Source organism: Salipaludibacillus neizhouensis, assembly GCF_002886185.1.
GTDB lineage: Bacteria > Bacillota > Bacilli > Bacillales > Salisediminibacteriaceae > Salipaludibacillus > Salipaludibacillus neizhouensis.
In genome coordinates, this window is sequence record NZ_KZ614146.1 from 439,234 (window position 1) to 496,904 (window position 57,671).

General features: G+C 37.6%; 49 protein-coding genes, 2 tRNA genes, 3 pseudogenes and 1 riboswitch (1 of these 55 running past the window's edge). Of the genes and pseudogenes, 42 read left to right on the forward strand and 12 right to left on the reverse strand.

Annotation, left to right across the window (positions count from 1 at the left end):
• Positions 1-1,067 (reverse strand): LacI family DNA-binding transcriptional regulator (locus CEF18_RS01925; RefSeq protein WP_110937523.1); only part of this gene is annotated, 1,067 nt, incomplete at its 3' end.
• 262 nt (positions 1,068-1,329) lie between these two features.
• Here CEF18_RS01925 and CEF18_RS01930 point away from each other — a divergent pair.
• The 3 genes and pseudogenes from CEF18_RS01930 to CEF18_RS25665 form a co-directional block, all read left to right on the forward strand.
• Positions 1,330-1,542: pseudogene (locus tag CEF18_RS01930) on the forward strand (tyrosine-type recombinase/integrase); the annotation flags it as partial.
• Between the two features lie 652 nt (positions 1,543-2,194).
• Positions 2,195-3,616, forward strand: coding sequence for a transposase (locus CEF18_RS01935; protein WP_223292208.1), 1,422 nt, complete (start codon positions 2,195-2,197; stop codon positions 3,614-3,616).
• Between the two features lie 513 nt (positions 3,617-4,129).
• Positions 4,130-4,273 carry a hypothetical protein gene (locus tag CEF18_RS25665; RefSeq protein WP_190238673.1) on the forward strand — a complete coding sequence of 48 codons (144 nt, stop codon included), beginning with the start codon at positions 4,130-4,132 and terminating at the stop codon, positions 4,271-4,273.
• Between the two features lie 428 nt (positions 4,274-4,701).
• On the opposite strand, the gene CEF18_RS01940 is transcribed toward CEF18_RS25665, so the two are convergent.
• Positions 4,702-5,211, reverse strand: a complete 510-nt coding sequence (locus tag CEF18_RS01940; RefSeq protein WP_110934919.1) for a DoxX family protein — start codon at positions 5,209-5,211, stop codon at positions 4,702-4,704.
• A 472-nt stretch (positions 5,212-5,683) separates the two neighbouring features.
• On the opposite strand from CEF18_RS01940, the pseudogene CEF18_RS27095 reads away from it, so the two are divergent.
• Positions 5,684-5,906: pseudogene (locus CEF18_RS27095) on the forward strand (DDE-type integrase/transposase/recombinase); the annotation flags it as partial.
• 418 nt (positions 5,907-6,324) lie between these two features.
• On the opposite strand, the gene CEF18_RS25670 reads toward CEF18_RS27095, so the two are convergent.
• Positions 6,325-6,492: a hypothetical protein gene (locus tag CEF18_RS25670; protein ID WP_183041267.1), complete on the reverse strand. Its 168-nt coding sequence runs from the start codon at positions 6,490-6,492 to the stop codon at positions 6,325-6,327.
• A 348-nt stretch (positions 6,493-6,840) separates the two neighbouring features.
• Between CEF18_RS25670 and CEF18_RS25675 the strand changes: the two genes are divergently transcribed.
• Positions 6,841-6,996, forward strand: a complete 156-nt coding sequence (locus CEF18_RS25675; protein ID WP_183041266.1) for a hypothetical protein — start codon at positions 6,841-6,843, stop codon at positions 6,994-6,996.
• 497 nt (positions 6,997-7,493) lie between these two features.
• Here the strand turns inward: CEF18_RS25675 and CEF18_RS01945 are convergent, their stop codons facing one another.
• Positions 7,494-7,583 (reverse strand): putative holin-like toxin, encoded by a 90-nt coding sequence (locus CEF18_RS01945; RefSeq protein WP_220693850.1) that lies wholly within the window; start codon positions 7,581-7,583, stop codon positions 7,494-7,496.
• Between the two features lie 1,148 nt (positions 7,584-8,731).
• Here CEF18_RS01945 and CEF18_RS01950 point away from each other — a divergent pair.
• A complete protein-coding gene (locus tag CEF18_RS01950; protein WP_110934921.1) occupies positions 8,732-9,271 on the forward strand; it encodes a DUF1572 domain-containing protein in 540 nt (179 codons plus the stop codon).
• Between the two features lie 221 nt (positions 9,272-9,492).
• Here CEF18_RS01950 and CEF18_RS01955 read toward each other — a convergent pair.
• Positions 9,493-10,728: pseudogene (locus CEF18_RS01955) on the reverse strand (IS110 family RNA-guided transposase).
• A 687-nt stretch (positions 10,729-11,415) separates the two neighbouring features.
• On the reverse strand, positions 11,416-12,363 hold the full coding sequence (rnhC, locus tag CEF18_RS01960; protein ID WP_110934922.1) for a ribonuclease HIII: 948 nt from the start codon (positions 12,361-12,363) through the stop codon (positions 11,416-11,418).
• Positions 12,364-12,525: 162 nt separating this feature from the next.
• Between rnhC and zapA the strand changes: the two genes are divergently transcribed.
• The 18 genes from zapA to CEF18_RS02050 all read left to right on the forward strand — a co-directional run bounded on the left by zapA (position 12,526) and on the right by CEF18_RS02050 (position 35,402).
• The gene (zapA, locus tag CEF18_RS01965; RefSeq protein WP_110934923.1) at positions 12,526-12,777 is read left to right on the forward strand and encodes a cell division protein ZapA; all 252 of its coding nucleotides are present in this window, start codon (positions 12,526-12,528) and stop codon (positions 12,775-12,777) included.
• 5 nt (positions 12,778-12,782) lie between these two features.
• Positions 12,783-13,325 carry a CvpA family protein gene (locus tag CEF18_RS01970; protein WP_110934924.1) on the forward strand — a complete coding sequence of 181 codons (543 nt, stop codon included), beginning with the start codon at positions 12,783-12,785 and terminating at the stop codon, positions 13,323-13,325.
• 264 nt (positions 13,326-13,589) lie between these two features.
• Complete coding sequence (gene polX, locus CEF18_RS01975) at positions 13,590-15,314, forward strand: DNA polymerase/3'-5' exonuclease PolX (RefSeq protein WP_110934925.1); 1,725 nt, start codon at positions 13,590-13,592, stop codon at positions 15,312-15,314.
• A gap of 75 nt (positions 15,315-15,389) precedes the next feature.
• Positions 15,390-17,753: an endonuclease MutS2 gene (locus tag CEF18_RS01980; protein WP_110934926.1), complete on the forward strand. Its 2,364-nt coding sequence runs from the start codon at positions 15,390-15,392 to the stop codon at positions 17,751-17,753.
• Between the two features lie 15 nt (positions 17,754-17,768).
• The gene (locus tag CEF18_RS01985) at positions 17,769-18,176 is read left to right on the forward strand and encodes a DUF350 domain-containing protein (RefSeq protein ID WP_110934927.1); all 408 of its coding nucleotides are present in this window, start codon (positions 17,769-17,771) and stop codon (positions 18,174-18,176) included.
• A gap of 385 nt (positions 18,177-18,561) precedes the next feature.
• Entirely contained in the window at positions 18,562-20,250 is a 1,689-nt protein-coding gene (locus CEF18_RS01990) for a long-chain-fatty-acid--CoA ligase (protein ID WP_110934928.1), read from the forward strand.
• A 134-nt stretch (positions 20,251-20,384) separates the two neighbouring features.
• On the forward strand, positions 20,385-22,091 hold the full coding sequence (locus CEF18_RS01995) for an AMP-binding protein (protein WP_110934929.1): 1,707 nt from the start codon (positions 20,385-20,387) through the stop codon (positions 22,089-22,091).
• Between the two features lie 438 nt (positions 22,092-22,529).
• Complete coding sequence (locus CEF18_RS02000) at positions 22,530-24,224, forward strand: DUF6583 family protein (RefSeq protein WP_110934930.1); 1,695 nt, start codon at positions 22,530-22,532, stop codon at positions 24,222-24,224.
• Between the two features lie 125 nt (positions 24,225-24,349).
• A complete protein-coding gene (locus CEF18_RS02005; RefSeq protein WP_110934931.1) occupies positions 24,350-25,552 on the forward strand; it encodes an ABC transporter permease in 1,203 nt (400 codons plus the stop codon).
• The gene (locus CEF18_RS02010; protein WP_110934932.1) at positions 25,552-26,751 is read left to right on the forward strand and encodes an ABC transporter permease; all 1,200 of its coding nucleotides are present in this window, start codon (positions 25,552-25,554) and stop codon (positions 26,749-26,751) included. The genes CEF18_RS02005 and CEF18_RS02010 overlap by 1 nt, the downstream gene beginning before the upstream one ends.
• On the forward strand, positions 26,735-27,457 hold the full coding sequence (locus CEF18_RS02015; protein ID WP_110934933.1) for an ABC transporter ATP-binding protein: 723 nt from the start codon (positions 26,735-26,737) through the stop codon (positions 27,455-27,457). The genes CEF18_RS02010 and CEF18_RS02015 overlap by 17 nt, the downstream gene beginning before the upstream one ends.
• Positions 27,458-27,715: 258 nt before the next feature.
• A complete protein-coding gene (locus CEF18_RS02020; RefSeq protein WP_110934934.1) occupies positions 27,716-28,300 on the forward strand; it encodes a TetR/AcrR family transcriptional regulator in 585 nt (194 codons plus the stop codon).
• Positions 28,301-28,394: 94 nt separating this feature from the next.
• Complete coding sequence (locus CEF18_RS02025) at positions 28,395-29,177, forward strand: enoyl-CoA hydratase (RefSeq protein WP_110934935.1); 783 nt, start codon at positions 28,395-28,397, stop codon at positions 29,175-29,177.
• Between the two features lie 71 nt (positions 29,178-29,248).
• A complete protein-coding gene (locus tag CEF18_RS02030; RefSeq protein WP_110934936.1) occupies positions 29,249-30,019 on the forward strand; it encodes an electron transfer flavoprotein subunit beta/FixA family protein in 771 nt (256 codons plus the stop codon).
• 18 nt (positions 30,020-30,037) lie between these two features.
• Complete coding sequence (locus tag CEF18_RS02035) at positions 30,038-31,009, forward strand: electron transfer flavoprotein subunit alpha/FixB family protein (protein WP_110934937.1); 972 nt, start codon at positions 30,038-30,040, stop codon at positions 31,007-31,009.
• Positions 31,010-31,341: 332 nt separating this feature from the next.
• On the forward strand, positions 31,342-31,656 hold the full coding sequence (trxA, locus tag CEF18_RS02040; RefSeq protein ID WP_110934938.1) for a thioredoxin: 315 nt from the start codon (positions 31,342-31,344) through the stop codon (positions 31,654-31,656).
• A gap of 211 nt (positions 31,657-31,867) precedes the next feature.
• Entirely contained in the window at positions 31,868-33,649 is a 1,782-nt protein-coding gene (gene uvrC, locus CEF18_RS02045; protein WP_110934939.1) for an excinuclease ABC subunit UvrC, read from the forward strand.
• A 58-nt stretch (positions 33,650-33,707) separates the two neighbouring features.
• A riboswitch (Lysine riboswitch) is annotated at positions 33,708-33,992 on the forward strand.
• Positions 33,993-34,154: 162 nt separating this feature from the next.
• On the forward strand, positions 34,155-35,402 hold the full coding sequence (locus CEF18_RS02050) for an aspartate kinase (protein WP_110934940.1): 1,248 nt from the start codon (positions 34,155-34,157) through the stop codon (positions 35,400-35,402).
• A gap of 218 nt (positions 35,403-35,620) precedes the next feature.
• On the opposite strand, the gene CEF18_RS02055 is transcribed toward CEF18_RS02050, so the two are convergent.
• The 3 genes from CEF18_RS02055 to CEF18_RS02065 all read right to left on the reverse strand — a co-directional run bounded on the left by CEF18_RS02055 (position 35,621) and on the right by CEF18_RS02065 (position 39,688).
• Positions 35,621-38,470, reverse strand: coding sequence for an MMPL family transporter (locus tag CEF18_RS02055; protein ID WP_110934941.1), 2,850 nt, complete (start codon positions 38,468-38,470; stop codon positions 35,621-35,623).
• Positions 38,467-38,919: a MarR family winged helix-turn-helix transcriptional regulator gene (locus CEF18_RS02060; RefSeq protein WP_110934942.1), complete on the reverse strand. Its 453-nt coding sequence runs from the start codon at positions 38,917-38,919 to the stop codon at positions 38,467-38,469. The genes CEF18_RS02055 and CEF18_RS02060 overlap by 4 nt, the downstream gene beginning before the upstream one ends.
• 331 nt (positions 38,920-39,250) lie before the next feature.
• Positions 39,251-39,688 carry a DUF2507 domain-containing protein gene (locus tag CEF18_RS02065; RefSeq protein WP_223292209.1) on the reverse strand — a complete coding sequence of 146 codons (438 nt, stop codon included), beginning with the start codon at positions 39,686-39,688 and terminating at the stop codon, positions 39,251-39,253.
• Between the two features lie 141 nt (positions 39,689-39,829).
• Between CEF18_RS02065 and CEF18_RS02070 the strand changes: the two genes are divergently transcribed.
• The 18 genes from CEF18_RS02070 (at position 39,830) to CEF18_RS02155 (ending at position 55,811) form a co-directional block, all read left to right on the forward strand.
• Entirely contained in the window at positions 39,830-41,179 is a 1,350-nt protein-coding gene (locus tag CEF18_RS02070; protein ID WP_110934944.1) for a TrkH family potassium uptake protein, read from the forward strand.
• Between the two features lie 403 nt (positions 41,180-41,582).
• The gene (locus CEF18_RS02075; RefSeq protein ID WP_110934945.1) at positions 41,583-42,194 is read left to right on the forward strand and encodes a succinate dehydrogenase cytochrome b558 subunit; all 612 of its coding nucleotides are present in this window, start codon (positions 41,583-41,585) and stop codon (positions 42,192-42,194) included.
• A gap of 24 nt (positions 42,195-42,218) precedes the next feature.
• Entirely contained in the window at positions 42,219-43,991 is a 1,773-nt protein-coding gene (gene sdhA, locus CEF18_RS02080; protein WP_110934946.1) for a succinate dehydrogenase flavoprotein subunit, read from the forward strand.
• On the forward strand, positions 43,988-44,752 hold the full coding sequence (gene sdhB, locus CEF18_RS02085) for a succinate dehydrogenase iron-sulfur subunit (protein ID WP_110934947.1): 765 nt from the start codon (positions 43,988-43,990) through the stop codon (positions 44,750-44,752). Before sdhA ends, sdhB begins: the two co-directional genes overlap by 4 nt.
• 132 nt (positions 44,753-44,884) lie before the next feature.
• A complete protein-coding gene (locus CEF18_RS02090; protein ID WP_110934948.1) occupies positions 44,885-45,340 on the forward strand; it encodes an acyl-CoA thioesterase in 456 nt (151 codons plus the stop codon).
• Between the two features lie 193 nt (positions 45,341-45,533).
• Complete coding sequence (locus tag CEF18_RS02095; RefSeq protein ID WP_110937557.1) at positions 45,534-45,758, forward strand: helix-turn-helix domain-containing protein; 225 nt, start codon at positions 45,534-45,536, stop codon at positions 45,756-45,758.
• 133 nt (positions 45,759-45,891) lie between these two features.
• Positions 45,892-46,743 (forward strand): PRD domain-containing protein, encoded by an 852-nt coding sequence (locus tag CEF18_RS02100; RefSeq protein WP_110934949.1) that lies wholly within the window; start codon positions 45,892-45,894, stop codon positions 46,741-46,743.
• Positions 46,744-47,040: 297 nt separating this feature from the next.
• Positions 47,041-47,304 carry a phosphocarrier protein HPr gene (locus tag CEF18_RS02105; RefSeq protein WP_110934950.1) on the forward strand — a complete coding sequence of 88 codons (264 nt, stop codon included), beginning with the start codon at positions 47,041-47,043 and terminating at the stop codon, positions 47,302-47,304.
• Complete coding sequence (gene ptsP / locus CEF18_RS02110; protein WP_110934951.1) at positions 47,304-49,019, forward strand: phosphoenolpyruvate--protein phosphotransferase; 1,716 nt, start codon at positions 47,304-47,306, stop codon at positions 49,017-49,019. The genes CEF18_RS02105 and ptsP overlap by 1 nt, the downstream gene beginning before the upstream one ends.
• Before the next feature lie 373 nt (positions 49,020-49,392).
• Complete coding sequence (locus tag CEF18_RS02115) at positions 49,393-49,872, forward strand: MarR family winged helix-turn-helix transcriptional regulator (RefSeq protein WP_110934952.1); 480 nt, start codon at positions 49,393-49,395, stop codon at positions 49,870-49,872.
• A gap of 22 nt (positions 49,873-49,894) precedes the next feature.
• Positions 49,895-50,716 carry a glutamate racemase gene (gene racE / locus CEF18_RS02120; RefSeq protein WP_110934953.1) on the forward strand — a complete coding sequence of 274 codons (822 nt, stop codon included), beginning with the start codon at positions 49,895-49,897 and terminating at the stop codon, positions 50,714-50,716.
• Between the two features lie 330 nt (positions 50,717-51,046).
• Positions 51,047-52,225: a GerMN domain-containing protein gene (locus CEF18_RS02125; protein WP_110934954.1), complete on the forward strand. Its 1,179-nt coding sequence runs from the start codon at positions 51,047-51,049 to the stop codon at positions 52,223-52,225.
• Between the two features lie 370 nt (positions 52,226-52,595).
• Entirely contained in the window at positions 52,596-53,363 is a 768-nt protein-coding gene (gene rph / locus CEF18_RS02130) for a ribonuclease PH (RefSeq protein ID WP_110934955.1), read from the forward strand.
• A gap of 6 nt (positions 53,364-53,369) precedes the next feature.
• Positions 53,370-53,975: an XTP/dITP diphosphatase gene (locus tag CEF18_RS02135; RefSeq protein ID WP_110934956.1), complete on the forward strand. Its 606-nt coding sequence runs from the start codon at positions 53,370-53,372 to the stop codon at positions 53,973-53,975.
• Between the two features lie 21 nt (positions 53,976-53,996).
• Positions 53,997-54,512, forward strand: coding sequence for a metallophosphoesterase family protein (locus CEF18_RS02140; protein WP_110934957.1), 516 nt, complete (start codon positions 53,997-53,999; stop codon positions 54,510-54,512).
• A gap of 148 nt (positions 54,513-54,660) precedes the next feature.
• Positions 54,661-54,734, forward strand: a tRNA-Gly gene (locus CEF18_RS02145).
• A gap of 6 nt (positions 54,735-54,740) precedes the next feature.
• Positions 54,741-54,817: transfer RNA gene (locus tag CEF18_RS02150), tRNA-Arg, on the forward strand.
• A 268-nt stretch (positions 54,818-55,085) separates the two neighbouring features.
• Positions 55,086-55,811: a hypothetical protein gene (locus CEF18_RS02155; RefSeq protein ID WP_110934958.1), complete on the forward strand. Its 726-nt coding sequence runs from the start codon at positions 55,086-55,088 to the stop codon at positions 55,809-55,811.
• 89 nt (positions 55,812-55,900) lie between these two features.
• Here CEF18_RS02155 and CEF18_RS02160 read toward each other — a convergent pair whose 3' ends face one another.
• The 3 genes from CEF18_RS02160 to CEF18_RS02170 form a co-directional block, all read right to left on the reverse strand.
• Entirely contained in the window at positions 55,901-56,230 is a 330-nt protein-coding gene (locus CEF18_RS02160; protein WP_110934959.1) for a YolD-like family protein, read from the reverse strand.
• Positions 56,227-57,459, reverse strand: a complete 1,233-nt coding sequence (locus CEF18_RS02165) for a DNA polymerase IV (protein ID WP_110934960.1) — start codon at positions 57,457-57,459, stop codon at positions 56,227-56,229. The genes CEF18_RS02160 and CEF18_RS02165 overlap by 4 nt, the downstream gene beginning before the upstream one ends.
• Before the next feature lie 196 nt (positions 57,460-57,655).
• Positions 57,656-57,671 carry the 3' portion of a hypothetical protein gene (locus CEF18_RS02170; protein ID WP_110934961.1) on the reverse strand. The gene runs 386 nt beyond the window's last position, so the window shows 16 of its 402 coding nt (coding positions 387-402); the start codon falls outside the window, past its right edge; its stop codon occupies positions 57,656-57,658.

Sequence of the window (57,671 nt, forward strand, 5' to 3'; positions counted from 1 at the left end):
TAATAGGATGATCTTTTTAGATTTTCAGTCTTTAATTTAATATGCTGAAAGTCTGAGGTAGGTTTTTGTATTTTATTTAGAATTAATTCTGCAGCTTGCACCCCTATTTCGAATGCAGGCTGTTTAATTGCTGACAGAGGTGGGGAAATAATTTCTGTCCAATCAGAGTTGTCGTATCCAATAATTCCGATATCATCTGGAATTTTTAACTTTTGTTCTTGAATAAACTTAATGGAACCCATAGTCATTATATTGTTTGCTATAAATATAGCATCGATCTCTTTTGAAATTAGTTGTTTAGCCAGGTCGTACCCTGATTGAAAAGAGGATTCGCCAAATAGTACATAATCGGGATTAAAACTTATTTTATTATCTGATAGAGCAACTTTGTATGCTTGAAATCTTTCATTATTGGGGTTAACATATATTCTATTATTTGATAGTTCTTCATTTACTTCAAATTTATCATTAGAAGTAGTTATTCCTAATCCAGAACTTAAAAAGCCAATTTTTTTAAAACCAGATTTAATTAATTCATTGATACCTTCATAAGTTCCTTGGAAATTATCTACTAAAACATAATCTCCCTTATAACCAACAGGCAATCTATCAATCATAACAATTTGAAAGTTATGATCAATTGTTTCATTTATACCTTTAAAGTTTTCATTTGTCGGTGCCAATATTAATCCATCAACTTGAGTATTAAACATTTTTATAAGGTTTAATTCTTGTTCCGGATCCTCTTTTGAATTACTTAATATTAAATTATACCCCCTGCTTTTTAATTTTTCCTCTATCCCTTCTGCAATAGACATAAAAAAAGATTTAGCGGTATCCTCACTATTTATAGGAATTATAAATCCTATTGTATTTGTCTTAGTACTTCTTAAACTTCTTGCTGCAGAATTGGGGTGGTAATTCAGTTCCTTTAGCACTTTATTTACTTTATTTTTTATTTTTTCTGATACATATTTATTTCCATTAATCACATGTGACACTGTTGCAGTAGAAACTTCGGCTTTTTCAGCAACATCTTTAATACGTACATTTTTATTACTTTTCATATCTTCACCAAATTTCGTTTGTTGTTCTAAGTTAATCGATTAACTTATCATTTATATTAATTTTATTATATTTTAAATAAAATTTCATGTCAATACTTTTTTGTAAGTGTTTTCATTTTTTTATAAAGGAATCTATTATCCACTCAATCTTATGGCCATACTAGTTATTTTTATTGTTACTCTTTTTAACAGAACCTATATTTCAGTTAATCTGAAGGATATATTCTTACAAAACCTTAGCCCTTAACCTGAAGAAGAACTAGAAGAGTTTTTAAGTATAGCTAAGGAAGAAGGCTTAGAGGGGGATCTACTAGCTTTTACTATGTTAGCATATACTGGCTTACGGATTGGTGAAATGATTGCTCTGAGGTGGTCTGATATTGATTATACTGAACTTACATTACGTGTTTATATAACTTACTATAATCCAACAAATAACAAAACTATTTGGATTGGAAAACTGAGTGGAAAGTAGAAGATTATGAATAATACAGTTGTAGTTTGACTAAAAAAATAGTTGTTGAGTGTGTAACCTTTATGTAATTGCCAAAAGAGAAGCAGGAAGCAGTACTTCATCAACTGTAAAAGCCAAGAATATCGCAACAAAATATTAGAGCATTCTAAACAAGAAGGGTCAACTTAAGTCTAGTAAGTATCGATAACTTTAATGGATATGTAAGGAAAACAAAAAATGTTTAGCAACCTTCTAGAGTTGTGAAAGTATAAAATTAACAAATCAAAAAGCATATTGGATATATCAGGCGACCTATTCAGCTAGTAAATGACTCCGTTATTGAGCCGGGGTCATTTTCTTTAATCCCCACTGGGTTTTTATAATGTCAGATATATCTATTGAACTATTATTCCTTCTAAACATGGTTGGACATTTTAAAAAGAGGCTTCCAATAAGTTCGGAAACTTAATGGATAACCTCTCTAAAAAACTTATTTACTAATATTTTTTGGTTTTAAACTATCATTCCTCACGAACTTTGATATAAGAAAGTTATAAAACTTATATTACATCATGCCGCCCGTCAGTCTGTCTAACAATTATTAATAAATTTTGTTTTTTTGCATGAAAATGGATGCCTTTTGTCGAATCTCTATATCAAAGGATGAGTGTGTATGCCTTATATTGTAGGTGAAGATAGACATCAAATTTATTTACTGCCAAATACGTTGGACGACTTTGTAAATGAAGAAAATCCTGTCCGAGTTATCGATGCTTACATCGATAGTTTGAACCTAGAGGAATTGGGATTTCAAGTATATTCGGGCATCAAAGCTGGGCAAAAGCCTTATCGTCGAGAAGACTTACTTAAGCTCTATCTTTACTGTTATATGAATGGCATTCGTTCCTCTCGCAAAATGGAAACCGAAACGAATAGAAACATTGAACTAATGTGGCTAATCAGCAAGCTCCAGCCTGACCACGGCACTCTATCTGCTTTCATGAAGAATAACAAAACTGCAATAAAAAAGCTGTTTAAAGAGTTCACCTTAATGTTAAAAGGTTTCGGGTTAGTCGATGGTCAAATCGTCGCAATTGACGGCACAAAATTAAAGGCTTATCAAGAAAGAATTCACGAGCTGCAGGTAATTAAACAAGAACTCAAGGAAACAGGTGAAAAACAGCTTTGTGTTACCGATCCAGACGCCAAATCAATGAAAAATAACGGGAAGCATGAAGTTTGTTTCAATGTTCAAACTGCGGTGGACAGCAAGTATAAACTAATCGTGGAGTGCGATACTGTCAATGATGTCAACGATCAAGGGCAGCTGTCCAATATGGTGAAGGAAACAAAGGAAATTTTTCACGATCAAAAAACCACGGCTCTGGCCGATACAGGCTATTATAACTACCTTGAAATTATTGATGTTGTCGACGAAAGCACCGAACTCTTAATTAAGCCGCAAAAGGGAAAACAAAACAAAGTAGCCAGCGGGTTTGATAGAACGAATTTTTCATATGATACCATAAACGATAGATATATTTGTCCGTTCGGTTATGAGTTACCTTTTAAATGGAATGGAAAACAGAATGGGAAAGAGTATAGGCGTTACACTTGCACAAACTTCGATATTTGCGGACAAAAAGAGTCCTGCACTTCTGCCAAAGGAGGAAGATCGATAACTAGATTAAAAGACGAGGAAGTGATCGAACAGATTACGGAAAATACACGTAGTCAAAGTGATATTTATAAGCAAAGAGCTGCGATAGTTGAGCATCCTTTTGGGACGATGAAACGTCACTGGGGCTATACATATTTTTTAACACGAGGGTTGGCATCAGTAGGCACTGAGACCAATCTAATTTGTCTTGCCTATAATTTCAAAAGAGTGATTAAAATAAAGGGAGTAAAGGAGCTCATACGTCTCTTCAGAGACCGAGTTCGCACAAAATTTCTATGCACAATGTTTATTCGAGTAAAATTGTATAAATCCCGCTTTACAGCTTGCTTAAATAAGCAATTGTTAGACAGACTGACGTACGGTGGTGTGAGAGGTCGGGGGTTAATACCCCCTCCTACTCGATTGGTAACATAAGTTAAATTGTTTTGTGTATTGTCACTAAAAATAGGAGGTATTTTATGGCTAAAAGAGATCGTTCATCTACAGGCAAGAAGATAGAAAAATAGATTGAAGAGGGGAGAGGTAAGGGTGAGGGTTCAGAATATAAACCCTGGTTTACTATAAGAGATGTTCCCTCAAAAGGTATTGTCACTCGAAGTAAAGGGTAGAAAACAAATCGAATACACCATTTATTATCTTATGAGGAGTTAGATATCTTTATATATTGGAATAGGCAGACAGTGTTGTTGATATTAGAGATCCGTATCCGTTGTTGCCACAAGAAAGATCATTAGAAATAGCCGATTTATTAGGAATTAAACATCCCAATGATCCCAATTCGTGGACTAGGAATTACATCAAGCAGGTTAAGACACCAAAAAGGTCGATGCATTAACCGAGCAGATCGTTCAATACAAACATCAGCTTGATGCTTAAGAAGAACGACAAGAACAGGCTACAAAATAACGAATGGAATTAGAGTGGCTAATGAAAGAATTAAAGGACATCGACGAGTTCGATCCAATGAAGTACCGCATTACCTTTCGATCAGAAATTTTTGAACGACTTGTCGATAGTGGAACCATTCATCTCGATGGCCGAAAAGCGCCTGATTGCAGAAGATCAAGATAATATTTTTATGTTTGCAGTCTTTAGCTTATTAAACGCAACCCGTTCAATAGGAAATTCATAAATCTAATTTTATAATTCTTTTATGAGTCATATTGATTTGGAATGTATCTCTTAAAACTCACTGACTTTATTTTATACCATTTTCCGTTCTAATCTGATGTAAGTTTCAAATAGCCATTAATCGACCGATGATGATTAAAACAAGAGCATCTACAATGATTTTTTGCTTTAACACAGAATAATCGACTTGATCAATACCAATAAACACCTCATTAGAAGTAATCAAAAATCCTCAGATTTCATATCAATCTGAGGATTTTCGTGTTAATAGAAGCGTACTTTTACGAACAATACAAGTTTCAATGAAATTTAGTCCATTAGGATATGAATCTAGCGTATATTTTTCGCGTTTTGTGGACGGAATCCCTTTAAGTACTGTGAGTGGGGGCTTCTTGTTCCCCTTTTCTTAAAATTTGTTTTCTTAAGAATGGAATGATCCAATAATCTAATCCAATTTTAGCTGCGTTAAAGCCAGCAACAAGGATAAATATCTCAATAAGAACCATTTGGGGATTAGTACTTGTAGTTCCAGAGAACATATAAGCAAAATTCATAACTAATCCCATTAACGTAACAAAAGAAGTAAATACACCTAAAATAAGGCCAAGTCCCACAAGGAACTCTCCCCAAGGAACTAATACATTAAATACTTCTACGTTAGGTATTGCAAATCCATTTAGAAACTCAGCCCACCAAGGTTGAACGGCTGGGTTTTCTCCTACAGCCTTTTTTACGGCCCCTTTCAAGAAGCCACTTGAGTCAAATCCTCCAGTAATTTTTCCCCACCCCGCATGTAACCATTTCCATCCAATATATAGACGAAATACAGTTAGTAAATAAGAAACATAAACATTTTCTCTTAATATCTTACCAAACATACCAACCCTCCTATTCTTAATCAATATCATTATTATTTATAAAGCCAATTACATTTATATGGTATCTGGACAAACTTTCCACTCCATACCAAATTTATGCCACCACATCATATCTGGATCTGCCAGCTAATAAGAACGCTTATATCCGTCCAAATTAGTCGTGCCAGCTGGTGTCTCCATTAGACATCATGGATAAACGATATATGTACCAATGATTACGTTAACCAAGATACAACCGCCATGATCCAAGTGCCATTAAGCAGGTGACGCCATTTCCCTTTTCCATTCACCACCTATTGTGTATAAGAAACAAATTTTAGTTTATTTAAAAAAGTTTCCCTTAACCAAATTATATAGCCTATTGCAATTTTATGCTACCTTTTTTTCATCAGAGGGTATGTATTTTTTAGGGAAACCGTACGTTAGAAATTATAAATTCAGAAAACACCTTATTTTCGGTGCCTTTGATAATAATGAAACGTATGTGAAAGTAAAAGGTTAATGGATGTATTTAAGTCTCCAGAAGGGAATACCATTGGTTTTATCTAAGTGAATCAAGAGATAAAAAGGCTGCTTATAGCTTTTTATATTTCAAACCTCGTGTCATAACAGTGAATAAAAATAAAGCTTCCCCCGCAGTTGAAGAATTAAAGAAAAAAAAGAACATGCCATATGGCATGCGTCTAATACAAAGATAGGCTAAATCATGATACCTGCAATATATCAACCGGTTGATATGAAATATACAATAAGTATCATTTAAAAGTCATGAAGTTCTAATGAGTAAACTAAATTGGCCAAAAACCTTATCTTGCCATGGGATATAAACTTTTAGCCAATGGTACATAAATACATTGAGTATCATTGACACGAAAGGGGCTTAGCGTAATAAAAGCTGGCTTGCAACTTCCATAAATTGTCTTAACGAATATTTCCGTCAAAATGTTGGTGATTATTGAACATGCGCACCTTAGTGGAACAAGAATGATGAAAAATCACTCACTTTTATTGTGGATTTGACTGATACTGTGAAGGAGAATTAATTGCTACCTTTACGAGTTTGATAAAGATATTAGTAATTCGAATAGATAAACGTCCTCCCAAAATGTAATATTATTCTTTATCTATATTTCGGTTGCGAATTTCAACTTCCAATAACAATAAAAAGTCTTTCAGATGACTATGTTCTATTTCATTATGAACTTCCAAAAAACTCCATGAGCTTTCATATATACAATGAAGCTCATGGTCAGAAAGTATTTCTAAGTTTTTAGAATCCATAGTTGTCACCTCTTTTTTTTAGGGGGAGGACCTTTATACACCAACAAGCTATGACACGAGAGGTAGTCAAAGCTCACAACAACAAGGTAATCAAGTGACGTTTAACAACCAGTTTACAGCTAAAGAAATGTCACCAAGCGAGATAAACAGAAAAGAACAACAAATGTTACGCAGAATGGCACTGTAAGGTGGATTTATAATCCCTCTCTCTTTTTTATCATAAGTCTAATTATGCGTTGTTCGTTGATGTGATAACGTTTTCTAACATTACTCGTAAGTAACCGCATAAAACGACACCTTATGAAGCAGGTATGAACTACAATATTCATAGGTGGAAGGGGTGGTTTAATGTTTGGTGCAGACATTGAGAAGATAACGGAAGATGAGACAACGGTAACCTATCGTATATCCTGGTATTTTGGTGATGAGTTGTGTGAGAAGTGGTTGACGATGGATAAGGAAACGATAAGGCGAGAGCAAGAGGAACATGATGAGGATGATTAGGACACCAATTAAAAAAACAATTATTTACTTATAGTTCTAAATCTGTGTTCAATATTCTCTCACACAAGGCAAGGTAAAACTTGGAGTGGGTATTGAGCATAGACAAGATACTGTAAACGTTTCGGATTTAAAATGGTGTGGCGTTATGAATCGATGTAGGAGGATGAGGGGGGAATGTATCTAAATCTCTCTATATTCCTCTAAAATTTAACTTTCCCCAATCGTAAGTGCTGTAGATAATTGTTTACAATGCGGCTTAAAAATTTTATAATCAATCTATGAACAAGCTACTTAAGTGTAGGACATGGCTATTTAAACATAGCTATTTCTCAATGAAGTCGTTAAATCGTTTAACATCTTTATTCTAAGTTAATCATAAAATAAAAAATGAGCCGAGATGTTGGTAGCATCTCGACTCTCACAAATGTCATTCGGCAAGATAGCGGCCAGTCGGCATTGTAAATAAGTTAAACTTTTGCTTTTGGACGCAGGGTGGGTTACTTTTTCGCCAGATTTATTAACAAAACTACAAAAGTAAGTAATGCAATAAGAAAAATACCAGCAGTAAAAAGTAATTGTAACTCCATAGCCATCACCTCCGAAATACCGAAGGATTTACCGCCCCCCTGCTCACAACATTTGATATATCCTTATATTACCATATTTTGAAATGAATCGGTCTATTTATTCGGAAAACCCCCCCTACAAAAAACCAATGAACCCTGCGCTATAAGATGTTTAATTCGAACTTCAATAACCTATTTTCGTTACAGAAGAAACAGCAGTAAATAAGTTAATAGAGTCTTGATTGTTTTGTTGTCTATATGAATAATAAATGTAAATTTCAAACTCTTTCACTCCCTTCTTATTGACGGTTTGGCAATAAAATTTCCCCCCCTTTTTTCGATTCTGGTATAATATAGGAGAACGACCAGGTAAATTTTAAATTTAACCGTAATAATTATGAAAATTTGTAAAAGAGTAGCAAAATACCCTCCACGACCAGTGCAGTTATAATTAATAGTAATGTTTAAGAGCGCCTCATAGTCCGTTGGGGCGCTTTTAATTGCGTTTTAATGGTACAAAAGTCATTAACATCATAAAACTTCATCAGCGAACTCTTAGAGCGCTAAAAATTTATTTGAGAGTTGAACAATTTATTTGAAATTTATAACCACAAACGGAGAGAGTGCCCATTTATACACCGCCCAAATTTTTGAGTTATGTTTCACTGTAGTGCCCATTTATATACACCCCTTTTGTGAGGTGGTATATCATGGAATGCCCATCCATACACACTCTGTGTTTGATGGGTACTTTATGTTGCTTTGCAATAGCTCTTCGAGATCAATTTTTTCAAAAAAAGAAGAGATATTACATCTCCTCTCGTTTAACCGAAAAAGAGATGCAATATCTCAAGTACCAAATAGGATAATAATCCTACAGAGCACGGATGAATTGCCAGACTTATGTTACCATCGTCAAAATTCATCATCTCACCTCCCCCTTTTTTCTAAGCTCGCTTCAAGGCTGTAAAGCCCTTGAGCATAACTCATGTAAGGAGACTAATAGTCTTTTTCACATGTTTTCTTGAAAAAAGAGGGGTGACAAATAATATACCACGAGTACTTGATAAAGTATAAAATATTGACGGGAGATACGATTAATTATTTATTACACTCTAATGAAAGAGGACAAGCAAAAAGAATAACATAACAGAAAGGGGGGAGTTCAAATGGAGATTGGAAAAGAATATTTGAGGATTGTAATAGAAAGATTTAATAGTGTAAAAAGCCTTGGAGATAAGACATTAAACCAATTATCGGAAGAGGAAATACATTGGAATTATAATAGCGAGTCCAATAGTGTGGCAATAATAGTAAAGCATTTAAGTGGAAATATGGTTTCAAGGTGGAGTGACTTTTTAACTTCAGATGGGGAAAAAGAATATAGAAATCGTGATGAAGAATTTATAGATGATATAACTGCGAAAGCAGAGATAATTACTGTTTGGGAAAAGGGTTGGAAAGTCCTAATCGAGACACTAACTGATTTAAGTGAGCAAGATTTATTAAAAAATATATACATTCGTGGAGAAAGTCATTTGGTCTTAGAGGCTATTGAAAGGCAAATGGCACATTACGCATATCATGTCGGACAAATTGTATATATGGGCAAACAACTAAAGGATAATAATTGGAAGAGTCTCAGCATTCCAAAAGGGAAATCTGAGAAATATTTACAGGTAATGCTTGAAAAACACCAAGATAAATAGGTTGAGATTGTTCTACTAACGGAGAGGTTTAGTGCAAGAAGCAAGCTACCTTTAAGTACCTAATTCCTAACGATTCTATCTTCAACGAAACCAGCCAATAGTTGTCAACATTTTTCAATAAAAATATTAAAAATATCATGTTATACTGAATTTGTGCATGCCAAATACCCTTCCAAATACTATGTTTAGAAAGTTTTGGTTCACTTGGTTAAATTGTTAAATCAAGTTAAATCTTGGAAAGGGGTTTTGTTTTTTAAAAGTGCATAAATCCAATGTAATAGTTTGTTTGCACAAGCTATTACAGCTACTCTAAAAGGTTTTCCTTCTTCCCGTTTCTTATCATAAAACGCTCGTAATCTCTTATTACGAGGAAGGATTTCATCCGTTGTTTTCTGTTTGCGACAGTCACGAATAGCACATTTAACAGCCATATACAAAGCTTGCCGTAGTCTGCTAGATCCTCTTTTGGTAATTCGATTGTAAGTACCTTTGAATGTGCCAGATTCAAAGACACTTGGATCAAGACCGGCAAATGCCACTAGTTTCTTAGGGTGATTAAACCTTTCAATTTCCCCAGTTTCAGAAATAATCGTTGCTGCGATTTTTTCACCGATACCGGGAATTGATCGGATAATCTTAGATTCTTCAAGACTTTTTGCTAAAGCATCTATCTCATTTTCAAGCATGGATAGATGTTTTTTGTGTTCAAAGAGCATATTAATATACATATCTAAGCTTAGGGCAAGACTAGAGTATAAAGTCTTCTAAAAAGGGTTTTGAGCTGCGGCAGTAATTAGCTTTTCAGCCTGTTTGTTTGCCCATTGTAGTGAACGAGTGTTACAGAATTCTTTTATTTTAGTTGCTAATATTTCAGTATCAGCTTTCAAGGCATCTTCTGAAGTAGGAAATACTTGTAATGTTTTTAAAGAAACAACCGAATATAAGTCTCCAAAAACCTTACTATATTCAGGGAATACTTGATCCAAAACTGCCTGAAATTGTAGTTTGGTTTGTACAAACATGCCTGTAATATTATCGTGCTGTCTCGTAAGATGACGTAAGTTCATAAGTTGGATACCACGCTTTTTATAAGGCTCTAAATCCTCTTTATAGTACAGCTCGCAGAGGTGATTGGCATCAATGATATCTGTTTTTACCTTTCGCAAACTAGAACTTTTTGCTTTATAAGAGATGAGTGGATTTACGATAATGATTAAATAGCCTTTGTCCTCAAAATATTGAACAACAGGTGTGTGATAATGACCCGTTGATTCCATTACAAGAGGGGGACGTTCTCCCAAAATATCTTCTATCTCTTTAAATAAAATCTAATAAACTAGCTAACCCATCAAGATCCGTTTTACTTTGAAACTTTTCTTGTAGGGCTTCTTTCTTTCCAAGTATGCTTGAACCTGACTTTCACCTTTTGCTACATCCAGACCAACGACTGGATTCATTAAAATTCCTCCTTCAAAAATATAATTGCCGGTAACCCCTAAATCCTCCTCATAGTGTCATAGCTTCGCTTGTTATACGAGATCATTGTCCCAACCAGCCTCAAACATGTTTCTACAAGTAGGGGGCGAACTGTTTTGCGGACGGGGTCATAGCCCCACAGGCGCGAACGTTCTACCACGGCTACCGTTATCATATATCGATATAAAAAATGGTTAACCAGAAATATTTTCTGGCTGACCTTGTAATACGATCAGGCGCGATTGTTGAACAACGTAGGTAGAAAATGAGCCATAATTTTTTATGAAAATGAAACTTAAATCTGCTGGAGAAGAATCCATTTTGATCAATCTTTTTTCAAAATGGATTCTTTTTCTTTATTGTGAAATATCCGGTTTGTGAGGTATTTTTGATTTAACTTAATCTCAAAGCTACAAATGTACTCCTTTATTAAGAGTTAAGAAATTGTAGGGTTCCTAGTGTTTAGAATATGTTTTATGCTATCGAACAGAGGTTTCGAAGCTGCTCTAGACGGATGCTTTCCGCTGGCCACGGCTTCAGCCTCCTGTGAAGAATGATGCGGTACCACGCAGAGCGCAAGTAATTTTGCACTTGATCAGTGGCCAATTAGTTGACTCGAGGATCATCCAATGATAGTGAGTGGTAATTCTTCCAAAAATCTTATTAACTCACTGCATAACACGCTTTGTATTAGAAAAATGCCACTTAACGATATTATAGAGTGTCTCTTGACCGTGACTATTTAGAATATCTTTCGCGGCTCGATCAACATTTGGTCCAGCACCTTTTAAAATAGGTTTCCCTAGGTTTGCTTCTAAACGATCCATTTCTTGTAAAAAAGAATATCTCGCGAGGATGGAGGCTGCAGCTACAGAAGGATGAATTCCTTCCGCCTTTGTTGCAAAATAAAGAGGTTTATCGGATTTCCATGACTTACCTTTAGATGACAGATATTCAAAATAACGTGCTGGACCTACAAACTGGTCGATTAATGTTCCTTGAAAATCAAGGTTATTTTCAGTACATTTTTGCATAACATTCATAATAGCCTGATGGTGAAGCAGTGCTTTCATTTGTCCTTGATTCATACCTTTTTCCTGCATAGCATTGTATTTTTCGTTCTTTAATACAAGTAAACTATACGTGCATTCATTTACTAGCCTTGGAGCTAGTTTTCTAATAACATCATCTTTAATTGTTTTCGAATCCCTAACCCCCCAGCTGTCAATGGTAGCCATCTGCTCTTTTGTCAAATGCACACAGACAACAGTCATTGGACCGAAATAATCCCCAGTCCCGGTTTCATCACTACCGAGTATAATTTGTTCCTCAATATCCTGAGGCGGATAGTATTTGTGGTCATCTACAGAGTTAGAGGTTTTTGTTTCTTTCTTTGAAGTGCTAGCCGGCTTTGTATGTTCCCATTTTGCAGCTTCTGTTGATGCACCTTTTCCTTGAAAAAGAATTTTGCCTGATTTATAAGCAGTAATACTGCATTGTGGTAACTTTGCGGCAAACAAAGCACCTTGGGGAACTTTGTCTTTTATATATGTAGCGTAATGGCTTTTCATTTTACTCGCAGTTTTTGTTTGAACGTTGATTACTTCGTAGCTCATTAGTTTTGCTCCTCTCCACTCAGAAAAACTGAGGTGTTTAAAGTATAGACAAAATGACGTTAGTTTTCATCTTAAATGGAAAAATATATTAAATTATTTTCATACGTAACCTGACATGTTATGATATAAGACAGGATTTCTTTGACGAATGGGGGTTAATTGGTGGGAGAAGATAAAGAAAAAAGTCGAACAGTTGTTACTATAAATAACCAGCAATACACCATCGTCAGTAAGGAAGGCTCTGACTATGTTAACAAAGTAGCAGAATTGGTTAATAATAAGATGAGAGAATTAAAGGAACTTAATCCTTATTTAGATTCAACAAAGCTTGCTGTATTAACAGCTGTCAATATTGGAAGCGAGTATATTCATTTACTTTCGCAGTTGGAAGATGAAAAGAAAGATGAGGACTAACAAAGATGCTGAGTTTTATATTATTTTTTATTTTAATTATGTGTTTTTTCATTGGATTTCGCAGAGGGTTTATTTTACAAGTCATTCACTTACTTGGTCTTGTCGTATCATTTGTCGTCGCATATTTATATTATCAAGAACTAGCCAGCTACATAAGACTTTGGATTCCATTTCCACAGCTCTCTGAAGAGGGTGGAATGGGCTTGTTAGTAGAAAACTTTGATATGGAAATGGTTTATTACAATGGGATCGCCTTTGCAGTTTTGTTTATTATCACAAAAATAATTATGCAAGTGATTGGATCGCTGTTTGATTTTATTGCACATTTGCCAATTCTGCATTTTCTGAATGGCTGGTTAGGCGGTATATTAGGTTTTATAGAGGGATTAGTGGTAATCGTTGTTCTCCTTCACTTAGCTGCATTAGTACAAGTAGATATCGTTCAATCGATATTGCAAGGGTCTTCCTTTGCTCAGATGATATTTGAATACACACCTATCATTTCAGATGAACTTAAAACATTATGGATTGAAGGGAAAAAGAAGTAACTTCTCGTCATAGACGAGAAGTTTTCTTATTAGATAAGAATTTATAAAATTGGCAGCTACCTTCACACCGCACGTATCAAGGGAAACCCACATCCTTTCGAGTAGCACCTACACGCACTACATAGGTGCTACTCGGGTGGTGGAAGCTGACGCTGCATTTAATAAAAGACGGCTATGCCGTTTTTCTTATTACTTGCGTCCTAGTAACTCGTTTGGATATGATGAAAGGTGATTAAAAGTTCTGGAATAATATGAGGTGACATTATGACAATATTAAATAAAAAAGATGTAATTCAGGCTCTTGAACGTATAGCAGTGTATTTAGAAATCAAAGGAGAGAATCCTTTTAAAATCTCTGCTTATAGAAAGGCTGCGCAAGCATTAGAGCGAGATGAACGTACGATGGCGGAAATTGAGGATCCTTCGAAATTAACTGGGATTGGAAAAGGAACAGCCGGAGTTATTGAGGAATTTGTCACTCATGGCGAAACCTCACTCTTAACAGAACTAGCTGAAGAAATTCCTGATGGGTTATTACCATTACTTAAATTACCTGGTCTTGGTGGCAAAAAAATTGGTAAACTTTATCAGGAACTGGATGTTGTAGATGTCCATTCTCTTCGAACAGTGTGTGAAGAAAACAAAGTCCGCGCACTGGCAGGGTTTGGGGCGAAGTCAGAAGAAAAGATTCTTGCTTCTATTGAAGAATTCGGAAAACGTCCAGAACGGTTATCAATTGCCCAAGTGCGTCCAGCAGCGGAGGATCTTATCGCAAGGTTGAATAATATAAACGAAATAGAACGATTTGAGTTAGCAGGAAGTTTTAGACGTGGTAGGGAGACAGTAAAGGACTTGGATATCATCCTATCAACAGAGGATCCCAAAACCGTAGGAGATATTCTTGTTTCTATGGAGCATATTTATGAGGTCGTCGGTCATGGTGAGACAAAGGTGAGTGTGGAACTTCAATATGATGATCTAATTGTGCCCGTAGATTTCAGGATGGTTCGTGACGAATCGTTTGCAACCATTCTTCATCACTTCACTGGGTCTAAAGATCACAATGTACTTTTACGTCAACGAGCGAAGGAACGTGGCGAAAAAATAAGTGAATATGGCGTTGAGAATGAAGAGACAGGGGAAGTTAGGCACTTTGAAACGGAAGAAGCTTTCTTTAACCACTTTGACCTCGCTTTTATACCACCGGAAGTAAGAGAAGGAATGGAAGAGCTGGAGGCCTTTGAGGGTGTACATTCCCTTGTCGAGCATTCTGATATAAAATCGGATCTTCATATGCATACTACATGGAGTGATGGGGCGCAATCGATTGAAGAAATGGTAAATGTGTGCAAGGAAAAAGGCTATACCCATATGGCCATAACTGATCATTCTAAATATTTAATGGTAGCAAATGGTTTATCTGTCGAGCGTCTTAAGCGCCAGCATGAAGAAGTGAAAAAGCTGAATGAAAAAGAAAAAGATATCACAATTTTTACTGGAATCGAAATGGACATATTACCAGACGGTAGTCTTGATTATACCGATGATGTCCTAAAAGAAGTCGATTTTGTTATTGCTTCTATTCACTCGTCCTTTCAACAGGATGAAGATACGATTATGAAACGGTTAGAAAACGCTTGTCGTAATCCACACGTAGCGATGATTGCTCACCCTACAGGCAGGGTGATTGGAAAACGTGCTGGTTATCCTGTAAATATGGAAAAATTATTCGAATTAGCTGTGGAAACTGATACAATATTAGAATTGAATGCAAATCCTAATCGACTGGATTTATCTTCGGAATGGGTGAAGAAAGCACAAGCAGCCGGTGTGAAAATTGCTGTGAATACAGATGCCCACCGTTTTGATATGCTTGACGATATGCCAATAGGTGTGAAAACAGCTAGAAGAGGCTGGTTAGCAAAAGATCATGTGGTGAACACGTGGTCAGCGGAAAAATTAAAGGAATTCATAGATAAACATAGATAAGACCCCGTAAAAGAGAGGATACTGAGAACGTGATTAATCACTTTCAGTATTCTCAAAAATTTGGAGGTGACCCTTGTGATTGAAAGGGTATGTCGCATTTTAGAATACGATAAGATGAAAGAACAGTTAGTCCAACATGCCGGATCTTCTTTAGGAAAACAACGTGTCAGGGAGTTGATGCCTTCTTTTAGCTATGAAGACATTTCAGATGCCCAGGAGAGAACTTATGAAGGCGCAAAAGTTGTTAGATTAAGAGGACAAGCTCCATTAGGGGGACTTCGAGACATTCGAGCTTCGATAAAGAGAGCAGAAATAGGCGGACTTTTAAATGAATCAGAGCTTTTAGATATTTCATCAACGATCTATGCCAGTCGCCGTTTCAAGCAATTCGTTGAAGGGCTTATCGAGGATGAGTTAGAATTAACGATTCTCCCACAACTTGCCGATCAAATTGTCCCTCTTTCAGAACTCGAGCAGGAAATTAATCATGCCATCGACGAAAATGGGGGAGTACTTGATTCTGCAAGTGTTGTACTTCGAGGGATTCGCCAACAAATTCGCTCACATGAATCGGGAATTCGCTCGAAATTGGAAAGTATTACGCGCTCTTCAAATGGAAGAAAAATGCTGTCAGATGCAATCATAACGATTCGGAATGATCGTTATGTTATCCCGGTTAAAGCAGAACATAGAGGACATTTTGGTGGAATGGTGCATGACCAATCTGCATCCGGACAAACCTTGTTTATTGAACCTGAATCGGTTGTACTAATTAACAACCAACTCAGAGAGGCACGGATGAAGGAAAAACAGGAGATCCAACGCATTCTGCAGGTTCTTTCTGCCTTAGTAAGTGAGAATGTAGAAGAACTTGCTTTGATTGTTGAAGTAATGACGGAAGTGGATTTTATTTTTGCTAAAGCGCATTACAGTCAGACAATAAAAGGCTCTCAGCCTAAATTAAATGAAGATGGTTTTATTCATATGAAGAAAGCCAGACATCCGTTGATTCCAACTGAGGAAATTGTTCCAATAGATGTTGAGCTTGGTGGTGATTTTTCTTCCTTAGTAATTACCGGTCCCAATACTGGGGGGAAAACAGTCACTTTAAAAACAGTTGGTTTACTAACACTCATGACACAATCGGGATTACAAATTCCTTGTGAGGAAGGATCTACTGCTGCAGTTTTCCAAAAAATCTTTGCTGATATTGGAGATGAGCAGTCGATAGAACAGAGTTTAAGTACTTTTTCTTCTCATATGACAAATATCGTTAATATTATGGATAATGTAGATTTTCAATCTCTTGTGCTCTTTGATGAGCTTGGAGCTGGAACCGATCCTACAGAAGGGGCTGCTTTAGCAATAGCTATTCTGGATCATGTTTATAGTGTTGGAGCCAATGTCATAGCAACGACCCACTATAGTGAGTTAAAAGGATATGCATATGATCGGGAAGGTGTGATGAATGCCAGTGTGGAGTTCAATGTCGAAACACTCAGACCGACCTATCGATTGTTAATTGGTGTGCCTGGGAGAAGTAATGCCTTTGCTATTAGTAATCGTCTAGGTCTTAGTGAACGAATTATTGAAGATGCAAAAGGCCACATTACGGCAGATTCAAACAAGATGGAAAAAATGATTTCTTCTTTAGAAGACAGTCGTAAAAAAGCAGAGCAAGATATGGAAGAAGCGAATGACCTTCGCCAAGAAGCGGAGAAACTTCACCGAGAGCTTTCTGATGAGTTGGAGAAATTCTCAGAGGAGAAAGAAAAAGTTCTGCAGAGTGCGCAAGATAAAGCTGCTGAATCGGTAAAAAAAGCAAAAACTGAAGCAGAACAAATTATTGCTGAGCTTCGGGACATGCATAAAAATAATCCAGCTATTAAAGATCACGAACTTATAGATGCTAAAAAACGATTGGAAAATGCAGAACCGCAGCTTGTTAAGAATGGTAAAAAGACCAAGCCGAAATTAGTAAAACCAAATGTGGATAAATTGATTCCAGGCGATGAAGTCAAAGTAGTCAGCTTTGATCAAAAAGGATATATTGTTGATAAAGTGAGTGAAAAGGAATACTATGTGCAACTTGGTATGATGAAAATGAAAGTCAAAAAAGATGACTTAATCTATATTAATCGTCCTAAAGCAGTAGAAACAAAACCGTTAACTACTTTAAGAGGAAGAGACGCTCATGTAAAAACAGAGTTGGATCTTCGCGGAGAAAGATATGAAAGTGCAATGATGGATGTTGAAAAGTATTTAGATGATGCTGTACTTGCCGGTTACCACCAAGTTTCTATTATCCATGGTAAAGGAACTGGAGCCCTTCGTAAGGGTGTCCAAGAGCTTTTAAGAAAGCATAGCAATGTACAAGAGACGAGAATGGGAACGCAAGGAGAAGGCGGCTCAGGTGTAACCATCGTTTTGCTTAAATAAGCCAGGAGGTGCAGCATGGGGGATCTTTTCAATCATGACTATGTATACACTACTGGTGTGTACAGTGTCGTAGTAATCGCAATTATTATAGCCTTGGCCGTTTTTGAATGGGTAACAAAATATAGTACTTGGGATGAAGTGAAAGAAGGAAATCTTGCAGTGGCTCTTGCTACAGGAGGGAAAGTGTTTGGTGTTGCCAACATTTTTCGCCATTCGATTATGGCAAACGATTCCGTTTTATCTATGATGGGGTGGGGTGCCTTCGGATTTGCCCTTCTATTATTTGTTTATTTTATATTTGAATTTTTGACTCCGGGTTTTAAAGTGGACGAGGAATTAACGAACGATAACCGTGCCGTAGGTTTACTATCATTTATTATATCCGTATCTTTATCCTTCGTCATTGGAGCAAGTATTCATTAAAAGTATTAGGGGAGGCTGTGTAAATAATTGGTTTTTACACAGTCTTTACAGATTAGAAAGGGGTAAATAAATGGAAACATTGTGGAAGATATTAGTCATTCTCTGTGGCTTATTTATGGTAAGTGGTATCGTCTATATTCTTTTCTTTTAAGCGAAAACTAATTTTACATAGATATTACACCTATAAATCCGGTAACATTGAAAAATTTTGAATAAAAAGGTTCCTTTTTGTATACGTTTTCATTTACAATGAAAGATAAGAGGGAGAATGCCTTTCAATGTTAAGAGATGTTAACTGAGCGTATGTTTAGCAAACGTTTCTGTCATCCTCTTTTCATTGATTATCATCTTTTAGAAGGAGGATAAGAAAAAGGGAGGTTTTACCATGGATACAGTCATGAAAAAACCGTGGTTTGAACACTATCCAGAGGAAATTCCTAAGACTATTGACTATGATGAGGATACGCTGCAAAGTTATCTGAAAAAAGCGGCAAAAAATTATCCGGATAAATCAGCTTTTCATTTCATGGGGAAAGAAATGAATTATAAAGAGGTTTATGAATCTGCACTAAAGTTGGCTAACCAGCTCCAGTTATTAGGAGTTACACAAGGCGATCGCGTAGCTATTATGCTTGCAAATACTCCGCAAGCTGTCATTTCTTATTATGGTGCTCTGTTTGCAGGTGGAATTGTCGTACAGACAAACCCACTGTATGTAGAGCGTGAAATTGAACATCAAATGAATGATGCTGGTGCTAAGGTTATGATTTGCCTGGATTTAGTTTATCCCCGTGTTGCTAATGTAAAAGAGAAAACAAAATTAGAACACATCATTGTTACAGGGATAAAGGATTACCTTCCTTTTCCGAAAAATTTGCTCTATCCTTTCATTCAAAAGAAGAATACAGGCATTAAAGTAGATTTAAAATATGGACCTCATTTGCATTCTTTCAGGGATGTCATTCAGAAAGGTGAAGCAAAAGAGATTCCACTTGATATTGATCCGAAAGTTGATCTTGCACTTCTTCAATACACCGGTGGAACAACGGGACCGGCAAAAGGTGTGATGCTGACTCATTACAATTTGGTTGTTAATACGCAACAATGTGAAAAGTGGATGCATAAAATGAAACCTGGGGAAGAGGTCATTATTGCAGCTTTACCATTTTTTCATGTATATGGAATGACAACTGTGATGAATTTAGCGATACGTTTAGGTTTTAAAATGATTATTATGCCGAAATTTGATCCGCAAGGGATTCTTAAAGCGATACAGAAGCATAAGGCAACATTGTATCCAGGAGCTCCAACGATGTATATTGGTTTATTGAACCACCCAGATATTAAAAAATACGATCTGTCGTCAATTAAAGCCTGCATCAGTGGCTCAGCAGCATTACCATTAGAAGTGCAGACTCAATTTGAACAGGCTACAAAAGGAAGATTAGTAGAAGGTTACGGACTAACGGAAACCTCGCCGGTTGCTGTAGCAAATCTTATATGGGGGGATCGCAAGCCGGGATCTGTAGGTTTACCTTGGCCTGATACAGAAGTAACTATTTTATCAGCAGAGACGGGAGAGCAAGCAAAGCCCAATGAAGTAGGAGAAATCATTATAAAAGGACCGCAAGTAATGAAAGGCTACTGGAATCGTCCTGAGGATACACAAGCAAGTTTTCGAGATGATTGGTTTCTCTCAGGTGACATGGGTTATATGGATGAAGAAGGCTATTTTTACGTTGTCGATCGTAAAAAAGACATGATTATTGCAGGTGGATTTAATATATATCCGCGTGAAATTGAAGAAGTACTTTACGAGTATGAAGATGTGCAAGAGGTGTGCGTAATTGGAGTTCCAGATCCTTACCGTGGGGAGACGGTAAAAGCATTTATTGTGCCTAAGGAAGGAAAGACAATTTCAGAAGCGGATCTCGATGAGTATTCACGTAAACATTTAGCATCGTTTAAGGTACCTAAATTCTATGAGTTTAGAGAAGAGTTACCTAAAACAATGGTAGGTAAAATTTTACGTCGAGTCCTTGTAGAACAAGAAAAAGAAAGAAATATAAAATAACTGTTATTTTGATTAGATTTAATACCAGTAGCACTTTGAAACCAATGCTAGGTGCTACTGGCTATAGTGTTTTAAAGTAATAGTTTAAGAGAGAGAATGTCTGAACTTAAAGGAGAATTGAAGGAGGACTATACATGGATACAGGATTACTGAGACCATGGCTTGCTCATTATCCGGAAGACATTCCTAAAAATATTAATTACGATGATAAATCTCTGCAAGATTACTTACGTGAAGGTGCTTTGGAAGAGCCTAATAAAACATTGCTTCATTTCATGGGAAAAGAGATGACATTTCATGAAGTTTATGAGTCAGCTCTTCGATTTGCTAATGGGCTTCAAAATCTCGGCATTGAAAAAGGCGACAGAGTTGCGATTATGTTAGCGAATACACCGCAGTCGGTGATTGGATATTATGGTGCTCTTATGGCAGGTGCGATCGTTGTACGAACGAATCCGCTTTATGTGGAAAGAGAATTAGAGCATCAACTCGTTGATTCGGGAGCAAAAATAATATTGTGTTTGGATCTTGTTTATCCACGAGTGATGAGTGTTCTGGATAAATCAAAACTTGAGCATATTATTGTAACTCAAGTAAAAGATTATTTGCCATTTCCTAAGAATTTGATTTACCCGTTTATTCAAAAAAAGAATACAAGTTTAAAAGTCGAAATCACTTATAACGCAACTACTCATTCTTTTACTGAATTATTGAAGGGTTCTTCTACACGTCCCCTCTCAGTATCTATCGATCCAAAAGAAGATTTAGCACTTCTGCAATATACGGGTGGGACAACTGGAGTTGCAAAAGGGGTTATGTTAACGCATTACAACCTCGTAGCTAATACGACTCAATGTATGAAATGGATGCATAAAATTGATCATGGAAATGAAGTTATACTGTGTGCTCTACCTTTCTTTCATGTATATGGAATGACGGTTGGGATGAATTTCTCCGTCATGGATCGATCAAAAATGGTGATCTTACCAAGGTTTGACACGAAACAAACGCTGCAGGCGATTGAAAAACAACGAGTGTCTATTTTTCCTGGTGCACCAACGATGTACATAGGTTTAATTAATGATCCTAAAGTTACTAACTATAACCTATCGTCAGTAAACGTATGTATTAGTGGTTCTGCACCTCTTCCTGTTGAAGTTCAACATCAGTTTGAAGAATTAACAGGAGGAAAGCTTTCTGAAGGTTTCGGATTGACGGAAGCTTCACCTGTTACACACTTTAATCTTATGTGGGGGAAACGTCCGTCTGGAAGCATCGGTCTTCCTTGGCCGGATACTGATGTAGCTGTATTGTCGGCGGAGACAGGGGAAGTTGCAAAATCAGGTGAAGTCGGAGAACTTATTATAAAAGGACCCCAAGTAATGAAAGGCTATTGGAAACGACCAGAAGAAACAGATGCAGTCTTTATGAATGGGTGGTTACTCACTGGAGATATGGGATATATGGACGAAGATGGTTTCTTTTATATTGTTGACCGGAAAAAGGATATGATTATTGCTGGTGGCTTTAATATCTATCCTCGGGAAATAGAAGAGATCCTGTACGAACATGAGGCCATTCAAGAAGCTGTCGCTGTAGGTGTTCCGGATCCTTATCGGGGAGAGACTGTGAAAGCTTTTATTGTTAAAAAAGAAGGGCACGAAGTTACAGAAAAAGAATTAAATGCTTTTTGCAGAAAAAGTCTATCAGCCTATAAAGTACCAAGGGTGTATGAATTCCGCAAAGAACTTCCAAAAACAATGGTTGGTAAGGTGTTGAGAAGGGCATTAATTGAGGAAGAAAAAGAAAAAGAAAAAGAAAAGAAGAAAATAGTTAATTAAAAAAAGGGACTGCAAAGTAAATTTTTACTTTGCAGTCCCTTTTTTATGAAATGAGCGAAGTCTCCGCAGTATACAAGCCTGTTAATAGCGTCTTTCTTTTAATAGGACCACGGAAAGTGAGCGGTCATTCTTCTAAAGAACATTCCATAATAACAAAATAGATATGAAGATGCTATGGGTTTTAGTTAAATATTTGATTCTTCCTTTTGTCTTATTTTCGTATTTTGTAGGTATTTTATAACTGAAAAATGTAAGAAAGTTGTAGAATTTTATTAGGAAATGGGTTAAAATTACAAAATGAGTCAAGTATTGCCTGATTTTATCGACTTTTGTTTTGAAAGAGCTTAAATAGTCTCTCTGAATATCTTTTACTTATTTATCATACATAAGATAAAGTTGGTGCAATGATTTAATCTAAATTTTTTGGGGGTGTACTTTATGAAAGTAAAAAAGAATGCGAAAAGCTATAAACTTTCTTTACAGTTTTTTAGCGACAAGGACGACAATAATTCAACTTCAGAAGAAAATAATCAAAACTCAGATGAAGTCGAAGAAGTGAATGAAAAGCCAAAAAGAAGTATGAAGAAACCAGCTTTTATCGGCGGAGGAATTATTGCTGTTCTCCTGTTAGGCATTGGTTACTGGTACTTTTTCGGTATGACTGATAAACAACAGTACTTCTTAGCGGAACAAAATACGTTGAGTGAAACATACGAGGATTGGTCCGATACTTATGGGGATGCTCTTGGTATGGCAGAAAAAATGGAGGATAGCGCTTATAAGCAGCAAGTGAATCTGACAGGAAATGTTAGTGGAAATGACCTGCCTATGATTGTACAGACACTTTTAGGTACCATGTCTATTCAAATGGATACTCAAGTGAATCCGGAGTCAGAAGAAGCACAAATCGGAGTTGACTTGTTGATGAACAAGGAAAGTGTAATCGGCGCTTCTATCTATCAATCAGAAGACTATGTAGCGACAACTTCACCGTTATTAAACTCTGAAACTTATTTTATGCAGAATGAAAATTTCGGTAATATAGCTAGACAGGTAGACCCTGCATATGATGGGCCGGAAGACCTTAAAGATATATTTTTTCTGCCAGGTGAACTGACGAGAACCTCGGAAACACAAAAGGTACTATTCAAAGAATATAGTGAGTTTATTTATGAATATTTAGATAGCGATCATTTCACTCAAGAGAGTAATGTTGCGTTTGCTGGCGGGGAGTACGACCAGTTAACATTACATTTAAGCGATGAACAGTTGAAAGATTTTCTTTATGAATTAATCGATAAAATGAAGAATGATGACGAGTTGTTAAAGATATTTAATGACCAATTAACGGCTTTAGATGATCAGGAAGACTATTCAATAGAATTTATTGATGGTTTAAATGAAATGCAAAGCAATCTTCACGAGTTTAGTATTCCAGAAGGTTTAACGAGTACTATTTATTTAGACGGAAAAACGGAAATTGTCGGACGTGAATGGAATGTAACGTTTGCGGATCCTGAAGATACAGATATGGGTGGTTCTCTTTCCTATGAGATGTCCAAAGAAGAAGACGGAGATCAGGAAGAAATTCGTCGTAATCTAACCATGAGCGAGGTAGGGCAAGAGTCCGGAAATGCTTTTGAATTCGTAATGGATACGAGTAAATCCGAAACAGATGACGGGGAAAAGGTTGTTACTGATCTTGGTTTTACAATGGACGAAGCTGGTCAACCGATAAGCGCAGGAATTCACTTGGACACGCTCCGTTCTACTGGAGAGGCGACAACAACGATAACGCTTGAATCCAGTGAAATGTTGGATGCGGCAGGTATCGGAGAATTTAGTGTTGTGGTTAGAAACCAATATAATGAAGACAATGACGGATATGAACAAAATACGGAGTTGGATATCAATGCAGGAATAGACGATATGTATGCAGGATATCAGGAATACACAGTGAACTTGAATTTCAATACGGATCTTGAGTTTACTGAAGACTTGGAATTAATTACGGTGGATGCAGAGACTGCAACGAATGTTAGTGAGTTAAGTGAAGAAGAGTGTATGATTCTGATGGAAGAAGTTATGATGGAATTAGAAACATTGATGTACGGGACATTCGGTGGAATATAAGATCTTCATCAGCCTCCTTCCGATTAGCACCTACACAGACTACGTAGGTGCTAATCGGAGCGGTGGAAGCTGACGCTGTATTTAATAAAAGACGGCTATGCCGTTTTTCTTAAGGAGAGTTTGGTATGAAAAAGGGTTTCGCTTTGTATAAACAAAGGATAAAGATGATCCCTCTGCCTGCTCTCTTTTTTGTGATGATTTTTTTAGTAGCGGGTGGAGGGTTTGCTGCTGTAAGTATTGCTGACTGGGTGAAAGGTAATGAGATAATTTCTCCATTTCAAGTAGCGATTGTTGATAACGAGGATTCTTTTGAAACCGGGATAATTAGAAAACAGCTTCAGGAGTCCGAAGCCACAAAAGAATTAATCACCTATATACATACTAGTCAAGAAGAGGCTAGATATCTTTTGAATTCAGACCAAGTGGTAGCCACCGTTTTAATTCCTGAAACGTTCACAGACGATTTAAGAACAGGTCGCAACACTCCCCTTGAAGTTGAGCTTCAAGAGTCTTTTTCGCTTGAAAGAGCATTATTTCTGGAATTAATTTATGCAGCAACTGATTTAGTTAATGCTGCACAGACAGCAGTGAATACTGTTCATTATTATTTAGGCGAATGGGATGTAGAAGCAGAGGAAAAAAGTAAAATAACAAATGAAGCCATAATTCATTTTAGTCTTGAAGCTTTCAATCGAAGTCAGTTGATTACTCAGTCTGAAATAGAAGCAACTGGAAGTTATTCTGTGGAAAAATATTACGTGAGTTCTTTTTTTATCATACTTTTATATCTTTTCCCTGCATTACTAAGCCCAGTTACTCAACTCTCGTTAAATAAATCCGTCGTAGAAAGATTTATCTCTTTGAATGTAGGATACCTGCCAATCGTTATAAGTTCTTTTATTCTTTTTTTCATGTTCTGTGCAGGGGTATCAACGATAGCTCTTTCAGGCCTAATTTTAATGGGTGTTCTAGAAATATCTTGGGGACTTATCGCTGTCACTTGTTTATTCGTTTTGTTTTTTGCGTCTCTGTTTACGTTTTTCTCTTTTTTACCCGTGAGGCCACTTCAAGAACAAGCAATGGTTTGTATTATAGGAATCATTTTATTTATTATCGGCGGTCTGATACTACCAATTTCTTTTTTGCCATCATGGTTGAGTGATATACACAGGTTTACTCCGTTCCATTGGCTCCATCAATTATTTTTATTAGGAGCATTTGATCAAAATTTTACAAAAGAGCTATATGTCTCTTTTGTATTATTTTTTAGCTTATCATTTCTTCTCCTGGCAGCTGCAGTTGGAATGGCAAAGAAAAAGGTGATTTAATGAATAGAATTTTAATTACATTAGTAAAAATGAATGGATTACAACTCTTAAAAAAACCAAAACTATTACTATCTGCATGTATGATGCCACTTGTAATTCTATTAGCTGTTCATTTCACCCTATCAGAAACAGTCGATGAAGTAAGAATTCCAATTATTGTGGTAAATGAAGATCAAAGTGAAACGTCACAAGAGATCTTACGTACTTTTGAAGAATTAGACCATATGATTCAATTGATTGAATCTACGATGACCCAAGGAACAAAGCGGCTTCTTCGTGGTGAAGCAGATGCCATTATATACTTAGAGGAAGGGTTTGAAGAAAAAATATTTGCTGGAGATAATCAGGATTTAGTAACCCTTATCCATACTCCTTCGTCGTTATCAGCAGGGTTACTTAGAGAAGTGGTTGCGTCGGAAGTAATGAGGTATGTTAGCAATAGTTCTGCTAGCCATTACCTTCTTCAATATGCAAGTGAATTTTCGCCGGAATCTTTAGTAAATGAAGAACAGTTATTAGAGGAAACACGCACATATGCAAACGAGCAATGGAACCCTTCTCCTCCTTTATATCTTAAAGTCATTGGTGATCATAGTCATTTTAGAGAGTGGGAAGAAGGAAGAGAATTTATAACAACGGAAGACATTGTGAAAATATGTGTATTAACGTTAATTTTACTTTTTCCATTAACATTTACAACAAATTTTATAGGTAATCGAAAAAAAGATGCGTTTAATCGGCTAGTTCTTTTTAATGTAGGTTCATTGTTATTTGCGCTTGCTCATGCAATAGTGATTACATTTGTCGTAATCATGATGAGTATTCCTTTACTATTGTTAACACATCAACTTTATCCCGAGTCTTTGACTAGTTTATTTATCGTTGCCATTATTGTATATATTATCTTTTCAACCCTTTTATCTACAGCGCTAGGGCTTTTATTTAAACGAGAACAATTATTCTTATTTACGGTGCTTGTGATTGTGATTCTAACGGTAGTTAGCAGTATTCTTTTGACTGGTGATTTTATTGAATCTTTTTACTACTCCTTTATAAGTCCTCAATTTATCATAATTAATATTGAGCTATATTCGACAATGCAACTACTGGTAATTATTATTTTTTGGGCCATTATCGCTGTGTTAATTAGTAGTTATACTTCTTGGAGGGAGCGTGTTTTAAGTGCTGGAAGTGAGTGATTTATCGTTAGGTTATGGAAAAGGAAAGGGTATTACTAATATTGGATTTCAACTGGAACCTGGTGATAGACTTGCTGTGCTTGGTGCAAATGGAGCTGGAAAAACGACACTTCTTAAACTTTTAGGAACAGTATTAAAGCCTTCAAAGGGGAAAATCTTTTTACATGGCCAATCATTTAGTAGCAATTTGAAAATAACTAGGCAGCAAATAGGTTATGTCCCTCAGGATATTGCCTTGTTCTCAGAATTGACTGTGAAACAAGAGCTCGATTTTTGGAGAGGTATTGCCCCTAAGCGAATACATGCATCCAAAGTAGACGAGGTTGCCGGTATTATTGGTATTACGGATCTTCTACATAGGAACATCAATGAATTATCCGGCGGTATGAAAAGGAAAATAAACCTAGCTGTAGCATTGCTTCATGGCCCTGATGTGTTAGTCATGGACGAACCAACAGCTGGGATTGATATTCAATCAAAACTGGAAATTATGAAATTTTTAAAAAGCTGGTCGGAGAAAGGAAAAATTATTATTCTTGCTAGTCACGATATGGAAGAAATTCACTACCTTACAGACAAGGTATTAATTCTTAAACATGGAGAAAAGCAATTTTTTGGTTCAGTGGAGGAAATGAATCAATCATTTAATGGAGCTTCCGAGGCGCTTTCTTTTTCCGAAAAAGTGGCGCAATTAGGAGGATGGTAATTAAGTTATGCTGTTATTTCAAGAACATCAAAGTTTTCGAAAACAGCCTAAAGTTAAGACCATGCAGTGGGACTATCTAGTTGATTTCAAGAGATATTAGGAATAGTATGTAAAGAAGAAAAATCATTTCATTGTATAAGTGATGAAAAATCCAATTAATATTCGAGAATGGTTTGACAGAACGAAAATATTACTCTAAAATGAAATTATGAATGAATAGTCATTCAGTATAAAAAGGGTTGTTGAGGACGTGAGCGCATGGCGAAAAAGCGAGGGCAAAAGTACGACAAAATAATTGATGCAGCTGTAAAAGTTATTGCAGAAAATGGCTATCATCATTCTCAGGTTTCTAAAATAGCAAAAGAAGCCGGAGTTGCAGACGGAACCATTTACTTATATTTTAAAAACAAAGAAGATATTCTCATTTCTTTATTTGAAGAAAAAATGGGTCGATTTGTTGAAAAGATACAAGAACGCCTTCAAGAAGAATCATCCGTGGAAAGAAAGCTTTATATATTAATTGAAATGCACTTTATGCAATTAGAGAAAGATCACGAATTGGCCATTGTTACTCAACTTGAGCTTCGTCAGTCCAATATCGAAATACGCCAAAGAATTAATGAAGTACTCAAAGGCTATTTAGAATTAATTGATACAGTATTACAAGAAGGTGTGGAAGATGGGACCTTTGAAAAGGAACTTAACCTGCGTATAGCTAGACAATTAATTTTTGGCGCCATTGATGAAATTGTTACAAATTGGGTCATGAAAGATCATCGGTACAAACTTGTCCCTTTAGTTGAGACGATTCATCCATTGTTACTGAGAGGTTTAGCAAAATAGTTGTGCAGGCCACAGTACGTATTAGTCTCTATTGTCTACCGTTGCTTATTTCATGTAGACAATAGCCAAGTTAAAAAAGAAAGTGGTGATTTGGTTGCCAGAATTCTCATTAATTCGAGTGACTAAGGAAGCTAGAGTGGGCATACTTACATTGGCTAACCCCCCTGCGAATACTCTTTCCCAGAAAATGATTCAAGAGATAGACATGGCCTTTGATCACTTCTCTCAAGATTCAGAGGTAAAGGTCATTCTTCTTCACGGAGAAGGACGGTTCTTTGCAGCAGGAGCAGATATCAAGGAGTTTACTCGGGTGAAACATGGAGCGGATTTTCAAGATTTGGCTAGAGAAGGGCAGCGTGTATTTAGAAGAATTGAAACCTTTCATAAACCTGTACTTGCAGCAGTCCATGGAGCTGCATTAGGTGGCGGTCTTGAACTGGCGATGGCTTGCCATATGAGAATAGTCGCTGAAAGTGCAAAATTAGGATTACCGGAATTACAATTAGGACTGATACCAGGGTTTGCTGGAACACAGCGTCTTCCAAACCTAGTCGGTAAGTCAAAGGCTATGGAGATGATTCTAACGTCAGACCCTGTAACAGGAGTAGAAGCAGTAAAATTGGGATTGGCTAATCAAACTTATGCCGAAGATCGTTTGCTGGAAGAAGCAAGAAAGCTGGCATCTAAAATAAGTGACAAAGGGATACAAACGATTTCAAATGTATTGGAATTACTTAAGGTTTCTGAAACAGAGCCCTTCGAACAGGCGCAGGAAAAAGAAGCGCTACGTTTTGGAGAAGTATTTGAGACGTATGATGCTTCAGAAGGAATCAAAGCTTTTATTGAAAAAAGAAAACCTAGTTTTGAAGATAGCTAATTTTCATTGATTCGTATTTTGTAAGCGGTTAAATGATAATAGATTTTAATTAAATTTTGGGAGGGACTTACATGAATATATATGTAATTATGAAGCGAACGTTTGACACGGAGGAGAAAATCCAGATCGAAAATGGGATAGTAAACGAAGATGGTGCGGAATTCATTATTAATCCTTATGATGAATATGCGATTGAAGAAGCGATTAAATTAAAAGAAAAACATGGTGGTGAAGTGACGTTAGTTACAGTAGGAGACGAAGACGCTGAAAAGCAAATACGTACCGGATTGGCTATGGGTGCTGATAAAGCAGTACTTATTGAAGACGAAGATGTGGAAAATGGTGATCAATATTCTACGCAAGAGCTTTTAGCGGCTTATTTTAAAGATAAAGAGGTTGATATTATTCTAGGAGGTAATATCGCAGTTGATGGAGGTTCCGGTCAAGTTGGGCCTAGATTAGCAGAAAAATTAGGGTTTAACCATGTAACGTCCATCGTCAAATTAGAGATTGAGGGGTCAACAGCTTTTATTGAGCGCGATGTAGAAGGAGACCAGGAGATCATTGAAGTTCAGCTTCCTCTCCTTGTGACTGCTCAGCAAGGGTTGAATGAACCGAGATATCCTTCGCTTCCTGGGATCATGAAGGCAAAGAAGAAGCCTTTAGAAACATTGGACTTGGATGATTTAGATTTAGAGGAAGAGGATGTGGAGGGGAAGACGAAAACGGTTGATCGTTATCTGCCTCCTGAAAAAGCAGCTGGAAGAATATTAGAGGGTGAATTAGACTCTCAAGTTTCCGAGTTAGTTTCTTTACTAAAAAATGAAGCAAAAGTGATATAACAGAAGGAGATGATGACAATGTCAAAAAAAATACTTGTTGTAGGCGAAATTCGGGATGGAGAATTTAGACATGTGTCTTTTGAAGGTATTGGTGCTGCAAAGCAACTGTCAGGTGACGGAGAAACTGTAGGGGTTTTACTAGGTAAAAGTGTTAGCGCTTTAGCCAATAAAATGATTCATTTTGGTGCTGATCGAGTGATTACTGTGGAACATGATAACTTATCACAGTATACACCTGAAGGATTTACACAAGCACTTCAAGCGGTAGTTGAACAAGAAAATCCGGATGGTATTCTCCTAGGGCATACATCGATGGGGAAAGATCTTGCACCAAAATTGGCAAGCAGAATTGGATCAGGTCTTGTCTCTGATGTTGTATCAATGGAAGTATCGGGAGACGACGTTGTTTTTATCAGACCTATATATTCTGGAAAAGCGTTTGAAAAAATTACTGTAGAAGAAGGTTTAACATTTGCGACGATTCGTCCAAATAACATTCCAGCGTTGGAAAAAGATGAATCGCGTACAGGTGATGTGGCAAGTTTGGAAGTTGACGTGAAAGATTTACAAACAATTATCAAAGAGGTAGTCAAAAATACATCCTCAGGTATTGATCTATCTGAAGCATCGGTCATTGTATCAGGTGGAAGAGGAATGAAAGGGGAAGAAAACTTTAAAATATTAGATGAGCTTGCTGAAGTATTAAATGGTGCGGTAGGTGCATCACGTGGCGCGTGTGATGCAGAGTATTGCGATTACGCACTTCAAATTGGTCAAACAGGTAAAGTTGTAACTCCAGACCTTTATATTGCAGTTGGTCTCAGTGGAGCGATTCAGCATGTTGCAGGAATGTCTAACTCCAAAATTATTGTCGCTATCAACAAAGACCCAGAGGCGGAAATTTTTCAAATAGCTGATTATGGAATTGTTGGTGACCTGTTTGACATCGTACCAAAACTAACAGCGGAATTTAAAAAGGTATTAGCTTAATACGATTGACATAAGAGGGTGTTCTGAAGGCGAAAAGGCTTTGGGACATCTTTTTTTAGAGGGTGTTCTATGCTTTCGAACAGAGCGGGAGCAATCCGCTCTCGGCAGTTGAAGCTCACGCTGTATTTTATAAAAAACGCTGTGCCGTTTTTCTTATAAGCATTTATTTTGCGATGAGGCTTAAGTTTAGTTATGATAGGGATAATGAAAGTTTAAATGGTTAGTCTATAGGGGAACAGAAGCTGTATAGTGTTTTCTATGGAGTTAAAAACATCTTATAGATTAATTAAAATTTCAATTAAAGAATGAAAGAATCCAAGGAGGAATATACAATGGCAATTGTAAATGTTACTGACCAAAACTTTTCAACTGAAACAGAACAAGGCTTAGTTCTTGCAGATTTCTGGGCACCTTGGTGCGGACCATGTAAAATGATCGCTCCAGTGCTTGAGGAACTAGATGGTGAAATGGGCGACAAAGTAAAAATCGTTAAATTAGATGTTGACGAGAATCAGGAAACAGCTAGTAAACACGGTGTCATGAGTATCCCTACTTTACTCGTATTCAAAAATGGTGAAGTTGTTGATCAAATCGTTGGTTTCCAACCTAAAGAAGCGTTAGCTGATACACTAAACAAACATGTATAATTAACAAATATTGAAGAAACTGGTCATCACTTATGATGATCAGTTTTTTCTGTGTTTATCAGTAGCAAGTTTGGAAAAACTCGTGCTATAGTTAGATATTATAACCTCAATCACATGGGGTTCACATTCTTCGAGATTATTCAAAAACGTGAGTGGACAGCAGACTTTTTTGAATAAGCTTGAACGGTCATATGTTAAAGGGGTTTATACGATGGAAGAACTTAAAGAAAAAATTCAATTAGTACCATCCCAACCAGGATGTTATTTAATGAAAAATAAACATGACACGATTATCTACGTAGGAAAAGCAAAAATTCTGAGAAACCGTGTGAGATCATATTTTAGAGGGACTCATGACAAAAAAACGCAACGGCTTGTTAGCGAAATTACGGATTTTGAATATATCGTTACTTCTTCTGACCTAGAGGCTCTTATTTTAGAGCAAAATCTGATTAAAAAGTATGAACCACGATATAATGTTTTGCTAAAAGATGATAAGACATATCCGTTTTTAAAAATCACAAAAGAAGAACATCCAAGACTAATTACAACGCGTAAAGTCAAAAAAGACGGAGCAAAATATTTTGGTCCATATCCAAACGCGCAGGCGGCCAATGAAACAAAAAAACTATTAGATAGATTGTATCCGTTAAGAAAATGCCGCACGTTACCTGATCGAGTCTGTCTTTATTATCACATTGGCCAGTGTCTTGCACCTTGTGAGTTTCCGGTTACGCAAGAAAAAAACAAGGAACTTGTTTCAGAAATTACGAAGTTTTTAAATGGTGGACATGAAGATGTCAAAAAAAATATCACCAATAAAATGCTGCTTGCTTCGGAAGAAATGAATTATGAGCGTGCGAAGGAGCTTCGTGATCAAGTGAAGCATATAGAAGCTGTTATGGAAAAACAAAAGATGACTATCACCGATCAATTGAATCGTGATGTTTTTGGCTATTATGTGGATAAAGGATGGATGTGTGTTCAAGTATTTTTTGTTCGCCAAGGGAAACTAATTGAAAGGGATGTATCGTTGTTTCCAACCTATCAAGAGCCGGAAGAAGACTTTTATACGTTTCTTGGTCAATTTTATTTAGAAGATCAGCATAAAAAACCATCAGAGATATTTATTCCCGATGGAGCTGATCCTGAAATCGTATCGCCATTTTTAAATGTCAGAACGATTCAACCTAAAAGAGGACAGAAAAAAGAACTCGTTCATCTAGCGATTAAAAATGCCAAGCTAGCTTTGCAACAAAAATTTGATTTAATTGAAAGAGATGAAAAAAAGACTGTTTTAGCAATTGAAAGACTCGGACAAGCCATGAATATAGATACACCATACCGAATAGAAGCATTTGATAATTCTAATATACAAGGTGCCGATCCTGTTTCAGCGATGGTATCGTTCATCGATGGTAAGCCTGATAAAAATAATTACCGTAAATACAAGGTAAAAACAGTCCAAGGTCCGGACGATTATGAATCGATGCGGGAAGTGGTTCGACGTCGTTATTTGCGCCTGTTAAAAGAAGAGTTACCTTTGCCTGATCTTATTGTTATTGATGGAGGAAAAGGCCTAATATCGGCAGCTCTAGGAATTTTGGAAGATGAGCTGAATGTATCGATTCCAGTCTGTGGACTAGTGAAAGATGATAAACATAAGACTTCCCAACTAATGATTGGAGATCCCCCTGAGGTCATTTCTCTTTCTAGGACGAGTCAGGAATTTTATTTACTGCAGCGAATTCAAGATGAAGTTCACCGTTTTGCAATCAGCTTTCACAGAAATGTTCGGAAGAAATCTATGTTCACTTCGATACTTGATGAGGTCGAGGGAATTGGCGAAAAACGTAAAAGAATGCTCTTAAAAGAATTTGGATCTTTAAAACGCTTGAAAGAGGCGTCAGTGGAAGAAATACAGCGATTAGGAATACCTCAGTCGGTTGCTGAAACCTTAAAGAGAATGATGAGCGATGAGGGGAATAAATGAAGCTAGATCCGTGTTGCTATGACTCGTTGCATTTGTTAACCTATTAAATGGGTTTGAAATAACAGGTAGGGGTTGCGGTAACCATCAGTAAAACACTGCAAAACGGTGAGATTTCAGGATAGTGTTTGAAAGGGGAAGTCGCCGAAGAATAGGTCTTTCTCACAAAGTATTTTTTCGGAAAATGGTGCTTTAGAACAGAGAGGTTTTTGCTTTTACCAGCAACTAGTACTTTCAATATTTTAATACCGAATTTTGAAATTTTACTCACAAGGTCAATTCTGGCTTTGCAGTGAATAATTGCAGAGTTGCCACATAGCTATGTATGTGGAGAACTATCTCACGAAACGGCTTTTGCCAATAACTTAGAAGTCGTATTCGGCAAGGAGACAAGTCTCGTTGTCGAATTCTTTTATACGAGAGAATTCACTCGTGATCAGTGTGAAAAGATGAAACGAATTTTTGAAGACAGAAATTTGTGTGAAAAAAAGTCGAGGAGGCGTTCATATTGACAACGATTGTCCAGAAGTTCGGGGGAACTTCTGTAGGGGATGTAACTAAAATTAAGAATGTTGCACGGAGAATTAAGCGGGATATGGATGCGGGAAAGAAAGTTGTAACCGTCGTATCAGCTATGGGTAAATCCACTGACTCATTAGTGAATTTGGCTAAAGACATAACAGATTCACCGGATCCCAGAGAGATGGATATGCTTTTAACAACAGGAGAACAAGTAACAATATCATTAGTAGTTATGGCATTGAAAGAATTAGGTGTAGATGCAGTGTCTATGACAGGTTGGCAAGCAGGAATCAAAACAGAAGCTGTCCACCAAGATGCTCGTATTACAGAAATAGACGCAGAAAAAGTGCAAAAGCATTTAAACAAAAACCGGGCAGTTCTTGTAGCTGGATTCCAAGGTGTCGGTCCAAGTGGAGAAATTACAACATTAGGGCGTGGAGGATCCGATACATCCGCAGTGGCATTAGCTGCAGCACTTGGAGCAGAAACATGCTCGATTTATACGGACGTAACAGGTGTTTTCACAGCTGATCCAAGGTATGTGACGAAAGCACGTCAGCTGGACAGCGTGTCGTATGATGAAATGCTTGAATTAGCTAATTTAGGTGCAGGTGTACTTCATCCGAGAGCGGTGGAGTTTGCTAAAAATTATCACGTTCCTCTTATTGTGCGTTCAAGTACAGAGGACGTAGAGGGAACGATGGTTGAGGAGGAAGCAACAGTGGAACAAAATCTAATTGTACGAGGTTTAGCCTTTGAATCGGAAATAACGAAAATTACCATTGAAAGATTACCAAATCAGTTCGAAACAATGCCTACACTTTTCTCCATGCTTGCTGAAGCGGGAATCAGCGTTGACATCATTATTCAGCAAATGACTTCTGACAATGGGATAAACGTTTCATTCACATTGGATACACAGGATCTTGGAAAAGCTTTGGATTTGTTACACAATAAAAAAGCGGAATTATGTTACAGTTCTATTAATCATGAAAGCACACTTGCTAAGGTTTCAATCGTTGGATCTGGAATGGTTTCGAATCCAGGTGTAGCTTCTGATATGTTTAAAGTATTAGCAGAGCATGAAGTGGCTATTAAAATGGTTACAACATCTGAAATAAAAGTTTCCGTTGTAGTTCCAGAAGTCGATATGATAACTGCAGTAGAAGGATTACATGCACACTTTGGTTTAGATGCGAAAGAAAAAGCAAAGATTGAAGCAATTAAGGCATAATTTACTAAAAAACAGTACTCATATATAAATGAAAAAAGGAGTTTCCTGAATGTATCATCAGGAAACTCCTTTTTTTTGACAGATAAGAAAGTTATAAAATGACAGCTATCTTTACGCCACACGTATCAAGGGAAGTTCGCCCTTGATGCTTAAATGATGGTGGCTTTAAAGATCACGCTGTATTTAAGAAAACGGCTCTGCCGTTTTTCTTAGCCATTTTAACGATCTATTTCACTATCTTCCCTTTCCGGTCTTTTAAACGGTAACCAATTCTTTTCTCCAAACATGGTGACCATCATTGGAATGAACAGCGGGAGCATTATCACAGCGTATATGAGCAATCCAGTCAGTACAAGTGTACCAATTTGAAGCAGAGATAAAACGCCTGAAGGCATCATCGCCCCAAATGTTCCAGCCAAAATAATAGCTGCTGACAGTACAACGGTACCTATTTGAGTCATGGAACTTACTAATGCTTCTTTTATTGGCATTACTCTCACATTTTCGCCAAAACGTCCCATTAGAAAAATAGAATAATCGACGCCTAAGGCCATAAGCATGACAAATCCGAAAAATGGAACTGCCCAACTTATACCGGAGTATCCTAGTATATGGATGAATATTAATTCGGTAAAAGCCATGGACGCAATATAAGTTAAAATTAGTGATGCAATGATATAAACTGGCATAACTAAGGATTTCAACAATACTACGAGTACAATAAATATCCCAGTAAGCATGATAATAGCCGTTCGGTTAAAATCTTCATCAGAGATCGTTTTTAAATCCTGATTTACTACGGCTAGACCACCTAAAGAGTACGTAATATCTTCGAGTTCCGTACCTTTCAGTGCATTATCTATTTGTCTCTCAATATCACTGACTACCGCCATCGCTTCGTTGCTGTATGGGTTAATGGCTAAAACAACGTCAAATGTGGTTAATTGACGGTTGGGGCTAGTAAATATATCCCATATTTCATCTAATTCACCATCATCAAACGCAGTTTGTGGGACAAAAAAACCTTCCAGTGGTTGAGACTGTGTCGACAGCTCATCAAGAATATCCATAACATCTGCTAGGCCATCCTCAACATCCGCGACTCCTTCGGTAAGCTCATCCATCGCGTTGGCAAGTTCGACATAACCACCTTGAATGTCGTCGAAAGCATCTGTGATCTCTTGCTGACCTTGTTCCATTTCACTTAGGCCAGTGCCTATCGAATTCATTTCATTTGAAATTGTTTGCTGGGCTTCAGATAATTCTCTGAGTCCTCCTTCAACATTTGTAATACCTGAGGCAACTTCATTCATTCCACCAGAAAAAGGAGCTAACTGCTCACCGATGGCAGCCGGAACAGCTTCACTTTGGCTAAATTGGTCTAACTGACCTTGTAGCTCAGATAGCGAAGATTGAAGTTGATTAAGCCCACTTGCTGACTCTTCTGTAGCTTGGGCAGTATCACTAACACTTTCGGCGAGTTGATTGTTACCAGTTTGCAGTTCCTGTGTCCCATCCACTAAATCCTGAGTCCCAGTACTTGCTTCACTTAGATCAGTGTCTTGGGCTTGAATATCATCTCGAATCTCGATGAGTGCATCGTGTATTTCTACTAATCCTTCATCCATTTCCTCGAGGGCATCAAACAACTCGCCGGCAATCGATGGAACGCGGAAATCTTCAATGATGGTTCCTTCAGGACGAGTAGCACTTCTTACCTCAGCTACTTCATCCAATTTGGCTATTTCATTTGATATTAGCTCCACATAGGGAAGCATCGATTGTTGATCCCATCGCTGATCATTAAGCATGACAACCTCAATTGGGAAAGAATGACCCTCTCCGAATTTTTCGGCAACAAGGTCAATTCCTTGGACAGAATCAAAATCATTCCCTATTTCGTCTAATGAGTCATAAGTAAGCTTTTGTTCATAGAGCAGAGCAGAAGGGATGAGAAGTAACGCAAGAATAACCAACGTCCATCCCGGTTTATAAACAGAAAACTTTCCTAATCGATTCCACAACCTGCTTTGTGTCATCTCTACACCTTGTTTAGAAGGCCAAAACAGTTTGTCTCCTAATAACAGCATGGCACATGGAACCCATACCCATAGAGCAATAACCAAGATAACAATTCCAATAGCTACACCAACAGCTGATTGGTATAAATCGAATTCTGCCATCCCGATAGCAGCAAATCCGATAAAACCAGTGAGGGCACTTGAAATAACTGTTGCGCCAACGGCCTTATACGTATTTTTAATGGCTTTTACGCGGTCAGGTTCTTTCGCAAGTTCCTCCTTGAACCGATTCAAAAGGAGAATACAATAATCCGTTCCTATTCCAAATAAAATAGCGACAATAAATATTTGCGTGAAATTCGACACTGGAAATTGAAAATTATCAATTAATAGACTAACAATTGATATTGTAACAAAATATGTTGCGCCCACTGTTATAAGGGGGACAAATGGAGCGGCTAAAGATCGGAAGACAAAAAATAAAATAATCACTACAAAAATAACAGTGATAATTTCTGTGGCTGCCAAGCCTTCTTCAGAACTTATAATGACATCGTCCTCAATGATGGAAGAACCAGTCATATAGTGTTGAACATCATCAACGGTAACTGCCTCTTCAATATCATCTCTTACCAAAGGAATGTCATTGATACTAATATCCATGGATACAATCGACATTAATGTTGTCTCATCTTCACTTATCAAAAATTCTGCTTGATCCGATGATTCAAACGGGCTAACAATATCAATGATTGGATAACTCTCTATGTCACTTCCAATCTTCGAGAGTTTATTTTCTATTGATCCCTTTTGGTTTTCCGATAACCCCTCTTCATCGTAATAGACAACAAGGATGGACTCGCCGGTTGCACCTTTGTGTTCTTCCAATAACTTCTTGGTTACTTGAGATGGGTATTCTTCAGAAATAGTGAACTGCCCATGTTCACGGACGAGTTGATCCATATCCGGACTCGAAATATATAAGCCTACACCTATAATGATCCATATAATTGGCAATAAATAAATCCAACGAAACTTTCCACTCATTGTTCTTCACTCTCTTCTTCTATGATTATCGTATTTATTTTTTGATAGATTTTTAAAAAGCTTTCTACTTCCGTTGAATCTAATCTAGTAAAAAAGGGAGATATAAATGCAATCATTGCCTGTTTTGATTGCTCAAAAACAATATGACCTTCCTCGGTTAAGGTGATTTGAATATGACGTCTGTCTTCTAAGTCAGGGTTTCGTTTAATTAAGCCTTTCTCTTCCAGCCTTGATGTTTTAGTAGTGATGGCACTTTTATGTACCCCTGTTAGCTCTGCTAATTCCTTGGCGGTTTGAGGACCGTTCATGTCCAGGAGCCTGAGAATTCCATATTGCTCTACAGACATTGGGAAAACCTTCTCAGCCAAAACTTTTTCAATGTTTTTAGTTGCGAAAAGATACACATTAGCGTATTGCTCGATTAAATCTTCCATTTTTGATTCATTCATTTTTTAAGCTCCTCTTATAGATAACATCTCGAATAGTTTATACCATAAATAGTTTATGAGGTAAACTATTTAAAATGACAAATAGTTTTGGGAGCATCACTTTTATGAGCTGAACAATGGGAGCTGATTTCATGGGCCGGCTACTTCTAATAAAGAACTGTAGAGGATTATCAAATTCGCTGAAAAATTCAGCTAAGACTCACAGATCGGTAACTTGCGGATCGTCCAAGGAAAGTGTACAGGATTTATCTAAAAACAACATTCAATGTTAAATATGGACAAAAATAAAAAAGCTCCTCTTATGAAATGCTAAGAGGAGCTTTTCCTGTAATCATTCATTTTTAGTTAAGGGGGAAGGATCTTTTCGGTCCCATCGTACAGTTATCTGCACAGTAAAAGGTTTTTTCTTTTTTACTTCATAGTAGGATTCAGCTATAACACCTTTTTCGATTTCTACTATTTGTGCAAGAAATCCTGCTTCTAAAGAAAAAGGTCTGTCATTTGACATGTGAGGAGCCACGACTTCATATATACGTTCGTTTTTTTTCTCTTTCACTGGTTGTAAGGAGCCCCAATGTGCATTATGAAAGAAATGAGTCGTTTCAATCTTTTCATTCTCTTTTATTTTTTTTCTGGCTAACGCTTTTCCGGCCCAATATAATATTTTTTCTTCATCCTCACCTAATAGTTCAGGTAATAAGTCATGCCTTAGTAAGTCATACCCAGAAGCAGAAGGTGAAGTGGTATCTTGTTGATTTGTGTTTATCATTGATCTCATCCTTCTTGTGCAGTGTGTGATAAAAGATTCTTTTTTTATCTTATCATATAGGGAATAATTCTCAAGAGATGTATGGAAACGTGTGTCGGGAAATGGTATACTAAAGCCCGAAATCAGTCGGAGGTATTGCTTATGAAAATGGGGATGTCGAAACTATTAACTCCCTTTCGAGTTATTTTAATTTCATACATTGTCGCAATGTTTTTTTTCAGTGTGTTACTTTACTTACCGTTTTCGTCCCATGAAGCCGTCTCGGTAAGTTATACAGAAGCGTTATTTACATCAGTGAGTGCTGTTAGTGTTACGGGATTAACCGTTGTTAATGTTCCGGAAACTTACAATGCTTTAGGTGTATTTTTCCTTGCTTCTGCGATTCAATTAGGTGGAATTGGTGTCATGACTTTGGGTACATTCGTGTGGATGGTATTAGGCAGAAAGATTGCCCTGTCTCAGCGAATGCTTATTATGGTTGACCAAAATCAGATTTCTTTTTCTGGGTTAGTCAAATTGATGAGAGGAATTTTAGTTGTTGCTTTTGGTATTGAACTGATTGGAGCAATGATTTTAGGTACTTATTTTCTCAATTATTTTGATACGCCACTAGAGTCGTATTATCAAGGGGCTTTTGCGTCTTTATCCGCATTTACGAATGCTGGATTTGATGTGACCGGTCAATCGTTAGTACCATTTGCGGATGACTATTTTGTGCAGCTAGTTGTCATTTTGCTGATATTTGCGGGTGCGATAGGTTTTCCAGTGCTAATGGAACTGAGAGAATACTTTTCGTCCAGAAATCCCAATTTCCGCTTTAGTTTATTTACTAAAATTGCTACGTCTACGTATTTTATCGTATTTTTTATCGGTATGATCGGGCTGTGGCTGATTGAGTATACACACTACTATGACGGCTTATCCTGGCATCAACAGCTATTTTTCTCAATGTTTAATTCTGCGACGGCTAGAAGCGGCGGACTTGCTACGATGGATGTGTCTCAGTTAACGTTAGCCAGCTTGCTTTTATTATCAGGCCTTATGATCATCGGGGCTAGTCCTTCGAGTGTAGGCGGGGGGATCAGAACGACGACTCTTGCAGTCATGTTTTTAACGATTCGCAGTTTTGCATTAGGGAAAAGTGACGTGAAAGTCTTCGGTAGAGAAATTCATGTAGAGGATAAACAAAAAGCCTTTATTGTCTTATCTGTGTTTGTTATTGGATTATTTGCATCGATTTTGCTCATTGCTGCTTTTGAAAGTAGCGGGGAGATCGAATTAATGGCGATTATCTTTGAAGCAAGCTCTGCGTTTGGGACTTGTGGATTATCTATGGGAATTACACCGAGTTTAACGTTTCCTAGTCAAGTAACGTTAATGATCCTTATGTTGATTGGTAGAGTTGGTTTAGTGGCCTTCTTATTCTCGATCAGAGCGGAAGAAAAGAAAACACATTTCAAGTACCCGACAGAACGAATCATCATTGGCTAATCTGGTAAATAAAAGATATTGTGGGAAAACAGCCTGTTATTTTATGAGCAAAGTCTTTGTGTGAAAGAGGTAGAGCCAATAGTGATATAAAAATCAAAAAATACGTGTCACTGTTGGACATTCCACTTTCTAAAAAAATGTGGTAAGATTATTTAGTCAGAAAATTACCTCGATTCAGCGCTATTAAACGCTTTTCTGTAAAAATAGTTGCTGTATCCGCTTTCTTGACGAAGTGGGAATGGAGGAGTAAAATAAAGTTGTCACATTTTACTCAATGTTGTCTGATGAACGGGTATTTAACAACGCTTTTGGAAGACTTATTTCTTTAAAAGGAGGTTTACGAGATTTCATAATCTTATATGTATCATCTCCGGAAAACTATAATACAGGGGGAGAGAGCTAGATGTCCAATAATCGTGAATTTCTTTACAGAAGACTCCATTCTTTGTTAGGTGTGCTTCCTATCGGGCTTTATTTGATTGTTCACTTAATGGTGAATAATTTTGCAGTAAAAGGACCCGAGGCCTATAATCAAGCCACTCATTTCATGGAGAATTTACCTTTTCGTTATTTCATGGAGGTAACAATCATATTTTTGCCAATTATCTTTCATGCAATTTACGGCCTTTATATTGCCTTTCAGGCGAAGCATAATACGTCTACATATAGTTATTTTAGAAACTGGATGTTCCGAATCCAGCGAATTACAGGCGTAATTGTATTAATTTTTATTACATGGCATGTTTGGGAAACAAGAGTTGCCTCTGCATTTGGTGCGGAAGTAAATTTCAATATGATGGCTGAAATTGTAAGCAATCCTTTTGCTTTAGCTCTATACATCATCGGTATTACAGCAACCACGTTCCATTTTGCTAACGGACTTTGGTCTTTTGCAGTAACTTGGGGAATTACAGTTTCACCCCGGTCTCAGCAAATAATGACCTACGTGAGTATAGCTGTTTTCGTGGCAGTAACATTTGTAGGGGTTCGTGCGATACTAGCATTTGTGGGGTAATTTAAGAGAAGGAGTGTTAGAGATATGAGCAAAGGAAAAATAATTGTTGTTGGTGGCGGTCTTGCCGGTTTAATGGCAACAATTAAAGCAGCAGAAGCAGGAATGTCTGTCGATTTATTTTCTGTCGTACCTGTAAAACGGTCTCACTCCGTGTGTGCACAGGGAGGAATTAACGGGGCTTTAAATACGAAAGGTGAAGGCGATTCTACATGGGAGCATTTTGATGATTCTATTTATGGTGGGGATTTCTTAGCTAACCAACCTCCTGTAAAGGCAATGTGTGAAGCTGCACCAGGAATTATTCATCTTTTGGATCGCATGGGAGTCATGTTTAACCGTACAGCGGAAGGGCTTTTAGCACTACGACGTTTCGGAGGTACACAATTTCACCGTACAGCGTTTGCCGGGGCAACAACTGGCCAACAGTTACTATATGCTTTAGATGAGCAAGTTCGTCGTTTTGAAGTAAGCGGACTTGTAAATAAATACGAAGGCTGGGAATTTTTAAAAGCAGTACTTGACGAAGACGGTTCCTGTAGAGGGATTACTGCTCAAGATCTCACTTCTTCAGAAATTCATTCTTTCCGTGCAGATGCAGTTATTCTTGCAACTGGAGGACCTGGAATTATTTTCGGGAAATCAACAAACTCGATGATTAATACAGGATATGCAGCTGCTGCTGTTTATGAGCAAGGTGCTTATTATGCAAATGGTGAATTTATTCAGATTCACCCGACTGCTATCCCCGGTGATGATAAACTCCGTTTAATGAGCGAATCAGCTAGAGGAGAAGGTGGACGAGTCTGGACCTATGATGAAGATGGTAAGCCTTGGTACTTTTTGGAGGAAAAATATCCTGCCTACGGAAACCTTGTTCCGCGAGACATTGCTACACGTGAAATTTTCCACGTGTGTGTAGATTTAAAACGTGGAATTAATGGAGAAAACATGGTTTATTTAGATCTTTCTCATAAGGATCCTAAAGAACTGGATCTAAAGCTTGGTGGAATCATGGAAATCTATGAAAAATTCATGGGTGATGATCCTCGAAAAGTCCCTATGAAAATTTTCCCGGCTGTTCACTATTCCATGGGAGGACTATGGGTAGATTACGATCAAATGACCAATATTCCTGGGTTATTTGCAGCTGGTGAAGTAGACTACTCCATTCATGGTGCGAACCGTTTAGGTGCTAACTCGCTACTTTCTTCGATTTATGGGGGAATGGTCGCCGGACCTAACGCTGCAAAATATATCGAAGGTCTAGAGAAGGCAGCAGAAGATTTACCAGATGATATTTATGAAGCTCAAAAACAAAAAGATAGAGCTGATTTTGACAAGGTCCTATCAATGAAAGGTACAGAAAATGCCTTTAAACTTCATCAAGAACTAGGATTATTAATGACGGAAAATGTGACTGTTGTCCGAGAAAATGATAGACTTAAAGCAACCGATGAAAAAATAGTAGAACTCCTTGAAAGATATGAGAATATTAATATTGATGATACCTCGAAATGGAGCAATCAAAGTGCTATTTTTATTCGACAATTACGATCAATGATGAATTTGGCTCGAGTTGTGACAATTGGGGCTTTGAATCGAAATGAAAGTCGCGGAGCTCATTATAAGCCTGAGTTTCCAGACCGAAATGATGAGGAATTCCTTAAAACAACGAAGGCTAAATTTAATCCGATAACGAAAGATCCTGAATTCGAATATGAGGAAGTTGATATTTCATTAATCAAACCTCGTAAGCGTGACTATACAGCGAAGAAAAAGGCGGGTGAAAAAGCATGAGTGAAAAAACAATCAAGCTCGTGATCAAACGTCAAAAGAACGACACAGGGGAATCATATGATGAAAGATTTGAACTCCCTTATCGACCAAATATGAATGTTATCTCCGCCTTAATGGAGATACGCAGAAATCCTCAAAATGAAAGTGGAGAAGATACAACTGCAGTGGCATGGGAAGCGAGCTGTCTAGAGGAAGTTTGTGGAGCTTGTTCAATGATCATAAATGGTAAACCCAGACAATCCTGTACAGCTTTAATTGATCAGCTGGAGCAGCCAATTCGACTTGAGCCAATGCATACTTTCCCAGTTGTTCGTGACCTTGTGGTTGATCGCAGTCGCATGTTTGATTCTCTTAAGCGAGTTAAAGCTTGGGTGCCAATTGATGGAACGTATGATCTTGGACCAGGGCCGAGAATGCCTGAAGCAAAAAGACAATGGGCATACGAATTATCAAAATGTATGACATGTGGTGTTTGTTTACAAGCTTGTCCGAACGTAAACAGTAAGTCTGAATTTATTGGACCGGCTGCATTGTCTCAGGTTCGCCTTTTTAATGCTCACCCTACAGGTGCAATGCATAAGGCAGAACGACTTGAAACATTGATGGACAGTGATGGCGGACTTTCGAACTGTGGTAACTCACAAAACTGTGTAGAAGCCTGTCCAAAAGGAATCCCATTGACAACGTCGATCGCAGCTTTGAACCGGGAAACAACGCTTCAATCATTTAAAAACTTCTTTGGTACAGACCACACAGCATAATATAAGTGGGATGTAGATCATGTAAAGCAAGGAAGTCTTTGCAATAAATATTGAGGATAGAGGGTGACTTTGGTCACGCTCTATTTCTTAAAAAATAAAATGAATGAATACTCATTCGTTAGGGGGGCTTTTATGAAACCTGATTACATAAAGGACTTGGAGACTTGGAAAGATGAATTCCAACTTTTCTTTCCTGTATCTGTTCGATTTTCTGAAACAGATGCTTTTGGTCATTTAAATAATACGGTGTCTTTTGTTTATTTCGAAACAGCCAGAATTGAATTTTTTAAGGAAACAGGACTCATGCAACGTTGGATGTCCCGTACCGGAGAGAACATTCCTGTTACTGCTGATTTGCAATGTGATTACAGGAAGCAGATTTTTTTTGATGAGAAACTCAACATAGGGGTAAAAGTTGCCAAGGTTGGTTCTTCCTCTCTTGATTTACATTACGTAATTCTTAATGAGAACAAAGAAGTTTGTATGACTGGCAGAGGTAGTATCGTTCAAGTTTCAAAGAAAACAGGTAAATCTTCTGCATGGGAAACAGATATTAAAAATATATTGGGAAATTTAGTTAATTTATGATGCTACTCGGGTCGTAAAAAACTGATGCGGTTTAACAAAATACGCTCTGCATTTTCTTGTCACTTTTAGCTTCTTTGAAACGGGTGGGTCTTTATTACAGTCACATATGAAATATGTTTTACATAAGCTATTGATGACTAAATCTTCGCTTAAATCATGGTTTAAACAGCCCGTGCAAGAAAGGGTGAAACTATTGAAGGATCACGATTTCAGGCCGAAACCACTTTTAACAAAACGCGAGAGAGAAGTGTTTGAGCTTTTAGTTCAAGATCAGACAACGAAAGAGATTGCTTCTCAATTGTTTATTAGTGAGAAGACAGTTCGTAATCATATTTCCAATACGATGCAAAAATTGGGAGTTAAGGGGCGCTCTCAGGCTGTAATTGAATTGGTTCGATTAGGAGAACTGAAAATCTAATGAAAACCGGCTTCTTGAAGAGGGGCCGGTTTTCTGTTTTCATAAATATTTGGCAATTATTCTTCATTGACGAAACGTTTAGATATTCTATATGATGAAAATAGAAAATATTTAAAGTGGGTGTCCGGCTGTTATGAAAGGACCATTTAACGTTCAAAAAATATTAAATAATAATGTTGTTATTGCAGAATCTTCTAGCCATGAAGAAGTGATTTTTATTGGCAAAGGAATAGGATTCGGGAAAAAATTCGGAGACACATTCGAGGCGACGTATTATGAAAAAATATATTCCCTTGTGGATGAAAGAGAAAAGGAAAAGTATATTCATCTAGTCACTAAGGAAACGGAAGAAACGTTACTTATCATTCATGAAGCAATTGAAAAAATTCATGATTCTATTGGTTTCCAGATTGAAGATACTATTCACTTTGCGATCACTCAACACTTAGCTTTAGCTCTGCAAAGAACAAGAGATGGCACAGATATTCAAAATCCATTTTTGACCGAAACAAAATGGCTTTATTATGATACCTATAAAATCGCTGAGGATATTGTTGCATTTCTTTTCCAAGCGACGGAACTTAAATTGCCGGATGCTGAGATAGGCTTCATTACGCTACATATTCAAAGTGCCATTCGTCATACTGACACCATGATCTCTCCAACCTCGGACCTTTTTACAAGGTGTGTGAAATATGTAGAGGAAAAAATGGTTGAACCTAATAAAAAGGATACTCGTTCGTTTCGCAGGTTTACAGGACAATTAAAAAATATGATTCAGGACCCTTTGGATGACGTTGCTTCTAAAGTGGACAAAGAAATCATTTTATCCTTGAAGAAAAATAATCCATTGTGCTATAATATATCTCGAAACGTCATTCGGATGATTGAGAAATCTGCCGACCTTAAAATAAGTGATGCAGAAGTTATCCAATTAATGATTTCACTTAGATCCTTAATTGCAGAACAACATAATAAAGCATAACTCGTTTACGTGTTACTGAATTTCAGGCATGAGTGAAGAGGTGTGTATGAAAAGGAAAAAAGCTAGTGTGTTTTTCTTTATTGAAGTTTATTCTTCACTTTTCATAGACAGCCATTACTCATGTCTTTTTATATGCTGTTTTAATGAAATCTTCTGTGTTTAAGAGGAAATGTAGCGTAGAAGATCGAAATAAGGGTATAAATAGTAAGAGGAGTTTATGTTTTATAATTGGAAGTATTTGAATTATCCGAAGGGTACTATTATAATTAACTCATTATGGAGAAGGAGTGTTTAAACATGGCAGAACAAACGTTTAAAATTACAGCAGAAACAGGAATTCACGCTCGTCCAGCAACTCAATTGGTGAACAAAGCAGGTCAATACGAGTCAGAAGTTACATTGGCTTATAACGGTAAATCTGTTAACTTGAAATCAATCATGGGCGTAATGTCTTTAGGTGTTGGACAAGGTTCTGAAGTAACTATTAAAGCTGAAGGTCCAGATGCTGATCAAGCTATTAAAGGACTTGAAGAAGTTATGAAGCAAGGACTCTCTGATTAATGGCTAAAAAGCTTTCCGGCATTGCAGCATCTGCTGGGATCGCCATAGCAAAAGCTTTTCGTCTTGAAACACCTGATTTAACTGTTGAAAAGCAGACTGTGGATAACCCAGATGAAGAAATACAGAAGTTTGATGCATCCCTTGAAAAATCAAAGGCTGAACTAGAAGTGATTAAACAAAAAATGTTAGAAGATTTAGGCGAAGAACATGCAGAAATTTTTTCTGCTCACCTTCTCGTCTTGAGTGATCCTGAACTCGTTGATCCGATTAAACAAAAAATCAATAATGATAAGGTAAATGCATCTTTTGCTTTAAAAGAAGTTGCTGATCAATTTATTAGCATGTTTGAAGCGATGGATAATGAATATATGAGAGAGCGTGCTGCAGACATTCGTGATGTTTCGACGCGGGTTTTAGCACACGTTCTTGGTAGTCCGATTGTCTCTCTTGCGGAGATACATGAAGAAGTCATTCTCATCGCGGAAGATTTAACACCGTCAGATACAGCGCAACTTAACAAAAAGTTTGTCAAAGGATTCGTGACAGATATTGGTGGTAGAACCTCTCACTCGGCTATTATGGCGAGATCGATGGAAATTCCGGCGGTAGTTGGATCGAAGACCGTGACAAAAGACTCTGAGCAAGGTGTGACCGTTATTGTGGATGGTTTAGAAGGGAACGTTATTATTGATCCTTCTGAAGCAGAATTAGCCGAGTATCGTCAAAAATTGGCGGATCATGAAGAGCAAAAGAAAGAATGGGCGAAGCTCGTGAATGAACCTTCTGTATCTAAAGATGGTCATCACGTAGAGTTGGCTGCTAATATTGGCACACCAAAAGATGTCGAAGGTGTGTTGAACAACGGTGCAGAAGGAGTCGGTTTATACCGTACAGAATTCTTGTACATGGGAAGAGATGAACTGCCAAACGAGGATGAGCAATTTGAATCTTACAAAAAGGTTGTAGAAAACCTTGATGGAAAACCTGTTGTAATTCGGACTTTAGACGTAGGTGGCGATAAGGAACTTCCTTATTTAGATCTTCCGAAAGAGATGAATCCATTCTTAGGTTTCCGTGCTATTCGTCTTTGTTTAGAACAAGATGACATGTTTCGAGTGCAGCTTCGTGCTTTATTAAGAGCGAGTGCATTTGGTAACTTGAAAATCATGTTCCCGATGATTGCAACACTTGATGAATTCAGACAAGCGAAAGCGATGCTTGAAGAAGAAAAACAAAAACTCATCGATAAAAATGTTGAGGTAAGTGAAAAGATTGAAGTGGGAATTATGGTCGAGATTCCATCTACTGCTGTAATGGCGCCTCAATTTGCTAAGGAAGTTGATTTCTTCAGTATTGGTACAAATGATTTAATTCAGTATACGATGGCTGCTGATCGGATGAATGAACAAGTATCTTACTTGTATCAGCCTTATAACCCAGCAATCCTTCGTTTAGTGAAGATGGTCATAGATGCCTCTCACGCGGAAGGCAAATGGACAGGCATGTGTGGAGAGATGGCAGGCGATGAAGTTGCTATCCCATTACTTCTAGGCTTAGGACTGGATGAATTCAGTATGAGTGCCACATCCGTTTTACCCGCAAGGAGTCAATTACGTAAAATATCAAAAGAAGAAGCAGAATCGGTTGCAACGAAAGCTTTAGAACTTAATACTTCTGAAGAAGTGAAGCAACTGGTTGAAAAAACGTTTCTTTAATACGATATTACTATTTGAACATGCTCTTTATTAAGTGTTTAGAATAGAATAAAGTAGAAACAAACGCTGGTTTTTAACCAGCGTTTTGTTTTGTAAGATAAGAATTTATAAGTTGACAGCTATCTTTACGCCACACGCATCAAGGGAAGTTCGCTTCCTTTCGAGTAGCACCTACACGCACTAAATAGGTGCTACTCGGGGGTGGCTTTAAAGATCACGCTGTATTTAATAAAAGACGCTTTGCGTTTTTCTTATAGAGACAAGTTCGCAGGTAATGCAAGTCTTGTCCTGAGGAATTCTGAGGAATCACTTGAAATATAGCCGAAAAAGAAGGAAAATAGAACTATTCATAGGAATCGAAAGGAGGAAGGCAATGCCTGAACAAAAGCATGTAGAAAAAATCGATGAGGTACAAGTAGAACATATTGAAAAATCACTGCGAATGATTGCAGACATTGTCAAACAAAAAGGACGAGAGATTCTTAATGAATTTCCTATTACACCTCCTCAATTTATCGCTTTACAATGGTTGCATGAATTTGGCGATATGACGATTGGCGAATTGTCATCAAAAATGTATTTAGCCTGCAGTACGACGACTGATTTAGTGGATAGAATGGAAAAAAATGAATTAGTTGAACGTGTCAAGGATTCCAAAGATCGACGTGTCGTTAGAATTCATTTACTTGATAAAGGTACAACAATAATACGCGAAGTGATTAACCAAAGGCAAGGATATTTACAAGGTGTTTTAGAAGACTTCTCGAGAGAAGACGTTGATATTTTAGAAAAAAACTTACGTTATCTTTACGATGAAATGAAACGTGATGCAAAAAGCTGGAAATCATTTTAATTAAGGAAGAGGACGTTTACCATTGAATAAACCTATAGGAGTTATTGACTCAGGAGTTGGCGGGCTGACGGTCGCATCTGAACTGATTCGGCAATTACCCAAAGAAGAAATTATTTATATTGGAGATACATCCCGATGCCCGTATGGTCCAAGACATGAAGAAGAAGTACGGAAATATACATGGGAAATGATTGACTATCTCTTGCTTCATGAAATTAAACTATTAGTAATTGCTTGCAATACAGCTACAGCCGTTGTATTAGAGGAAGCGAAGGAGAAGCTATCCATACCCGTGATTGGAGTAATTCATCCCGGGGCGATTGCCGCGTTAAAGAGCACACGAAAAAATCATATTGGCGTTATTGGTACTGAAGGTACGATCTCCAGCGGGGCTTATTACCAAGAATTAACGTCTATTAATAATGATGTGAAAGTAGTAAGTGTAGCTTGTCCTACGCTTGTGCCCCTCGTGGAAAGTGGAGGTTTCACAGGAAATCACGCAACTGAGATTATTGAGCATGCCTTAAAGCCTATTTTAGAATATGATATTGATAGTTTAATTCTGGGCTGCACGCACTATCCTTTGATTTTAGCTAAAATTCAGGAGATAGCCGGTCCCGATATTAATATCATTTGCTCCGGTGACGAAACAGCTAGGGAAGTTAGTGCACTTCTTTATCATAATAAATTGCTTTATTTTGGTACAAGAATTCCGATTCATCTTTTCTATACGACTGGGTTTCCGGAAACATTTGAAAAGGTTGCCTCCGACTGGCTTGACCGTGATGATTTGATTGTGAAAGTAACTGATTTGAATAAACTAGAAGTAAGTGAATGGTATTAGTTATCATTTTATCAGCCTATCCTTTATTTATTCCTTTATGGATGGGCTTTTTTGGATAGAAAGTATAAGTTGACAGCTATCTTTACGCCACACGCATCAAGGGAAGTTCGCCCTCCTTTCGAGTAGCACCTACACGCATTACGTAGGTGCTACTCGGGGTGGCTTTAAAGATCACGCTGTATTTAATAAAAAACGCTTTGTGTTTTTCTTATCGATATCCCAGTTACTCATTCTTTTTTCGCATTTTTCTCCGCGAACTTTTTTCTTTTGGTCTAAAAAGAAAGATAGCTCGTATATATCTGTAGTACAAACAGTCAAGGAGGGAATGCAATGCATCGCAAATGGAAACAAAGAGGTACTACGATGTTAATCATTGGAGCAACGGTAATGCTCATTACTGCTTGTGGGTCTGAGGAAACAAATGATGTGCTTGAAGAGATTGACCCGCCGCAAATTGATTATATTGAGGATGAAGAAGAGCTAGATTTAGAAGTATTTGAAGCAGAAAGTAATAGTGAGGGTGATCAGCTTAGTTCGATCACGCAAGAAGAAGTAGACGAAGGTGATAATACAGCGGAAGAAAAAGGTGGTTCCGAAGAGAATGGAGATGCCAAAGAAAAGGGTGGCGCTTTAGAAACAGGGGACGTTCAAGAATTATATCTTCTTGATAAAAACGGGATGGTCGCTCCCCAATCGATTTCTATCGAGTTAGGGGAAGACGAAGTAAAGACTCTCGTTGATCATCTTGTGCAAGAAGGACCAATCACGGAACAGTTGCCTAATGGTTTTCAGGCGGTGCTTCCGGCTGGAACAGAGGTTGTGGAATCAGCGGTAGACAAACAAGGTGTTGCCACAGTTGATTTTAATACGGTATTCAATGATTATCATCCGTCTCAGGAACTGCAAATTCTTCAATCATTAACCTGGACTCTTACACAATTGGATGATGTAGACAGAGTGAAGTTGAAAATGAATGGAGAAGAACTAACGGCAATGCCGCAAAATGATACGCCAATTGGGGAAGGTTATACACGAGATCATGGTATTAACTTAGAAATGAACGATCAAGCAGATCTTGTAGCTACAACTCCAGTAGTTGTCTACTTTCTTGCCCAAAATAACGAAGAAACCTATTATGTCCCTGTAACAAGAAGGGTTAATGAAACCGAAAATAAATATGAAGCGGTAATAAATGAATTACTGGAGGGACCATCCTATACCTCTCAATTACTCACGGATTTTCGTGAAGAGGTAGCCTTAATGGAGGAACCTACGTTTAAAGACGGTACGTTGCACCTTGACTTCAACGAAGGATTGTTAAGTCAGATAAATGGTACAGCGATGTCTGAAGAAGCGTTAAATATGCTCGTACTTTCTTTGACGGAGCAAGAAGAAGTGGAAGATGTTTCTCTTTCTATAAATTCTGATCCATCTGTAATGGTAAGTAATGGACAGGAAGTATCAGCACCTGTCGCTCGACCAACGCATGTGAACTCAGGAAGATTTTAATAATTATACGAAACAACAAAATAGATAGAAAAGATTCTACGCGTTTTTCTTACAAGATAAGAATTTATAAAATTGGCAGCTACCTTCACACCGCGCGTATCAAGGGAAGTCCACCTCCTTTCGAGTAGCTCCTACACGAATTACGTAGGTGCTACTCGGGGCGGTGGAAGCTGACGCTGTATTTAATAATAAAAGACGGCTATGCCGTTTTTCTTATAAATTTGAAATTGATGTTGGAAAGATTTATGATGAGAAGGGGTGGCTATAATGAGCTGCTTCTTCTTTTCTTTACATATGTAGTGATTTTCGACGAATATGTACATCCTATAATTACATGAGTTTCAGTTTGATTGAGAGAAAGGGGAAATATATGAGATATGAAAATCGTGAAATAGACGAATTAAGAAATGTAGAGATTCTGCCTGGCTATATTAAGCATCCAGAGGGATCTGTACTTATAAGTTTTGGAGATACAAAGGTTATTTGCTCAGCGAGTGTGGAAGACCGAGTTCCTCCTTTTATGCGTGGCAAAGGAAAGGGATGGGTAACCGCGGAGTATGCCATGTTACCTAGAGCCACAGAGCAACGTAATATTCGTGAATCATCGAAAGGGAAAATTACAGGGCGTACCATGGAGATTCAACGTCTGATTGGTCGTGCATTGCGGTCTGTGGTTGACTTAGATAAAATTGGGGAGCGAACTGTCTGGATTGATTGTGATGTCATACAGGCCGATGGAGGCACTAGAACAGCATCCATTACTGGAGCATTCGTAGCGATGGGATTGGCGTTTGAAAAACTGATTAAAGAGGGAAAGGTAAAGTCTAACCCTCTTAAAGGATATCTAGCGGCAATTTCTGTTGGGGTAGACGAGAAACAACAAGCGATGCTTGATCTGGATTATGTAGAAGATTCTCAAGCTAATGTGGATATGAATGTGGTCATGACTAGCGACGGCGAGTTAGTCGAAGTACAAGGTACAGGGGAAGAAGCGACTTTTTCCAGAAAACAATTAAACGAAATGCTCGATCTTGCGGAGAAGGGTATTGAAGAATTATTTCTTATGCAGAAAAATGTTCTAGGTGCATTTGGGGATAGTATAGCAAGTAAAAGAGACCGTAAAGCGGATGGAGAGTAGTTAGACATGAAGGAAATATTTATTGCAACAAGAAATAGCGGGAAAGTAAAGGAATTTGAGGCATTTTTTCAGGAACGTGGGTTACAGGTGAAATCTCTCCTGGATCTGCCAGATGAAATTGATGTAGTAGAGGATGGTAAAACGTTTGAAGATAACGCGATAAAAAAAGCGGAAACCATCGGTAAACGAATTGGCATGCCTGTTTTAGCGGACGATTCTGGTTTGGAAGTGGATGCATTACAAGGTGCTCCGGGGATTTACTCCGCCAGATTTGCTGGTCCAAAAAAAGATGACGGTGAAAATAATCAAAAGCTTTTGCGTGAGCTGGAAAATGTTCGTGACGAGGATAGAACTGCCAGATTTGTATGTGCACTTGCAATCTTTTTTCCTAACGGCAAGGTTCAAACAGTTCGTGGTACATGTGAAGGGAAGATTGGTTATGAATTGATGGGGGCTCATGGATTTGGGTATGACCCATTGTTCAAGATTCCAAATTCAGAACAAACGATGGCTCAATTGGAAAAACACGAGAAAAATAAAATTAGTCATCGTGCAAAAGCGTTATTAGCTCTTGCAGATCACTGGGATGATTGGGCCGCGACGAATAAATAAGTAGTAAGGAGTGAAGGAACTATGAAGGCTTTAATTATGAGTGATAGTCATGGATGGGAAAAGGAAGTCCAATTACTTGTCGATCGTCATAAACAAGAAGTAGATGCTATCTTTCATTGTGGAGATTCTGAACTAACATCGGATTCTGGTTGCTTAGAGGCTGTTACTACTGTTCGCGGGAATTGTGATTTTGGAGATGATTTCCCTGAAGAAGTCGTTGAGGAAGTAAGAGATACGCGCTTTTTAATTGCTCATGGTCATTTGTTAAATATTAAAATGACACCGACGAATCTTATTGAACGTGGGAATGAAGAGGAAGCTGATATTTTATGTCATGGGCATTCACATATACCTGTAGCGATGCAGGAAAACAACAAAATCATCATTAATCCAGGCAGTATCCGCCTTCCGCGTCAGTATCCAATCGGAACTTATGTGATTGTGGAAACATCAGAAGATGAGGTAGATGTGACGTTTTTATCTATGGCGGGAAATAAAATTGAAGATTTAAGTAAAAATTTTAAGAAAACCAGTTGACATATTGGCTGAGATTGTTTATATTAGATATTGTCGCTGTTAACAAAAACAGTTACTAACGCAAAAATATTTTAAACAATCTCAGCTCTTTACATAGTTTATAACTGAGAGAGTGACCGATCGATAGTAATAAAGTTTTGTTTTATATGCGGGTGTAGTTTAGTGGTAAAACCTCAGCCTTCCAAGCTGATGATGTGAGTTCGATTCTCATCACCCGCTCCAAATAATGTCTCAGTAGCTCAGCTGGATAGAGCAACGCCCTTCTAAGGCGTCGGTCGTAGGTTCGAATCCTACCTGGGACACCATACATAAACTTTCAAACCTCTTGGTTATCAAGGGGTTTTTTGTTTGTTTTAAAAGAGGAGTAGGCAGCTTTAACTTAACTGTGAGTTCTTTTCCTAATGGCTGGCTTTATTTTGAAAAAATTCTTGAAGTAGCGAAAGCGTCCGCCTAGAGCGAATTCAAGCGTCTCTCTGTCCTAAATGAACTATCTATCAGAACAACTTCACTATTAGTTTCACTTCGTTTTGGATACTTTAATAAAAAGAGAAGTTTTATTAAAGGAGCTCTATCATGTCCCTAGACGCGTTAATTATGGGCGTTGCTTTTATCCTCATCCACTTATTCGCAAACAATCTTATACCATCAGAGAGAATTCGACGATTAAAGTGGTTTTCATTTTCCGGAGGTCTAGCTGTATCCTATGTATTTGTCTACGTTCTTCCCACTCTGCATAAAGAACAAATTATTGTTAAAAAATATGGAGATTACTTTACGATGGAATCGGAATTATATTTTGTTGGTTTAATAGGACTAATCATATTTTATGGGATACAAAAGGTTGTTAGGAACGCACAAAAAACATCGTCGCCAGGCAAAGTTAAAACGCTATTTTGGTTACAAATCATCTTTTTTGGCGTCTATAATATGCTAGTGGCCTATACTGTTATTTCGCATGAGGTTTTGGGTATACAAGCGGTATTTTACGGTCTTGCAGTTGGAATGCACTTTATCGCGGTTGCTCATGATTTATGGAGGGAATACCCGGAGATCTATAATAAAGTAGGAAAATACGTTCTAGCCTTTGGCATCGTCGCCGGATGGACTTTAGGTATCGGAGTTAACCTTTCTCCTTTAACGGAATCAGTTATCTTTGCCTTTATTTCAGGAGCAATGATCTTAAATGTTTTAAAATATGAACTGCCTCCAGATGATGAAGCACACTTTATTACGTTTTCTATTGGCGTGATTTCATACACTACCATTACGATGTCGCTTAAGTTTTTCTTTCAGTGGTAATCTTCTGTTTCCTTTACCAAGATGAAATTTCTTGGCACGGGTAGAAAGAAAAGAAAGGAAGGGCAAAGCCGATCTTCATCGACTTTGGCCTATTCAATACGTTCCATGGATTTTAAATCGTTAATTTTAATCCATTCCCCTGAAATTTTTAATTGGTGAAGTTGATGATCGATATGGTCAATGACTCCACTGATTTCGGTATCATATCCATTATTCCAATAAATGATGCGTACATCGATTGTGTAATTCAAGGACTCCATGGCAACAAAGCCGAGCTCTGTTAACTCATAGTCATTTAGGTTTGGTTTGGGGTCCTTTGTCACTTCTCTGTTTCGGTTACGTAATGCCTGGATATGTTCAGGAAGCATCATTCGGCTTCCTTCCCACATAAGGTTACCTCTCTTGATGTAATCACTCATTTATAATGTCCTCCTATTTTCGCAGCACGTTCATCGGATTGACTGGCTTGAAGAAGAGCAGATGCCCGACGAATTGAGGTTTTTCCATACTTTACGTTAATTTCATCCATTGTATAGCCAAGTTGAATACGATGTTCCTGGTCGGGATCAAACAGACTTAGTTGAACCATCTGATCACTCGTAAGACTGGATAAGGAGACGCCAAGGCGACGGATGGGAAACGTATCCCAAAATGTTTCCAAGAGCTCACAGGCGTAATGAAACACAGATGTGGTGACATTGGTTGGTTCCATCATAGTAAGCTGTCGATGAAAGCCGGTTGGGTGATCGTAGCTTGCTCCTGACATGCTTAGAGTGATCGTTTGTCCCATGACGTGAGAGCTTCTTGCACGCAGACAAACTTCTTCGCAAAGCTCCAGCAATACCACTTTGATATCTTCCTTTTTATGATAGTCTGAAGGAAGGGTCATCCCGTGCCCGATTGCTTTTTGACTATTCGTGGAAGAGGTGGAAACTGGAGAATAATCAACACCATTTGCATTCATCCATAAAACCTGTCCGTGTATTCCCCATCTATTTTTTATCTTTTTCACATCTGTTTGTGCCAGTTCTCCGATTGTTCGTATAGCCATCATTCGTAAATGATGACTCATCCGAGTTCCTGCCCGGAACAAGTTTTCGATTGGCATCGGCCATAACGTATGAGTCAGTTCCTCTTTTTTCAGGTGAAAAATACCTTCTTTCGTTTTTTTAGCGAAATTATCACATGCCATTTTGGCTAAAACTTTGTTTTCTCCAATTCCCACCCGAGCGCGGACGCGGATCTGTTTCTGGATGTCGTGTTGAATCTGGCGGGCTATCTCATAGGGGTCACCGAATAATTTTTGAGAATGGGTAAGATCCATGAACTGCTCATCAATGCTGTACGGTTCTACGATGTCGGTATACCTTTCCAAAATTTCAGTGATTGCTAACGAACTATCAATGTATTCCTGCATCGTTGGAGGTACAACGACCAGGTGTGGACATTTTTGCTGCGCTTCCCACAACCGTTCGCCATTTTTAATACCTGACTTCTTGGCGAGAGGACAAGCAGCTAAAATAACACCGGATCTTCGTTTGGGGTCTCCGGAAACGACGAGAGGCTGATCTAGGTTTTTATAATGCTTCGCTTTTTCCACAGAGGCAAAGAATGATTGCATATCAACTAAAAAGATGACTTTTTTCATAGCTGTAATCCCTCCTTAGGCACAATAATACCTAAGGAGTCGGAAGAAAACAAGAACATTTGTTCGGTAATATTTGGGTCTCATAATTCAATTGATCGGAAAAGAACTCATATACGAAGAGAGACATGGGGAAATATAATGCAGAGGGTAATAAAAAATATTTTTAATAATCTTTTTGAGACGTCATCAATGTCAGTTAGTGACTGGAAGAA

Bases quoted from the DNA above. Each gene is read 5' to 3' on its own strand.
- CEF18_RS01935 (WP_223292208.1), top strand. From the start codon at position 2,195: ATGCCTTATATTGTAGGTGAAGATAGACATCAAATTTATTTACTGCCA.
- CEF18_RS25665 (WP_190238673.1), top strand. From the start codon at position 4,130: ATGAAAGAATTAAAGGACATCGACGAGTTCGATCCAATGAAGTACCGC.
- CEF18_RS01940 (WP_110934919.1), bottom strand. From the start codon at position 5,211: ATGTTTGGTAAGATATTAAGAGAAAATGTTTATGTTTCTTATTTACTA.
- CEF18_RS25670 (WP_183041267.1), bottom strand. From the start codon at position 6,492: ATGGATTCTAAAAACTTAGAAATACTTTCTGACCATGAGCTTCATTGT.
- CEF18_RS25675 (WP_183041266.1), top strand. From the start codon at position 6,841: ATGTTTGGTGCAGACATTGAGAAGATAACGGAAGATGAGACAACGGTA.
- CEF18_RS01945 (WP_220693850.1), bottom strand. From the start codon at position 7,583: ATGGAGTTACAATTACTTTTTACTGCTGGTATTTTTCTTATTGCATTA.
- CEF18_RS01950 (WP_110934921.1), top strand. From the start codon at position 8,732: ATGGAGATTGGAAAAGAATATTTGAGGATTGTAATAGAAAGATTTAAT.
- rnhC (WP_110934922.1), bottom strand. From the start codon at position 12,363: ATGAGCTACGAAGTAATCAACGTTCAAACAAAAACTGCGAGTAAAATG.
- CEF18_RS01970 (WP_110934924.1), top strand. From the start codon at position 12,783: ATGCTGAGTTTTATATTATTTTTTATTTTAATTATGTGTTTTTTCATT.
- polX (WP_110934925.1), top strand. From the start codon at position 13,590: ATGACAATATTAAATAAAAAAGATGTAATTCAGGCTCTTGAACGTATA.
- CEF18_RS01985 (WP_110934927.1), top strand. From the start codon at position 17,769: ATGGGGGATCTTTTCAATCATGACTATGTATACACTACTGGTGTGTAC.
- CEF18_RS01990 (WP_110934928.1), top strand. From the start codon at position 18,562: ATGGATACAGTCATGAAAAAACCGTGGTTTGAACACTATCCAGAGGAA.
- CEF18_RS01995 (WP_110934929.1), top strand. From the start codon at position 20,385: ATGGATACAGGATTACTGAGACCATGGCTTGCTCATTATCCGGAAGAC.
- CEF18_RS02000 (WP_110934930.1), top strand. From the start codon at position 22,530: ATGAAAGTAAAAAAGAATGCGAAAAGCTATAAACTTTCTTTACAGTTT.
- CEF18_RS02005 (WP_110934931.1), top strand. From the start codon at position 24,350: ATGAAAAAGGGTTTCGCTTTGTATAAACAAAGGATAAAGATGATCCCT.
- CEF18_RS02010 (WP_110934932.1), top strand. From the start codon at position 25,552: ATGAATAGAATTTTAATTACATTAGTAAAAATGAATGGATTACAACTC.
- CEF18_RS02020 (WP_110934934.1), top strand. From the start codon at position 27,716: ATGGCGAAAAAGCGAGGGCAAAAGTACGACAAAATAATTGATGCAGCT.
- CEF18_RS02030 (WP_110934936.1), top strand. From the start codon at position 29,249: ATGAATATATATGTAATTATGAAGCGAACGTTTGACACGGAGGAGAAA.
- CEF18_RS02035 (WP_110934937.1), top strand. From the start codon at position 30,038: ATGTCAAAAAAAATACTTGTTGTAGGCGAAATTCGGGATGGAGAATTT.
- trxA (WP_110934938.1), top strand. From the start codon at position 31,342: ATGGCAATTGTAAATGTTACTGACCAAAACTTTTCAACTGAAACAGAA.
- uvrC (WP_110934939.1), top strand. From the start codon at position 31,868: ATGGAAGAACTTAAAGAAAAAATTCAATTAGTACCATCCCAACCAGGA.
- CEF18_RS02055 (WP_110934941.1), bottom strand. From the start codon at position 38,470: ATGAGTGGAAAGTTTCGTTGGATTTATTTATTGCCAATTATATGGATC.
- CEF18_RS02060 (WP_110934942.1), bottom strand. From the start codon at position 38,919: ATGAATGAATCAAAAATGGAAGATTTAATCGAGCAATACGCTAATGTG.
- CEF18_RS02065 (WP_223292209.1), bottom strand. From the start codon at position 39,688: ATGATAAACACAAATCAACAAGATACCACTTCACCTTCTGCTTCTGGG.
- CEF18_RS02070 (WP_110934944.1), top strand. From the start codon at position 39,830: ATGAAAATGGGGATGTCGAAACTATTAACTCCCTTTCGAGTTATTTTA.
- CEF18_RS02075 (WP_110934945.1), top strand. From the start codon at position 41,583: ATGTCCAATAATCGTGAATTTCTTTACAGAAGACTCCATTCTTTGTTA.
- sdhA (WP_110934946.1), top strand. From the start codon at position 42,219: ATGAGCAAAGGAAAAATAATTGTTGTTGGTGGCGGTCTTGCCGGTTTA.
- sdhB (WP_110934947.1), top strand. From the start codon at position 43,988: ATGAGTGAAAAAACAATCAAGCTCGTGATCAAACGTCAAAAGAACGAC.
- CEF18_RS02090 (WP_110934948.1), top strand. From the start codon at position 44,885: ATGAAACCTGATTACATAAAGGACTTGGAGACTTGGAAAGATGAATTC.
- CEF18_RS02100 (WP_110934949.1), top strand. From the start codon at position 45,892: ATGAAAGGACCATTTAACGTTCAAAAAATATTAAATAATAATGTTGTT.
- CEF18_RS02105 (WP_110934950.1), top strand. From the start codon at position 47,041: ATGGCAGAACAAACGTTTAAAATTACAGCAGAAACAGGAATTCACGCT.
- ptsP (WP_110934951.1), top strand. From the start codon at position 47,304: ATGGCTAAAAAGCTTTCCGGCATTGCAGCATCTGCTGGGATCGCCATA.
- CEF18_RS02115 (WP_110934952.1), top strand. From the start codon at position 49,393: ATGCCTGAACAAAAGCATGTAGAAAAAATCGATGAGGTACAAGTAGAA.
- CEF18_RS02125 (WP_110934954.1), top strand. From the start codon at position 51,047: ATGCATCGCAAATGGAAACAAAGAGGTACTACGATGTTAATCATTGGA.
- rph (WP_110934955.1), top strand. From the start codon at position 52,596: ATGAGATATGAAAATCGTGAAATAGACGAATTAAGAAATGTAGAGATT.
- CEF18_RS02135 (WP_110934956.1), top strand. From the start codon at position 53,370: ATGAAGGAAATATTTATTGCAACAAGAAATAGCGGGAAAGTAAAGGAA.
- CEF18_RS02140 (WP_110934957.1), top strand. From the start codon at position 53,997: ATGAAGGCTTTAATTATGAGTGATAGTCATGGATGGGAAAAGGAAGTC.
- CEF18_RS02155 (WP_110934958.1), top strand. From the start codon at position 55,086: ATGTCCCTAGACGCGTTAATTATGGGCGTTGCTTTTATCCTCATCCAC.
- CEF18_RS02160 (WP_110934959.1), bottom strand. From the start codon at position 56,230: ATGAGTGATTACATCAAGAGAGGTAACCTTATGTGGGAAGGAAGCCGA.
- CEF18_RS02165 (WP_110934960.1), bottom strand. From the start codon at position 57,459: ATGAAAAAAGTCATCTTTTTAGTTGATATGCAATCATTCTTTGCCTCT.